The sequence below is a fragment of the Methylosinus sp. LW4 genome (assembly GCF_000379125.1).
In the GTDB taxonomy this organism is placed as follows: Bacteria; Pseudomonadota; Alphaproteobacteria; order Rhizobiales; family Beijerinckiaceae; genus Methylosinus.
This window is the reverse complement of sequence record NZ_KB900626.1, coordinates 1,362,003-1,416,497: the sequence shown is the minus strand read 5'-3', so window position 1 is coordinate 1,416,497 and position 54,495 is coordinate 1,362,003. Positions and strand designations below refer to the sequence as shown.

At 66.0% G+C, this 54,495-nt stretch carries 60 protein-coding genes and 2 tRNA genes (2 of these 62 running past the window's edge); 38 read left to right on the top strand and 24 right to left on the bottom strand.

The features are described 5' to 3' along the window. The 10 genes from METLW4_RS24250 to METLW4_RS28270 all read right to left on the bottom strand — a co-directional run. Positions 1-88, bottom strand: partial view of a DEAD/DEAH box helicase gene (locus METLW4_RS24250; RefSeq protein ID WP_018265531.1) — the 5' end (the start) only. Its footprint begins 1,454 nt before the window's first position; the window shows 88 of its 1,542 coding nt (coding positions 1-88); its start codon is at positions 86-88; its stop codon lies off the left edge, out of view. 253 nt (positions 89-341) lie between these two features. After that, positions 342-929, bottom strand: a complete 588-nt coding sequence (locus tag METLW4_RS0107200) for a hypothetical protein (protein ID WP_018265529.1) — start codon at positions 927-929, stop codon at positions 342-344. Next, complete coding sequence (locus METLW4_RS0107195; RefSeq protein ID WP_018265528.1) at positions 926-1,441, bottom strand: hypothetical protein; 516 nt, start codon at positions 1,439-1,441, stop codon at positions 926-928. Before METLW4_RS0107195 ends, METLW4_RS0107200 begins: the two co-directional genes overlap by 4 nt. Beyond that, positions 1,429-1,866: a hypothetical protein gene (locus METLW4_RS0107190; RefSeq protein ID WP_018265527.1), complete on the bottom strand. Its 438-nt coding sequence runs from the start codon at positions 1,864-1,866 to the stop codon at positions 1,429-1,431. Before METLW4_RS0107190 ends, METLW4_RS0107195 begins: the two co-directional genes overlap by 13 nt. Then, positions 1,863-2,102 carry a hypothetical protein gene (locus METLW4_RS0107185; protein ID WP_018265526.1) on the bottom strand — a complete coding sequence of 80 codons (240 nt, stop codon included), beginning with the start codon at positions 2,100-2,102 and terminating at the stop codon, positions 1,863-1,865. Before METLW4_RS0107185 ends, METLW4_RS0107190 begins: the two co-directional genes overlap by 4 nt. Continuing rightward, the gene (locus METLW4_RS0107180) at positions 2,095-2,319 is read right to left on the bottom strand and encodes a hypothetical protein (RefSeq protein WP_018265525.1); all 225 of its coding nucleotides are present in this window, start codon (positions 2,317-2,319) and stop codon (positions 2,095-2,097) included. The genes METLW4_RS0107185 and METLW4_RS0107180 overlap by 8 nt, the downstream gene beginning before the upstream one ends. Beyond that, complete coding sequence (locus METLW4_RS0107175; protein ID WP_018265524.1) at positions 2,316-2,693, bottom strand: hypothetical protein; 378 nt, start codon at positions 2,691-2,693, stop codon at positions 2,316-2,318. The genes METLW4_RS0107180 and METLW4_RS0107175 overlap by 4 nt, the downstream gene beginning before the upstream one ends. A 30-nt stretch (positions 2,694-2,723) precedes the next feature. Continuing rightward, positions 2,724-3,080, bottom strand: coding sequence for a hypothetical protein (locus tag METLW4_RS27695; protein ID WP_157234960.1), 357 nt, complete (start codon positions 3,078-3,080; stop codon positions 2,724-2,726). Between the two features lie 500 nt (positions 3,081-3,580). Then, positions 3,581-3,961, bottom strand: coding sequence for a hypothetical protein (locus METLW4_RS0107165; protein WP_018265522.1), 381 nt, complete (start codon positions 3,959-3,961; stop codon positions 3,581-3,583). After that, positions 3,958-4,284 (bottom strand): hypothetical protein, encoded by a 327-nt coding sequence (locus METLW4_RS28270; protein WP_018265521.1) that lies wholly within the window; start codon positions 4,282-4,284, stop codon positions 3,958-3,960. Before METLW4_RS28270 ends, METLW4_RS0107165 begins: the two co-directional genes overlap by 4 nt. A gap of 85 nt (positions 4,285-4,369) precedes the next feature. On the opposite strand from METLW4_RS28270, the gene METLW4_RS24240 reads away from it, so the two are divergent. From METLW4_RS24240 to METLW4_RS24200, 19 genes are all read left to right on the top strand, one after another. Beyond that, entirely contained in the window at positions 4,370-5,017 is a 648-nt protein-coding gene (locus tag METLW4_RS24240; RefSeq protein WP_018265520.1) for a S24 family peptidase, read from the top strand. A 23-nt stretch (positions 5,018-5,040) separates the two neighbouring features. Further along, a complete protein-coding gene (locus METLW4_RS27690; protein WP_018265519.1) occupies positions 5,041-5,484 on the top strand; it encodes a hypothetical protein in 444 nt (147 codons plus the stop codon). 459 nt (positions 5,485-5,943) lie between these two features. Then, entirely contained in the window at positions 5,944-6,396 is a 453-nt protein-coding gene (locus tag METLW4_RS0107140; protein WP_018265517.1) for a hypothetical protein, read from the top strand. Then, on the top strand, positions 6,393-7,358 hold the full coding sequence (locus METLW4_RS0107135; RefSeq protein WP_018265516.1) for a hypothetical protein: 966 nt from the start codon (positions 6,393-6,395) through the stop codon (positions 7,356-7,358). Before METLW4_RS0107140 ends, METLW4_RS0107135 begins: the two co-directional genes overlap by 4 nt. 15 nt (positions 7,359-7,373) lie before the next feature. Then, a complete protein-coding gene (locus METLW4_RS24230; protein WP_018265515.1) occupies positions 7,374-7,766 on the top strand; it encodes a hypothetical protein in 393 nt (130 codons plus the stop codon). Beyond that, positions 7,763-8,215 carry a hypothetical protein gene (locus METLW4_RS0107125; protein ID WP_018265514.1) on the top strand — a complete coding sequence of 151 codons (453 nt, stop codon included), beginning with the start codon at positions 7,763-7,765 and terminating at the stop codon, positions 8,213-8,215. Before METLW4_RS24230 ends, METLW4_RS0107125 begins: the two co-directional genes overlap by 4 nt. Beyond that, on the top strand, positions 8,212-8,448 hold the full coding sequence (locus METLW4_RS0107120) for a hypothetical protein (RefSeq protein WP_018265513.1): 237 nt from the start codon (positions 8,212-8,214) through the stop codon (positions 8,446-8,448). The genes METLW4_RS0107125 and METLW4_RS0107120 overlap by 4 nt, the downstream gene beginning before the upstream one ends. Beyond that, positions 8,445-10,643 (top strand): ParB/RepB/Spo0J family partition protein, encoded by a 2,199-nt coding sequence (locus METLW4_RS0107115; protein WP_018265512.1) that lies wholly within the window; start codon positions 8,445-8,447, stop codon positions 10,641-10,643. The genes METLW4_RS0107120 and METLW4_RS0107115 overlap by 4 nt, the downstream gene beginning before the upstream one ends. Continuing rightward, complete coding sequence (locus tag METLW4_RS26365) at positions 10,640-11,005, top strand: LuxR C-terminal-related transcriptional regulator (protein WP_018265511.1); 366 nt, start codon at positions 10,640-10,642, stop codon at positions 11,003-11,005. Before METLW4_RS0107115 ends, METLW4_RS26365 begins: the two co-directional genes overlap by 4 nt. Positions 11,006-11,022: 17 nt before the next feature. Beyond that, complete coding sequence (locus tag METLW4_RS27685; RefSeq protein ID WP_018265510.1) at positions 11,023-11,277, top strand: hypothetical protein; 255 nt, start codon at positions 11,023-11,025, stop codon at positions 11,275-11,277. Next, the gene (locus METLW4_RS24215; protein ID WP_157234958.1) at positions 11,274-12,497 is read left to right on the top strand and encodes a DUF5131 family protein; all 1,224 of its coding nucleotides are present in this window, start codon (positions 11,274-11,276) and stop codon (positions 12,495-12,497) included. Before METLW4_RS27685 ends, METLW4_RS24215 begins: the two co-directional genes overlap by 4 nt. Continuing rightward, positions 12,494-13,081, top strand: coding sequence for a hypothetical protein (locus METLW4_RS0107095; RefSeq protein ID WP_018265508.1), 588 nt, complete (start codon positions 12,494-12,496; stop codon positions 13,079-13,081). Before METLW4_RS24215 ends, METLW4_RS0107095 begins: the two co-directional genes overlap by 4 nt. Then, positions 13,078-13,752 (top strand): hypothetical protein, encoded by a 675-nt coding sequence (locus METLW4_RS24210; protein ID WP_018265507.1) that lies wholly within the window; start codon positions 13,078-13,080, stop codon positions 13,750-13,752. Before METLW4_RS0107095 ends, METLW4_RS24210 begins: the two co-directional genes overlap by 4 nt. Further along, on the top strand, positions 13,749-14,291 hold the full coding sequence (locus METLW4_RS0107085; RefSeq protein ID WP_018265506.1) for a hypothetical protein: 543 nt from the start codon (positions 13,749-13,751) through the stop codon (positions 14,289-14,291). Before METLW4_RS24210 ends, METLW4_RS0107085 begins: the two co-directional genes overlap by 4 nt. Further along, positions 14,288-14,590: a hypothetical protein gene (locus METLW4_RS0107080; protein ID WP_018265505.1), complete on the top strand. Its 303-nt coding sequence runs from the start codon at positions 14,288-14,290 to the stop codon at positions 14,588-14,590. The genes METLW4_RS0107085 and METLW4_RS0107080 overlap by 4 nt, the downstream gene beginning before the upstream one ends. A gap of 2 nt (positions 14,591-14,592) precedes the next feature. Then, on the top strand, positions 14,593-14,844 hold the full coding sequence (locus tag METLW4_RS0107075; protein ID WP_043331756.1) for a hypothetical protein: 252 nt from the start codon (positions 14,593-14,595) through the stop codon (positions 14,842-14,844). Continuing rightward, the gene (locus METLW4_RS0107070; RefSeq protein WP_018265503.1) at positions 14,837-15,187 is read left to right on the top strand and encodes a hypothetical protein; all 351 of its coding nucleotides are present in this window, start codon (positions 14,837-14,839) and stop codon (positions 15,185-15,187) included. Before METLW4_RS0107075 ends, METLW4_RS0107070 begins: the two co-directional genes overlap by 8 nt. A 4-nt stretch (positions 15,188-15,191) precedes the next feature. Further along, complete coding sequence (locus METLW4_RS0107065; protein ID WP_018265502.1) at positions 15,192-15,722, top strand: hypothetical protein; 531 nt, start codon at positions 15,192-15,194, stop codon at positions 15,720-15,722. A 412-nt stretch (positions 15,723-16,134) separates the two neighbouring features. Further along, entirely contained in the window at positions 16,135-17,079 is a 945-nt protein-coding gene (locus METLW4_RS24200; RefSeq protein WP_018265500.1) for a tyrosine-type recombinase/integrase, read from the top strand. A gap of 65 nt (positions 17,080-17,144) precedes the next feature. Here the strand turns inward: METLW4_RS24200 and METLW4_RS0107055 are convergent. Next, positions 17,145-17,221 (bottom strand) — tRNA-Pro (locus METLW4_RS0107055). 104 nt (positions 17,222-17,325) lie between these two features. Beyond that, positions 17,326-17,841, bottom strand: a complete 516-nt coding sequence (locus METLW4_RS0107050) for a dihydrofolate reductase (RefSeq protein ID WP_018265499.1) — start codon at positions 17,839-17,841, stop codon at positions 17,326-17,328. A 214-nt stretch (positions 17,842-18,055) separates the two neighbouring features. Here METLW4_RS0107050 and METLW4_RS0107045 point away from each other — a divergent pair, with 214 nt between their 5' ends. The 4 genes from METLW4_RS0107045 (at position 18,056) to METLW4_RS0107030 (ending at position 24,890) form a co-directional block, all read left to right on the top strand. Then, positions 18,056-19,060, top strand: coding sequence for a Tim44 domain-containing protein (locus METLW4_RS0107045; RefSeq protein WP_018265498.1), 1,005 nt, complete (start codon positions 18,056-18,058; stop codon positions 19,058-19,060). 375 nt (positions 19,061-19,435) lie between these two features. Continuing rightward, on the top strand, positions 19,436-23,164 hold the full coding sequence (locus METLW4_RS0107040; RefSeq protein ID WP_043331754.1) for a glycosyltransferase: 3,729 nt from the start codon (positions 19,436-19,438) through the stop codon (positions 23,162-23,164). A 72-nt stretch (positions 23,165-23,236) separates the two neighbouring features. Then, positions 23,237-23,959, top strand: coding sequence for a hypothetical protein (locus tag METLW4_RS0107035; RefSeq protein WP_020493724.1), 723 nt, complete (start codon positions 23,237-23,239; stop codon positions 23,957-23,959). Between the two features lie 163 nt (positions 23,960-24,122). Then, positions 24,123-24,890, top strand: coding sequence for a glycosyltransferase (locus tag METLW4_RS0107030; RefSeq protein ID WP_018265495.1), 768 nt, complete (start codon positions 24,123-24,125; stop codon positions 24,888-24,890). Positions 24,891-24,922: 32 nt separating this feature from the next. On the opposite strand, the gene METLW4_RS0107025 is transcribed toward METLW4_RS0107030, so the two are convergent. The 3 genes from METLW4_RS0107025 to METLW4_RS0107015 all read right to left on the bottom strand — a co-directional run bounded on the left by METLW4_RS0107025 (position 24,923) and on the right by METLW4_RS0107015 (position 26,668). Continuing rightward, positions 24,923-24,999, bottom strand: a tRNA-Arg gene (locus tag METLW4_RS0107025). Positions 25,000-25,052: 53 nt separating this feature from the next. Beyond that, positions 25,053-25,439: a 4a-hydroxytetrahydrobiopterin dehydratase gene (locus METLW4_RS0107020; protein ID WP_018265494.1), complete on the bottom strand. Its 387-nt coding sequence runs from the start codon at positions 25,437-25,439 to the stop codon at positions 25,053-25,055. Between the two features lie 8 nt (positions 25,440-25,447). Next, on the bottom strand, positions 25,448-26,668 hold the full coding sequence (locus METLW4_RS0107015; protein WP_026191323.1) for an NADH-quinone oxidoreductase subunit D: 1,221 nt from the start codon (positions 26,666-26,668) through the stop codon (positions 25,448-25,450). Between the two features lie 77 nt (positions 26,669-26,745). Between METLW4_RS0107015 and METLW4_RS26990 the strand changes: the two genes are divergently transcribed. The 9 genes from METLW4_RS26990 to METLW4_RS0106970 all read left to right on the top strand — a co-directional run bounded on the left by METLW4_RS26990 (position 26,746) and on the right by METLW4_RS0106970 (position 34,928). Further along, complete coding sequence (locus METLW4_RS26990) at positions 26,746-26,922, top strand: DUF1328 domain-containing protein (protein WP_018265491.1); 177 nt, start codon at positions 26,746-26,748, stop codon at positions 26,920-26,922. 137 nt (positions 26,923-27,059) lie between these two features. After that, positions 27,060-27,959 carry a YihY/virulence factor BrkB family protein gene (locus METLW4_RS0107005; RefSeq protein ID WP_018265490.1) on the top strand — a complete coding sequence of 300 codons (900 nt, stop codon included), beginning with the start codon at positions 27,060-27,062 and terminating at the stop codon, positions 27,957-27,959. A gap of 28 nt (positions 27,960-27,987) precedes the next feature. Beyond that, the gene (gene ku / locus METLW4_RS0107000; protein ID WP_043331751.1) at positions 27,988-28,890 is read left to right on the top strand and encodes a non-homologous end joining protein Ku; all 903 of its coding nucleotides are present in this window, start codon (positions 27,988-27,990) and stop codon (positions 28,888-28,890) included. 19 nt (positions 28,891-28,909) lie between these two features. Then, positions 28,910-30,661 (top strand): non-homologous end-joining DNA ligase, encoded by a 1,752-nt coding sequence (ligD, locus tag METLW4_RS0106995; protein ID WP_018265488.1) that lies wholly within the window; start codon positions 28,910-28,912, stop codon positions 30,659-30,661. Further along, entirely contained in the window at positions 30,658-31,548 is an 891-nt protein-coding gene (gene ligD, locus METLW4_RS28525; RefSeq protein WP_018265487.1) for a non-homologous end-joining DNA ligase, read from the top strand. Before ligD (METLW4_RS0106995) ends, ligD (METLW4_RS28525) begins: the two co-directional genes overlap by 4 nt. Before the next feature lie 33 nt (positions 31,549-31,581). Beyond that, positions 31,582-32,847 (top strand): MgtC/SapB family protein, encoded by a 1,266-nt coding sequence (locus METLW4_RS0106985; RefSeq protein ID WP_018265486.1) that lies wholly within the window; start codon positions 31,582-31,584, stop codon positions 32,845-32,847. A gap of 54 nt (positions 32,848-32,901) precedes the next feature. Further along, positions 32,902-33,345: a CBS domain-containing protein gene (locus METLW4_RS0106980; protein WP_018265485.1), complete on the top strand. Its 444-nt coding sequence runs from the start codon at positions 32,902-32,904 to the stop codon at positions 33,343-33,345. Then, positions 33,321-33,632 carry a DUF3175 domain-containing protein gene (locus METLW4_RS0106975; protein ID WP_018265484.1) on the top strand — a complete coding sequence of 104 codons (312 nt, stop codon included), beginning with the start codon at positions 33,321-33,323 and terminating at the stop codon, positions 33,630-33,632. Before METLW4_RS0106980 ends, METLW4_RS0106975 begins: the two co-directional genes overlap by 25 nt. A gap of 141 nt (positions 33,633-33,773) precedes the next feature. After that, complete coding sequence (locus tag METLW4_RS0106970; protein ID WP_018265483.1) at positions 33,774-34,928, top strand: acyltransferase family protein; 1,155 nt, start codon at positions 33,774-33,776, stop codon at positions 34,926-34,928. 6 nt (positions 34,929-34,934) lie between these two features. On the opposite strand, the gene METLW4_RS0106965 is transcribed toward METLW4_RS0106970, so the two are convergent. The 5 genes from METLW4_RS0106965 to rpmG all read right to left on the bottom strand — a co-directional run bounded on the left by METLW4_RS0106965 (position 34,935) and on the right by rpmG (position 38,345). Continuing rightward, on the bottom strand, positions 34,935-35,369 hold the full coding sequence (locus tag METLW4_RS0106965; protein ID WP_018265482.1) for an HIT family protein: 435 nt from the start codon (positions 35,367-35,369) through the stop codon (positions 34,935-34,937). 115 nt (positions 35,370-35,484) lie between these two features. After that, positions 35,485-36,354, bottom strand: a complete 870-nt coding sequence (locus METLW4_RS0106960) for a prephenate dehydratase (RefSeq protein WP_018265481.1) — start codon at positions 36,352-36,354, stop codon at positions 35,485-35,487. Next, positions 36,351-37,097: a 3-deoxy-manno-octulosonate cytidylyltransferase gene (locus METLW4_RS0106955; RefSeq protein ID WP_018265480.1), complete on the bottom strand. Its 747-nt coding sequence runs from the start codon at positions 37,095-37,097 to the stop codon at positions 36,351-36,353. Before METLW4_RS0106955 ends, METLW4_RS0106960 begins: the two co-directional genes overlap by 4 nt. Beyond that, complete coding sequence (locus tag METLW4_RS0106950) at positions 37,094-37,501, bottom strand: hypothetical protein (RefSeq protein ID WP_026191320.1); 408 nt, start codon at positions 37,499-37,501, stop codon at positions 37,094-37,096. Before METLW4_RS0106950 ends, METLW4_RS0106955 begins: the two co-directional genes overlap by 4 nt. 676 nt (positions 37,502-38,177) lie before the next feature. Further along, the gene (gene rpmG, locus METLW4_RS0106945; RefSeq protein WP_003612885.1) at positions 38,178-38,345 is read right to left on the bottom strand and encodes a 50S ribosomal protein L33; all 168 of its coding nucleotides are present in this window, start codon (positions 38,343-38,345) and stop codon (positions 38,178-38,180) included. A 197-nt stretch (positions 38,346-38,542) separates the two neighbouring features. On the opposite strand from rpmG, the gene METLW4_RS0106940 reads away from it, so the two are divergent. Then, positions 38,543-38,866 carry a hypothetical protein gene (locus METLW4_RS0106940; protein ID WP_157234954.1) on the top strand — a complete coding sequence of 108 codons (324 nt, stop codon included), beginning with the start codon at positions 38,543-38,545 and terminating at the stop codon, positions 38,864-38,866. Here the strand turns inward: METLW4_RS0106940 and METLW4_RS0106935 are convergent, their stop codons facing one another. Further along, on the bottom strand, positions 38,867-40,705 hold the full coding sequence (locus tag METLW4_RS0106935; protein WP_157234952.1) for a nitrilase-related carbon-nitrogen hydrolase: 1,839 nt from the start codon (positions 40,703-40,705) through the stop codon (positions 38,867-38,869). A gap of 115 nt (positions 40,706-40,820) precedes the next feature. Continuing rightward, positions 40,821-43,127, bottom strand: coding sequence for a ribonuclease R (gene rnr, locus METLW4_RS24195; RefSeq protein ID WP_018265476.1), 2,307 nt, complete (start codon positions 43,125-43,127; stop codon positions 40,821-40,823). A gap of 243 nt (positions 43,128-43,370) precedes the next feature. Between rnr and METLW4_RS0106925 the strand changes: the two genes are divergently transcribed. Further along, positions 43,371-45,116: a TadE/TadG family type IV pilus assembly protein gene (locus METLW4_RS0106925; RefSeq protein ID WP_018265475.1), complete on the top strand. Its 1,746-nt coding sequence runs from the start codon at positions 43,371-43,373 to the stop codon at positions 45,114-45,116. Between the two features lie 37 nt (positions 45,117-45,153). Here the strand turns inward: METLW4_RS0106925 and topA are convergent, their stop codons facing one another. Next, positions 45,154-48,084 carry a type I DNA topoisomerase gene (topA, locus tag METLW4_RS0106920; protein WP_018265474.1) on the bottom strand — a complete coding sequence of 977 codons (2,931 nt, stop codon included), beginning with the start codon at positions 48,082-48,084 and terminating at the stop codon, positions 45,154-45,156. Between the two features lie 309 nt (positions 48,085-48,393). Here topA and METLW4_RS0106915 point away from each other — a divergent pair, with 309 nt between their 5' ends. Both METLW4_RS0106915 and METLW4_RS0106910 read left to right on the top strand, forming a co-directional pair. Further along, positions 48,394-49,464, top strand: coding sequence for a hypothetical protein (locus METLW4_RS0106915; protein ID WP_018265473.1), 1,071 nt, complete (start codon positions 48,394-48,396; stop codon positions 49,462-49,464). Between the two features lie 144 nt (positions 49,465-49,608). Beyond that, positions 49,609-50,325, top strand: a complete 717-nt coding sequence (locus METLW4_RS0106910) for a DUF1013 domain-containing protein (RefSeq protein ID WP_018265472.1) — start codon at positions 49,609-49,611, stop codon at positions 50,323-50,325. A 228-nt stretch (positions 50,326-50,553) separates the two neighbouring features. Here the strand turns inward: METLW4_RS0106910 and METLW4_RS28265 are convergent, their stop codons facing one another. Beyond that, a complete protein-coding gene (locus tag METLW4_RS28265) occupies positions 50,554-50,724 on the bottom strand; it encodes a hypothetical protein (RefSeq protein ID WP_018265471.1) in 171 nt (56 codons plus the stop codon). Positions 50,725-51,019: 295 nt separating this feature from the next. Here METLW4_RS28265 and METLW4_RS0106900 point away from each other — a divergent pair, with 295 nt between their 5' ends. Both METLW4_RS0106900 and guaB read left to right on the top strand, forming a co-directional pair. Then, positions 51,020-52,828 (top strand): ABC transporter transmembrane domain-containing protein, encoded by a 1,809-nt coding sequence (locus METLW4_RS0106900; protein WP_198290177.1) that lies wholly within the window; start codon positions 51,020-51,022, stop codon positions 52,826-52,828. Between the two features lie 178 nt (positions 52,829-53,006). Continuing rightward, positions 53,007-54,495 carry the 5' portion of an IMP dehydrogenase gene (gene guaB / locus METLW4_RS0106895; protein WP_026191319.1) on the top strand. The gene runs 5 nt beyond the window's last position, so the window shows 1,489 of its 1,494 coding nt (coding positions 1-1,489); it begins with the start codon at positions 53,007-53,009; the stop codon falls past the right edge of the window.

Sequence of the window (54,495 nt, the reverse complement as noted above, 5' to 3'; positions counted from 1 at the left end):
ATTTGCGGACCGCGGCGGCATATTGCAGTTCGAACTCGCCGCGCGCCTCGCCATCGATCGCGACCGGATAGCGATGCATCAGCATCATCAGATCGTCGAAATTCGATTGGAACGCGGGCCAGGAGACGCGGTTGCGCTGCAGATTGATCCGCGCGCCGCGAAACAGCCGCTCGGCGAAATGAAAGCGTCGCGCGATCCATCGAGCACGAAGCGCGCAGGGATTTCCTCGCGCGCGCCCTCGCGCTCCGGCTCATAAGAGAGCGTCGCGATCGCGCGCGCCTCGGACGGCCGCCGCAATGCGGGCGGAAGATCGGAATCGTCGAACCGCGCCAGCTCGCCCATCACGCCTTACTCCGCCGCTGATCGAGCGCGCTGCGGCCGGGCGGCGGCTCGCCGGGAAGCGTCAGCGCGCGACGGACGAGCGGCGCGGGCGCCGGCGTAGCGACGCGCATAGGGCGAGGCTCGCCCCCCCCTATGGCGCTCGCCGCGGCAGGCGTTTCGCCCTGGCCCGGGCGCGCGAAATCGGCCGGCAAAATCACCACCAGCCCCGCCTGCGTCACGCGCCAATCCGCCGCGATCTCGCGCCTGATCTCATTGGGCCAGACATTGACGCGGCCTAGGGTCAGAATGCGCACGCCGCGCATTTCCGGCGCCTCATAGGAGCCGCGCGCGGCGTCGGGCGCGATGCGCAGCAGATTGCAGCCGGCCCCGGCGATCTGCACGCGAAAGCGCGGCTCGTGGCGCGCGATCCACTCCGCCGCCTCGCGCCGCAGCACGATGCGCGCCGACACGCGCGGGGCGTCCGCGCTCTTGCGCGTGTGACGCCCATTGCGCACGGAAAGCGTCACCGTCACATCCGGCTTGACGAGGCCGGCGGCGACGGGCTTTTCCAGTTCGTCCCAATCGAGATCGTCGAATTCATCCGTCATGGCGCATCCGCCTCCCCGGCGTCGAGCGCCGCGCAGCCGCGCCCGATCGTGCGGCCGCCATCCTCGGGATTGGTGAAGTCGCGCCAATGCACCCAGCCGCCGGGACAATGAAATCCCCATGTCCGCAGCTTCGGCCCGGTGATGAACAGCGTCCAGCAAGGCGCTTCGATCTCTATGCGATGCGCCGCCTTCGCCGAGCGAAAGATCAACGCCCCCGCATCCCGACGCTTGCGCGAATGCACGCCGCCGGCGGCGATCTCATGCTCGAGATAATAGCCGTCGAGAATGAGCGAGCAGCTCGCCCAGGGATGATCATGCAGCGCGCGATCATCATCGGAGCGCAGAAACAAATGCAGATAGAGATTGAGCCAGCGATTGCGCGGGATCACGAACCAGCGCATCAGATAGGGCCGCTCGTCGCCGCCGATGATCATATCCGGCGCGCGGCGCCCGATGCGCGAGCGGAGCAGCGCCGACAGCAGCTCGCGCGCGCCATGTTTCAAACCGAGCATGTCGCGCCCTCCGTCTCCGCCAGCGCATCCAGCACCGCGCCGACGATGTCGGCGGGGCGACCATGGAAGTCGCGAGTCACTGCATTGCGAATGGTTTCGGCGGGACATCCATGCTGCAGCGCTAGCGACAGCACCAGCGCTGCGGCGCGCGCGTCATCCGACGCATCCGTGCTCGCCTTTTTCGCATCGATGAAGATTTCCGCGAGGCCGCCGTCCTCATAGCGCCCGACGCTGATCGCGTAGTCTCTGCCGCGAAAGGCGAGATCATAGAGCTCGAGCCGGCGCTTGTTCGGCAGCACACGCCGGCGCTGCGAGAGCCGCTCGATCTCATCAGCCGCCTCGGCCATGTAAGCGCGCGCCGCTGGAGCATCGCACCAGCCGGAATCGCGCAGCCGAAACACCAGGGGAAGATCGCGCTCGCTCATTGCAGCTCCGCAAAATGCGCCTTGCAGGCGAAGACGACGCGCTCGCCGCGATGCGGCAGGCCGAAGCCGAGCCCCGTCGAAACCTCGCAGCGAAAGCATTTGTGCGCCCGCGCGTCGCGCAGATCGGCGACGCCATAGCGCTGGACGATCTCGCCGCGCGTCTCGCGCGCCGCCGGACCGCGAGCCTTCCGGCTCGCTTGCGCATCCTGTCCGACGTCGCCGAAGAGATCAGCCATCGACGGCCTCGCAATTCACAATGTCGCGATCATCCGTCGAGCCGATCAGCCAAAGCCCTTGGCGCGTGAAGCAGTCGACGCCCTCGCGCCCTTCCTCTCGCTCGATCGCGAAGGCGAGCGGAAATTCAGGGTCCGCGATCTCGCCGAGAAAGCGCGCCTTTCGGCCGCCGCGCTGGCGATAGGGTTTTTGGAGATCGAGCAGGGGTCGCGCGCTCATCGACCGCCCTCGCTCAAATCGAGATAACGCGCCGGCGCCTGGACGCACCGCGTATCGCGCCAACGCTCGGCCAAGCGTCGCGCTTCTTCCTCATTGAGCGTGCCCGGAAAACAGATGACGCCCGCGACGCCGCCCGTCCGCACACGCCAGCCGCGCGGCGGCGCCGGCCATGCGAACAGGCCGCCCCACCATGCGCCCGCCATGGCGATGAGGCTCTCGCCTTCGATCGCGCGCTCGCACAGAGCCGCCACGCCATCGAGCCCGCGCTCGAGCGCACACGCGCAGCGATAGACCGCAGCCCCGGCGCGCAACGACAGTTCGCCGAGCGCCACGGCGATCATTCCGACCACCGCCAGACAAAGTTTCCGCAGCATGGGAATCCCCACGCGAGAGAAGACTGGAAATTACCGACGCGACTCTATCGAAAACTCTTCGTCGAGCGCACGCTGCAGCTCGGCGAGACGCGCACGCTTTTCCGCGATGGCGGCCGCGAGCAGGCTCTCCGGCGCATCGCCGATCACATCGACGAGAAACTCCGCCCCATAGGCGCGGATCAAATGCAGCATGGCGCGAAAATCCGGGGCCGCCGCATGCTCGAGCCATTTGCGCACGCGCGCGACGCTGATCGCGCCATTCGTATGCGCGGAAACGCATTCCGCCGTCTTCACCGGATGCGCCCGCCGCAAATAGAGCGCGACGCGATCGACCGCTTCCCCGTCCAGCGCCGCCGACCTTTCGAAAAATTGCGAAACTTTTCGCAATCCTGCCGAATCCTTTTCCATCGAACTCCCCGATGATGCGTGCATCAGGGGAACAGGAGACGACACGGGCCGCCGCTCGGGGCAGAGCGCCGGCAGATCGGAGAGAGAAAAGGCGAAATCGACGAGGCTCACATCACACCTGGACGAGACGAGAGCGCGCCGCGCCAACGGCGCGCGGGAAGAGAAAGAGCGCGGCCGTCCCTGGGAGCGAGGACGGCCGCGCGAGGTCGCGGCGGCGAAGAGTGAGAGAAACCGCCACGGGGAGGAGAGGGGAGATCGCATGCAGCGCCGGCGAAAGCCGGCGGAAAAGCGCCGAGGTCTCGGCTCGCGGCCGAGCGCGACGCGAAACTTCAGCGCGCCCGGCCGCGCGACGCGCGGCACGCGGACCAAAAGCAAAGGGAAGGCGCGGCCATCCGGCCGGTCCGCCAGCATGATCGCTGACCGAACGGCCGCGCCAGACGCGGCCACAGCCGCGCGGGGGAGAGAAAAGCATGAGACCGTCACGCATCGCCGGCCCCCGCATCCGCATTCAGCGGCGGGAGTTCCAGCACGGCGCGTTCGATCGCGTCGATCGCGGCGGCATAGACAGGACTGCCGCCCACCAAAATCGCTTCGACGATCCGCAACCGCATCTCGATGCGCCCTGCCGCCGCATCCTCGGGCCGCTCGAGCGAAAGAGAAGGCTCGCCGCCCTGATGCGCGATCATGCCGTCGAGCGCGTCGCGAAATTTCGTCATCTCATTCAGCGGCATCGCCTGCCGAAACACGCTCTGCCCCATGCGAGCGCCAGGGCCGAGCCGCGCGATCATCTCGAACTGCGCGCCGCTCTCGGCGGCCTCATCTTTGGACAAAGCCCGAAATTCGATCTCGATCGGCTTCATCGCCGCGCCTCCCCGATATTTCCGACAGCGGACCCGGCCGCGACAGCCGCGCCCTCGCCGCCTCCCTCTCCCGCGCAGCGGGGGAGGGTGAGGGAGGGGGCCGGGCGCGGAACCTTGTCCGGCCAAGCCGCATCTTCCGGCCAATGCTCGGCAAACCATGAAATCGCCAAATTGAACCGGCGCAGAGTGATGTCTTTGCCGCGCCTTATCGCAGCGAGCTTCTTCCCGTCATCGAAGATGCGGGAGCTGACGGCCGTCTCGCTCGTCTTGGTGGCGGCGGTGAAGGCGTCGGCGAGGATGAGCAGGTCGGTAGCGGTGGCCATGACGCCTATATGCGGTTTTTATACCGCGTTCGTCAACGGTTAACTTACCACTCGCCCGAGAAATCCACGGTGGTAAAAAAACCTTATGGACTCCAAAGCCATCCTCGCCCGCATCGTGAGCCGCCTGAAAGCCCTCGATCTTTCAGAGTCGGCGGCGTGCAAGCGCGCCGGAAAGCCGGATGCGATCCGCAATCTGCGCCGCAAGGTCCAAAAGAACGATCCGGGCGGCATCACCACGACGACGCTCGCCGCGCTCGCCCCGGTTCTGGGGACGAGCGTCGCATGGCTCGCCGACGGCGCCGGAACCGAGGAAGTCGACATAGCCCCGCAGGGAATACGCATCCCCGTGCAGGGCTGCGTGGCGGCCGGCCTCGTCGAGATCGAATGGAAGGACGCGGAGACGCCGGAGTTCATCGAGCTTCCGCCCATGGGGAGCATCGCAGCCCTCGAGGTGCGCGGCGATTCGCAATATCCCTATTTCACTCGCGGAGAATTCGTCCTTTTCGATCCGACGACGCTGCTCCCGTCCGAGCTGGTCGGCCAATATGCGATTGTGCAAACGGTCGAAGGCCACATGATGCTGAAGATCCTGGAGGAGGGCGGCCGCCCCGGCCTCTGGACGCTGCGCTCGCACAACGCGCCAGATCAAAAGAACGTCAAGCTTCTCGCCGCATGGCGCTATCTCGGCGCATTGGCCGCCCCTGTCGTCCGGCGACGCGAGGAAATGTCGTAAATATCGACTGTCCTGGAGTTTTCATGAATCGCTTGTCTCGTCTCCTCCTCTGTCTGGCCCTTTCTTCCTCGCCGATCGCCGCCGAGGCGCGCGGCCATGGCGGCCATCACGGAGGCCATCATCACAGCAGCGGCCATCACAGCAGCGGCCACCATGGCGGCGGCCATCATCGATCCTCGCGGAGCCACGTCTCGCATTCGGTCGCGCATAGCTTCGTGCATTCGATCGCGACCGGCGCCGGCGGCCAGATCGGACGCGATATGGTCCGCTCCCATAATTCGGAGCGCAGCGGCGCCCCGATCTCCGCCGGAAACGCCGCCGACCGTCCGCGCAGCCCTGCGCGAATCGCGCCGGCGCGCGCCGCCTGCCCGGCGGATGCGGACAATTGCCGAGCGACCGTGAGCGCAGCGCCGAACGGGCCTTGCGCGAAGGCATGCGGCGATCTTCTCCGCCAAGCGACGCATTAATCCTTCGCGGCGCGTAGCGCCGAACATACGGCGCGTTCGAGGCGGTCCTTCTCCGCCGCCTCGGCGCGCTCTTGCCATTGCATATTCTCGATTTGGTCGAGCCCGCCGGCGCAGAGCGGCTCCATATGATCCACCACCCATCCAGGACAAGCGCCGCGCGGCAGTCCCGTCGCCGGGCAAGGATGCTCCCGTTGAAACGCCGCCCGCATCGAGCGGCTTCGATGCCCGCCGGCCTGCGCTTCCGCATCGGGAAAAATCGCCAAGAGGATCAGGATAAGCCGCAGCATCATTTCGCAAGGGTAGCATATGCTGCGCTTAAATATATTCTGGGTTGTGGATAGTCGGACGAAGCGGCGAGATCGTCGCCAAATTTCGAGGTTTATTTACCGCAAATTCGATTGACATTCGGTTTCTTTACCTTACTCTGTCCCATCGCACTGCTCGCGATGGAGCCCGCCCTTGTCCAGCCCCAAGCCTTCCGCCTCTTCCAAAGACGCCGCCGCGCGCGGCTCCCGCCGCGCCCGCAAGCCCGCGCCGCGCCGCTCCACCGCCCGCGACAAGCTCGCCGAGGCCCGCGCTCTCGCCGAAAGGGCTTTGCACGACGGGGCCGCCGCGGCGCTCAAGGCCGGCTTTGCCGCCGAGCGGATAGAGGAGCTGGAGAAAGCTCTCGCCTCCAAAATTTCCACGATCGATATGCTGCGCCAGCGCCTCGCCGCGACGCAGGAATCCCTGCGCCAGCAAGAGCGCGAGACCGAGCTGCTGCACAGGGTCATCGTCGAGACGGCGATCAGCCATCACGCGTCCGCAGAGACGCTGCGCGCCGCCGAGCGCGCCCGCGCCATCGATCTCGCGATCCGCCCCTCTGTCACGATGGTGGCGATCGGCGACGCCGAAAAGGAGCCGCGCTCATGAGCAAGGGCTCGGAACTCGAAGAGCTGCGCGGCCGCGTCTCGAAGCATTTGCGCGCCTCGCTGCAAACCAATGCCGGCTCGGTCCGCTCGCTCGCTGATCGGCTGGACGAAGAATTCGAGCTGCGCGCAAAATCTAATCTGCACCGGATCGACAAAGCCGTCGCCGACAAGCGCAAAGCCGAGTCCCGCGCCATCATTGCTGAGCGTCGCGCGTCAGCATTGGGGGATTTCATCGACCGCTATGTCGAAAGCGCTTCACCGCTCGATATCATCGAGGCGTGGCAGAAGACCCATCCGCTTCCCCCCGATCTCGCCATTTCCCTCTCCCGCGAAGCGGGGGAGGGTGAGGGAGGGGGCGAGGCCGCCGCGCCGCTCGACGCGCTGACGCTGGAGCAGCTACAGGCCAGCATTGCCGGGCTGGAGGCCGCGCTCGCCGAGCGCACCGCCAATGAGGCGCGGCTCGCGGAAGAGCTGGCCGAGACGCGCGATGGATTGCTCACGCCATGGCTCGTCTTTCTGCGGCCCGCGCTTCAGCCGCCGGACAATGAGGCGCTCACGCCGCGCATGATCTCGGATCGCGTCATCGAGGAGGTGCGCCTCCGCAATGAGGCGCGCAAGGCGCTCGAGCACGCGATCGACAAGGACGCGCAGACGATAGAGGAGCTGCGCGGCTGCCTGTCCAGCGCCGAGCGCAGTCGAGAGTCCGCGCTTTTCGCTGTGGAGCAGAGCAAGCTTACACTCGCCGAGGCCCACGAGGCGCAGCTCGAATCCGAACGCCTCGCGGAACAGCATCGCCGCGAGGCCGAGCGCCAGCGCTCCATCGCCGAATCCTACCGGCTGCATTGCGAGGAGCTGCGCGACGGCGCGGCGGAGATCGCCGTGCATCTCGCCACGCTCATGCGCACGCGCCGCGCGCAGCAGCGTCTCGCCCATGCCGATGCGGCCGCCGATCTCCCGCTCTGATTTTCCGAGGCTGTCATGACCCATCCCTTTGCCACAGACGACGAGCCCATTCTCATCCGCCGCGCCGCCGCCGCTCTGCTGCGCGCGCCCGCCGTCGATCTCGACGACGAGCCGCAGCTGCTGCGCCGCCTGCATGACGATCATTTCCGCCTGCGCGAGATCGTCGATCTTCTCCCCGGTATTCGCGCCATGGCGCGCCACGTCCGCGCCGCCGGCCTCGCCTCATGCGTCGCGTTCGCCGCGATCGACAGCGCCGCCGCCCATGTTGCGCCCGATTACGCCGCCCGCATGGAGGCCGAGCGCTGGCAGGCGACGGGCTTCGCCGTTCTCGTCGGCCTCGCCGCCGCCATCGTCGTCCTCGCAACGGCGCTCGGCGCCGATGCGCTGCGCCGGAGGGCGGGGCGATGAAAGCGACAGCGAGCGAAGAAACCTCACGCGATCTTTTTGCGAAGATCGGCGTGAGAGTAGGTCGGCTTTTTTGGCTGGATGCGCTCGATTACGAGCCCTCCGATGATTTTCGCGATTTCGTCGAGGACGATCTCGAGGACGAGACGGATATTCTCGAAGCTCTCCCCTATCTGCGCGACGCGCATACGCCCTATGTCGCCGAGACAGTGCTCGACTTACTGCGCGAGAAGCGCCAATCCGGCTTCATCGCATTGCTCGAAACACCGTCTATCGTTGAATTTTTCACTGACGATAGCTGTGTGATTTCATGGGCGCGCACTCATCTCAAATGGGTCTTCGCCAGTTCGTTGACCGGCCTCGAGATCGCGGCCACCGCGTTCTCCGTCGAGGTTATGGACTCCGCGAAGCTTCGCCATCTTGCGAAAAAGCCTGCCGCGGAGGCGAAATGACCTCCTCTCCCGACAATTTCACCAAGCCGCCCCACCGCGTCACCCCGCAGGAAAAGCTCCGCCGGCCCATCGCCCGCGGCCGCCAGCGCGACGCCTCGCATGAGAGGCGCCCGGTCCCGCCCATCGTCGCAGAGACCACCTATCGCTGCGACGCGCGCTCCACGCTCACCGCCGCCGGCACAATTCCCGTTTCGCTGCCGCGGCTGAATTTCCTGAGAGGCCCGCGGTCATGAATATCCTCATCGAGAGCCGCGTGCCGCTGCGGCAGATCACCCGCATCTCGCCGCTCAATCCGCGCCAGGGCGAGGATGATGTGGCGGAGATCGCCGCCACCATCGCCGCGCGCGGGCTGATCGAGCCGCTGATCGTGCGGCCGCAGCCGGAGCAGAAGCCAGACGCGGGCGTGACGGTCGCGGTCGATTATGAGGTGCTCGCCGGCGGCCGCCGCTGGCGCGCGCTGCGCAGCCTGGGCGATCTCGACCGCCCCGTCGAGGTGCGCATCCACACCGGGCCGGACGCCGAGGCGCTGGAGCTCGCCACCATAGAGGCGGTGACGCCGCGCCCGCATCATCCAGTCGAGGAGCATGACGCCTTCCGCCGCATGGCGGAGGCGGGCAAGAGCGAGGAGGAGATCGCCGCCATTTTCGGCGCGAGCGTGCTGCAGGTGCGCCAGCGCCTCGCCCTCTCGCGCCTGGCGCATTGCGTCCGCGAAGCCTGGCGCGCCGGCGCATTGACGCGCGAGCAGGCGGAGGCCTTCGCCGCCGGCGATATCGCCGCGCAAGAGGCGCTGCATCAGAAAGAGGGCGAGCAGCTCGTCAATTGGCGCGCCCGCGATATTCGCCGCGCGCTGCGCAGCGAGGCCCTGCCGGAGGACAGCCAGCTCGCCCGCTTTCTGTCCGAGACGCCGGAGCGCGTCGACATGTATCGCGCCGCCGGCGGCCGCATCGTGCAGACCCTGCTCGACCCCGCGCCGGTCTTTCTCGACGCGCGCGCGGCGGTGATCGCCGCCGATCGCCTATTGATGGCGGAGGCCTTGCGCGTGATGGACGCCGAGGGCTGGGGCGCCGCCTTCATCGCCAGCGCCGACGGCTCCGGCGACTCGGACGATTACCCGGACGCCATGGAGCTCGATCTCATCGCCGAAGAGCGCGAGCGGCTGGAGGAGATAGAGACGGCGCTGAAGCCGCAGCTGCTGGGCAAGACGGTTGAGGGCGCGGCCGAGCTGATGGCCGAGGCCGACACGCTGCGCACGCGCGGCCTGCTGCGCACCATCGGCGCGGAGGCGCGATGGGGCCTCGCCGTGCGCGCGGAGATCGACGATCTCGGCCAGCTCGCCATCATCCGCGCCGTCGCGAAAGGCCCCACGCCCGTTGCGCCGCCACGCCCCGAGCCCACGGAGCCGCCGGCCAAGGCCAAGGGCGAGAAGCCCGCCAAGCCGCCTAAGCCGGACAAGGCCGAAAAGCCCGCAGCGCGCGAGCCGCTGCCGCCCGCGCCCAGCAAGGAGGCCGGCGAATATATCACCGAGGCGCTGGAGAATGCGCTGAAGGCGCTAGTGGCGCAAAATGCCAATGTCGCTCTGGCGCTGATCGTCGCCGCGCTCGGCTCGACGCCACACCAGAAGGAGAAGGGCGTCACGATCGCCAACAGCTTCGCGCTGCCGAGCGGCCATCCGCCGCGCGCCGAGCTGCTGCAGGCGATAGAGGGCGAGCGCTTCGAGATCGCGCTAGCGCGCTGCGCCGCCGCGCCGCTTCCCGATTTCACGGTCGCCTTTCAGGAGCTGATCGCCCGCTCGGTTTGGCTGCATGATCCGCCCGAGCCGCTCTTCGGCGCGCTGCTCACCTTCGCCGCGCCGCTCGGCGGCAATATGGCCGCGCGCCTGCGCGATGCGCTGGACTATGAGCGCTACATGCTCGCTCTGCCGCGCGAGGATATCCTCGCCGTCATCCGCGAACTGGAGGGCGAGGCCAGCGCCGCCGAATGCGGCAAATGGCAAAAAAAGACGCTCGCGCCCCGCGCCGCCCGCACCGCGCGCGACAAGGGCTGGCTGCCCGAGCGCCTGCTCGCCCCGCTGCAGGCCATAGGCGCGGAGACCGGCGCGAGCGCCGCCGAGCCGGAAGAGGAGAGCTGGCCGAATAGGGTCCGCCGCATCATCGGCCAGGGCTGGGACATGCCGATCCTCGCGGATTTCCTCGTCGCGACCTTCCGACCCTCGGGCCACATGCTCACCGTGCCGCGCGCGGACTTCCGCTCCGCCTTTCGCGCCTTCGCCAAGCGCGCCGATCCAGGCCTCGCGCTCCCCGACAACGCTCCGCTCGCGGCGGCGCTCGCCGCCATCGGCGTCACCGAGGAGAAAGAGGGCGCATCGAGCCTCGCCGCGCGCAAGCCGGTCTACTACTCCGGCATCGATTGGAAGGAGGGCGCGCAATGACCCATTCCAGCGCCCCGACCCCGACAGAGAGCCGCGTCCTCGCGCTCGCCGCCGAGGGCATGACAGATCGCGAGATCGCCAAGCGGCTCGGCATGAATTTTCGCACTGTGATCTCGCATCGCCATCGCGCGCAATTGCGCATGGGCCTCACGCGCCGGCCCTTGTCGCGCGCCGAGATCGCCGTGCTGAAAGCGGCCCTGCGCACCAATGGCGAGGCGAAAGAGATCGCCGCCGCCCTTGGCCGCTCGCGCCGCACGGTGGAAGCGCATTTCGTCGCCATCCGCGCATGCCTCGGCGTCGACAGCAAAGACCAGGCGCTCGCCCTTTTCGCGCGCCGCAGCGCGGAACATGCGCCACATTGACCGAGAGGATTTGACCTATGAGCCTTTCACAAATTTCCGACGACAAAACGCCGCTCTTTCCCGCCGCCCCATTCCTCGCCGAAGCCGATTGGAACAGCTCCGACGTGCCGGAGGACGGCGCTCTCGTCGAGGTCTATGCCGAAGATCGCCGCGGCTTCTATCTCGTGCCTTTCCCCGTCTGCTTCGTCGCCGACGAATGGCGGAACGCCGCGACAGGGCAGGAGCTGGAGACCTTCATCGCCGGCTGGCGTCCATGGCGGGGGCGCGCGTGACCAAGATCGAATGGGCGCACGCCGGGCTGGGCCGCGGCGCGACATGGAATCCCATTCGCGCGCGCAATCTCGTCAGCGGGCGAGACGAGCGCGGCTGGCATTGCGAGAAGGTCTCGCCGGCCTGCAAGAATTGCTACGCCGAGCGCTGGAACCAGCGCCCCGGCATAGGCGGCACAGGCCTCACCTACAAGCCCGCGCATAGAGGCGACGTTGAGCATTACCTCGACGAAAAGACCTTGCGCGAGCCGCTGCATTGGAAAACCCCACGCGGAATTTTCGTCGGCAGCATGACGGACATGTTCGGCGCATGGGTGAAGGACGATTGGCTCGACAAAATCCTCGCCATCGCCGCCCTCAGCCCGCAGCATATCTTCATCTTCTTGACGAAACGCCCGGAGGGGATGCGGGATTATTTTTCTTCGCTTGATCTTCGCCGGGTAGCGAAGATCATCTACGAGATCGCGCCAGGCGCCCCGATCCATCTTCGCCTTCCGTTGCCGAACGTGTGGCTCGGCGTAACTGTAGAGGATGATCCGCGCGCCAATGAGCGCATCCCGGAACTGCTCGCTACTCCGGCGGCCGTGCGTATTGTGAGCTATGAACCGGCGCTCGGGGCGGTTTTATGGAAGCGATGGCTGCCGACTCGACGTCTCGCCAAGAGGCCAGACGGAACTCCATTTCTTGCGCCGTCCTTCTATATGACCAAATGCGAATATTGCGGATGGGTCGGCTCGAGCGAGCTTTGCGGATCAGACTCTTTTGGCGATGACAGCGATGTCTTTTGCCCTTCGTGTCATCGCAGCATCCGCGGAGATGAACTCCCAGGTCTCGACCAGATCATCTCCGGCGGCGAGACTGGCCCCGATGCGCGGCCGACGCATATCGATTGGGAGCGCCCGCTCCGCGACCAATGCGCCGCCGCCGGCGTCGCCTATTTCCGCAAGCAGATCGGCGAATGGAAAGCCGTCTGCGAAATGTCAGAGGAGGAGATCGACGCCTGCTATCACCCGGCGCCCGAGAGCGCGCCGGATGCGACGCGCCGCGCGAAGGTCCGCTCGATCGTCATGCATCGAGACGGAACCGTCTTCGACAATCCGATCGCGCCCGGCGCTTTCGAGGGCGGCAAAGGCGCGATGACGATGTTCCGCGTCGGCCGCCGCCGCGCCGGCCATCTGCTCGACGGCAAAGAACACCACGAATTCCCGCGAGGCCAGCGATGAATATCGACAACGTCCGCGCGCATTTCGCGCAATCCTATCCCGAGACGCATCTCGAAATTTTGCACGACAGCGGGCTCTATCGGCATATCCGCATTCGCGGCGCCCACTACTACCGCTTCGAGCTCGTCACTTGGCCCGGCTCGCTTCTCATCAATTGCGAGGGCGACATATATTGCTTCAGCCGCACGGCCGATATGTTCGGCTTTTTCCGCGTCGACGGCGAGCGCGGCGAGCCCAATTTCAGCTATTGGGCCGAGAAGCTGTCCGACCCGCGCTCGAAATCCGTTCGCGGCTTCGCCTATGACAAATTCGCGCGCGATATCGAGGAGCGCCTCGCCGAACTTGCCGACCAATCCCGCGCCGAGGAGCTGCGCCGGGAATTGGCCGACGAATGCTATGAGGACGACGAGGAGACATGCCGATCCTTCGCGCACGGCCATAAGGAGCTTCGCGGGCTCGCGATGGAACGAGAATGGAAGGATTGGACGCACCGCTACGCCTATGCGTGCTTCGCGATCCTGCTCGGCATAGCCGAATATAATCGCGCGAAGGAGAAGGCGCCCGTCGCGGAGCCGGCGCAATGAGCGACCTCCCGATTCCCTTCTCCGCACCGATGATCCACGCTCTGCTTGAGAACCGCAAGACGATGACGCGGCGCATCCTGCCACATGTCGACCATCTCGAAAATCTGCCGAGCGAGATGCAGGAGGATTACGAGCTACAAAATCGCCTTTTCGGCGAGGAAGGCCGATGGCTCGTCGCCGAGCGCCCCGTGCACTATGCGGCCGCAAATCGCCTTTGGGTCAAAGAGGCATGGCGTGCCGCTGTCTCGTTCGACGGTTTCAAGCCGAGCGAGATCGTCCCCGGAAATTACGTCCACTACGAGGCGGATCGCCGGCGAGACGACCTCGGCCGGTATCGACACGCGCGCTTCATGCCTCGCTGGGCCTCACGCATCACGCTTATCGTCGAGGGCGTGAAGGTCGAACGTCTGCAGGACATCAGCGAAGCCGACGCGATCGCCGAGGGCTGTTTTAAAGGCCCCGCGACTGGCCGCATTTTCGAAAGCTCCAGCGCCGCGCGCCTCGGCTGCGCCGAATGGGCAAACGCCCGCGATTGGTATGCAGACCTTTGGGAAAGCCTCCACGGCGAAGACGCATGGAGCGCAAATCCCTACGTCGCCGCCATCACCTTCCGCACAGTCAAACAGAATATCGGGACGCTTCCCACAACCACAGCGGGGCAGAGCAAATGAGCAAGGTTTCGAGACGCGCCTTCCTCGGCGCGACCGCAACGGTCGCCGGCGCCGCAGCCCTACCGACGGCCGCCGCCGCGGAGCAGATCGCATCGCTCGCCGGCGTCGCGCCGCTGAAGCCGATCTCCGAATATCCTTTTCGCTGGTGGGTCAGCTTCGATGGCGGCGAGGTTTTCACCGAAGATTTCAAGACGCGGGAGGAAGCCATCGCTTATGCCGAGGCCTCCGGCGGCGGCACGATCGCAGAATGCCAACAGCGTGATTTCGATCTCTACCTAACAGACGACGATATTTTCGAGGCGCTGCACGGACACAATGAAGACGCGATCGGAGAGGGCGAATTTATCGAATGGACGGCGGAGCAGGGCCGTGAGCTGGAACGCGAAGTCAATGCGGTCATCGCTGCATGGGCGGAGCGGCACAAGATCAATAGCACAGCATGGCAGTTTGCCGCCGTGCGCAATTCCGAGAAGATCGAAGGGCTTCCTAAGAGATCGCCTTTCGTGGAAAATTCGCGCGAGCCCGAGCCCCGCGGATGACCCACGCGCCGGCGATCATTCGCGAGCAGCGGCTGGCGGAGCGCATGGTCGGCGATCCGCGCGTCGCCGTCGAGGGCGGCATGCTCGCGCTGCATGCCTGCCTCTATGCGGCGGCGATGCTGCGCAAATGGGGCCGGCTGCCGCAGGACGCGAGCCGCCTCTCGGCGCATTGGAGCGCGCCGCGCCGCACAGTGATGTTCTTCGACGGCCCGCGCTTCGTCGCCGCCTTCCGCATCCCCGATCGCGTGATGGATTTCGATCCGCACCGCCCGGCCCAGCGCCTGGAGAACGATCGATGACAATGCAGCAACGCCTCGACCAGGCGCGCGCCGAGGTGGCGCGGCTCGAGCGCGAGATCGCCGCCGCGCCCTGCGCCGAGGTCGGCCATCGCTGGAAGCACCTGGGCGGCAAGCACGCCGGCTGCGCCGATCCCGACTGCATGTGCAGCGTCCCGGTTTACGAATGCGAGGCCTGCGGAAATTGCGACTACGGCGAGAACGACGAAGCCCGCGAGATCATCGCGCGTTGCGAGGAGAAATCGGCCAATGGGTGAGCAAAAGCGCAGACATGAGAAGCTGCTGCCGCGCGAGCGCGAGGCGCTCGAGCTGACGCGCAAGCTCGCAAATGAGGGCAAGCTGCTCGAAGGAGGCTTCGCCGCCTTTGTTTCGAGCTTCGAGATCGAGATCGAGGACCAGCGCCTCTCCCTTTATCGCGACGCCTATATGGCCGGAGCCGAGCATCTTTGGTCGAGCATCATGGCGACGCTCGATCCCGGAAGCAAGCCGACAGACGCCGATCTTCGACGCGCGGAGGCGATCCAGAAAGAGATCGACATTTGGCGCGACGCCAAAATAGCCGCGCTCGGCGCCGCCATGCCGACAAAAGGGAGCGCGTGAGGTCATGACCCGCCTCGGTCTCTCCCCCGCGCCAGTCCCGCCGGTCTTCTCGCCGGCGGACGCCGAGCGCGCCTATGACGAGTGGGGCTGCAATTGCGGCCCCACGGCGCTCGCCGCGATTTGCGGGCTCACGCTCGACGCAGCGCGCGAGCTGCTGCCCGGCTTCGACGCCAAGCGCTACACCAATCCGAGCATGATGGGCGAGGCGCTGCGCGCCGCCGGCCGCGGCTCGCGCCAGATCGACCCGCTCGAATGCTTTCCGGCCTGGGGCCTGCTGCGCGTGCAATGGGAAGGCCCCTGGACCGCGCCCGGCGTGCCGATCCGGGCGCGCTATCGCTACACCCATTGGGTCGGCGCAGCGCGCCGCGCCAGCGATGGCGAGAAGGGCGTCTTCGACTGCAACCAGCTCGCCAACGGCAGCGGCTGGAGCTCGCTCGAAGATTGGCGCGCCGTAACAGCCCCTTGGCTAATTCTCCAAATCCCGCGCGCTTCCGGCGGCTGGCATATCACCCATGCGATCGAGGTGGAGCGATGACGGCGGACGTCTCCCGAGAAACCCCGCTACGCCTCGCCGAGGCGGTGGAATTGGCCTTTCCCCAGGGCGGCATGACGGTTTCCGGCCTGCGAAGGGAGGCGTCCCGCGGGCGGCTTGTCATAGAGAGGATTGCGGGCAAGGATTTCGTCACCTTGTCGGCAATCGATGAAATGAGGAAATTATGTCGCGTCCCGCGAAAGGAGCCCGTCTCCTCCTACGCCCGGAGCGCCGAGTCGGCGCCCGCGTCCGCCCAGCCGTCTGGGTCATCAAAGACGGAGGAATTGAAAAGAGCACGGGCTGCGGCGCTGGCGAGCGTCGAGGAGCTGAAGAGGCGCTCGCGCGTTACATCGCAGGCAAATACGCGCCAGAACGGCTCAAAAGCCGTGATCCCGCTGCGATCCCCGTCTCGGACGTGCTGACGATCTATAATCAGGACATCGCGCCGAATCACGCCCGCCCGCAGGAGACGGCGCAGAGGATCGCCACGCTTATTGAGTTTTTCAGCGAGAAGACCCTGTCCGAGGTCAATGGCGCGCTCTGCCGATCCTATGTCGCCGAGCGTGGCCATTCGGCGGCCGCCCGCCGCGAGCTGGAGGATCTTCGGGCGGCGATCAATCATCACCGCAAAGAGGGGCTCTGCTCCGAGATTATCGAGGTCGTGCTGCCCGAAAAGCCGCGCCCCCGCGAGCGCTGGCTCACCCGCGACGAGGCGGCGAAATTGCTGTGGACAGCCTGGCGGGCGCGCCAGCCGGAATTCGAGGGCGGCCCGCCGACCCGCCGCGCCATCGCCGAGCATGTCGCTCGCTTCATCCTCGTCGGGCTCTACACGGGGACGCGCGCCGGCGCGATCTGCGGCGCCTCGCTCGATCGCGTCACCGGCCGCGGCTATATCGATTTGGAGGCGGGCGTCTTCTATCGCCGCGCCGCCGGGGCGCGCGAGACCAAGAAGCGCCAGCCTCCAGTGCGGCTTCCGAGCCGGCTGCTCGCGCATTTGCGGCGCTGGGGGCGCTTGGGGAAGCTGGAGTCGGAGGCAGAGCAGGTGGCGTTGACGCTCGGCGAAAAGCCCGCGCCGCGGCGATTCCCGCGCGAAGCCGTGGTCGAGTGGAACGGTCGGCCGGTGGGCCGAATCAATAAGGCCTTCGCCCGGACCGCGACGGATGCGAAGCTGACAGGCGTCTCGCCGCACACGCTCCGCCACACGGCCGCGACATGGCTGATGCAGGGCGGCTGCGACCTTTGGGAGGCCGCCGGCTATCTGGGGATGACGGTCGAGGTGCTGGAGATGAATTACGGCCATCACCACCCGGATCACCAGAGCGGGGCGCTGGAGGCGATCGGCCGCCGAAACGGAAAATGACGCCGTTTCGGGGGCCATTTCAGGGGCCGCACCGCCAAGGCGTCATTCTAACATATTGATTTGTTTGGTCGGAGTGAGAGGATTCGAACCTCCGACCCCCTCGTCCCGAACGAGGTGCGCTACCAGGCTGCGCTACACTCCGATCTGGCGTCCGCGAAGCGGTCGCCGCTGGTCGAGGCGGTTTATAGCTTCAGGTTCTCCGACCTGCAACAGCTGTTTGCGCACTATCTGCAGCCGATCGACCGCTCACCGGCGCTCGAGCCGAATATATTGGAAATCCGCCTCATCCTCGGCCGTTCGCGGGGGCGTCTCGCGCTCCGTTTCGCGCCATTCCGCCGGATCGAGCGTCGGAAACAGCGCGTCGCCGGCGACCGTCAGCGCCACCTCGGTGAGGTGAATCACATCCGCATGGGGCAGAAAGGCGGAGTAGATCTCCGCGCCGCCGGCGACGATGATTTCCGCCGCACTCATGATTTCGGCCAGCTCGGCGGCGAGGCGCAGCGCCTCCTCCGGGCTGCGCGCCGCATGGGCGCCCTCGGGACGAAAGCGCGCGTCGCGCGACAGAGCGACAGTCTCGCGGCCGGGCAGGGCGCGCCCGATCGAATCGAAAGTGCGCCGCCCCATGAGCATAGGCTTGCCCCAGGTGAGCGCGCGAAAGCGCGCGAGATCGCTCTTCAGACGCCAGGGCGTGCGCTCTCCCGCGCCGATGACGCCATTGCGCGCCACGGCGGCGACGAAGACCAGTTTCGGCGTCACGCGCATCGAGCCTCCAGGAGCCGTGTTCGAAGAGCCGCGTTCGGCGGGCCGCGTTCGAAATTCGTTCTAAATGAAAAATTAGAAGAGTTTCTGATTTCATGAGCGCGAAAGCCGATTTCGCCTTCCGGCCGCGCGGCCCTTTGCCGCAAGGTCGAGGCATTCCTATATAGATTGCGCCCGAGTGATTCCTCATCTCTGGGCGAACCGCTCGAGGATAGTCATGTCGACTTGGACATCGCATTCCAAATCTTTGCCGGCGCTCGCGCTCGCTCTGCTCATCGCTCTCGCCCCGGCGCTCGCCGAGGCCAAGATGGGCGGCGGCGCCAGCTCGGGAAGCCGCGGAACTCGGACCTTCGCCGCGCCGCCCGCGACGACGACCGCGCCGCGCCCGGCCGCGCCGATGGAGCGCAGCATCGCGCCGCAGCCTGCTCCTCAGCCGCAGGCGCAGCCTTCGCCCGCCGCGCCGCCGCGTCCGGCCGCCGCTCCCGCGGCCAGCCCGCTCGGCGGTTCCTTCGGCCGTGGATTGCTCGGCGGCCTCGCCGGCGGCCTGCTGGGCGCCGGCCTGTTCGGCCTTCTCTCGGGCAATGGCCTGATGGGCGGGCTCGGCGGCCTCGCCTCCATCATCGGCCTGCTGGTGCAGATCGCGATTATCGTCGTTCTAGCGCGGCTCGCCTTTCAATGGTTCGCCAATCGCCGCTTCGCCGGCGCGATGGGCGGGGCCGGGGGCGGCTCGCGTCCGGGCGCCTTCGCCTTCACCGGCGGCGGGACGGGCTTCGGCGGCGGCGCGCCCCAGCATCCGAAGAGCGAGCCTCTGAATCTGCGTCCAGAGGACTTCAACGCCTTCGAGCGCGTGCTCGCCGACGCCCAATCCGCCTATAGCCAGGAGGATATCGGCCGGCTGCACGATCTCGCGACGCCGGAAATGGTCTCTTATTTCTCCGACGATATTCGCGCCAATGCGCGCGAGGGCGTCATCAACCGCATCTCCGATGTGAAGCTGCTGCAGGGCGACCTCTCCGAGGCCTGGCGCGAAGGCTCGGACGACTATGCGACCGTGGCGATGCGCTTCTCGCTGATCGATCTCTTCATCGATCGCGCGACCGGCAAGATCGTCTCCGGCGACGCCGTCCAGCCGACGCAATCGACCGAAGTGTGGACCTTCCGCCGTCCCGCCGGCGAGGGACCGCAGGCCTGGAAGCTCTCGGCGATCCAGCAGACCGCTTAAAATCGCGCCGCTGCGCGAATGAGAAAAAGAAAAGCGCCCCCTCGAAAGGGGCGCTTTTTTATGGGGCTCGCCTCGAATTTCCACGGGCGAAGCCGTCTATCGAGCCGCACGGCATGCGTGTGGTCTCGAATTGAGACGCGGGCGCAACTCCCCAGACTTGACCAGGACATTGCTTCAATGACAGAACGCTCGCGCGGCGTCGACTCTCTTTCCGAGAGGCGGCTACGCGGCGCCGGCGGACACGCTTTCGACGGAGCCGAGTTTTTCCAAGCCGCTTCCGCGCTGATTTCCTATCGAAATGCTCGCGCCGTGAGAAGGCGGGCGTCACGCTCGCCATTCGACGTCGGGGTAGATGCGCGCTGCCAGGGTCACGCGATGAAGATACTGATTGATCTGCAATGCTGTCAGACCGAGGCGCAATCCCGAGGCATGGGGCGCTATTCTCTCTCTCTCGCGAAAGAAATCGTCAGAATTGGCCGTGAGCATGACTTCATGTTTCTGCTCAATCGGCATTATCTGGACAAGTCGGCGGATTTGATCTCGGAAATCGCGAAGATCGACGATCTCGGCAATGTGATTCTGCACGACTATCCCAGCGTGCAGTATGATTGGCGCGAACGGCAGAGGCGCGAGCAGGTCGCCAATGTGCTGCGCAATGATCGCATCGAGACGGTCAGTCCCGACGTCTATCACATTTCGAGCGTCTTCGAAGGCGAGAGCGTCTATGGCGCGGCGGCGGCTTTCATCGATTTTCCCAAGCCGCCGATCATCCGATCCGCCACGCTCTATGATTTCATTCCGCTCCTCTATCCAGACAAATATCTCACAGACTGGCAGGTCGCCCTCTGGTACAAGCGCACATCGAGCCTGGTCCCGCAGCTCGATGTCGGATTGGCCATATCGGATGCGACGAAGAAGGACGCCGAGCGGCTCTTTCACCTGAAGCCGGAGCGTGTCGTCAATATTTTCGGCAGCGTCGCGGATCACTTCCGCATCCTCTCCGCCTCCGAGGCGCATCGCGGGGCCATTTGGCGCCGCTTCGCCCCCGGGCAGAAATTCATCCTCTATGTGGGCGGGCCGGACTTCCGCAAGAATCTCGATGGGACTCTCGAGGCTTTCGCCATCGCCAACAAGGAGCTGGCGGATAAATACAAGCTCCTGATCGTTTATGACATCAAAAACGCCGAAGCGCTCGCTCTGCGCGAGAAGGCGGCGCGCCTCGGCGTGGCGCCGCTCGTCGTGACGACGGGCTTCGTGTCGGATGACGAGCTCGTCGAGCTCTACAACGCCGCTTCGCTCTTCGTTTTCCCCCCTCTCTATGAGGGGCTCGGTCTTCCGGTGATCGAGGCGATGCGCTGCGGCGCGCCCGTGCTCGTCGGCGACAATTCCAGCCTGACGGAGATCGTCGACGATCCGGCCTATCGCTTCGATGCGGAGAAGCCGGCGGATATGGCGAAATCAATGGTGCGCGCGCTCACCAAGGAGGGCGAGCTGCAGCGCATGCGCGCCTATTCTCGCGAGCGCGCCGCGCTCTTCACCTGGGAGAAGAGCGCCCGTCGCGCCCTCGACGCCTGGGAGGAGACCTTCGCCGCACGCAGCGGACGCAAAGCGCCGAGTGTGGCGGGGCGGGCTCCCCGCATCGCGATGTTCACGCCGCTTCCTTTAGCGAAAACGGGGGTCGCCGATTACAGCGCCGAGTTTCTACCCGCGCTCTCTAAATTCGCGTCCTTCGAGATTTTCGTCGACGATGTGGCCGAGGTCGAGACCAATTTCGACGACATGCCGATCTGGCACCATTCGCAATTTCCATTCAAAGCGCATCTCTACGACGCGATCGTCTATCAGCTCGGCAATTCGCCGTTTCACCACTATATGCTGCCTTATATCGAGAGCTTTCCTGGCGTCGTCGTCATTCACGACGCCTATCTCGGCTATTTGTCCTATGACCCCGGCAATCCCGACGCCTTCATCCGTCGCATGATCCAGGAGCATGGAGGTCCGGCGCGCGCCATCGTGCTCGCCGGCGAGGGCGGCGACCGCACGGCGCGCTCGCTCGTTGACGCTCTGCCCTGCAGCGCCACGGCGACGCATCGCAGCCTCGGAGTCATCGTTCACTCGCGCTTCGCGCATGATGTGCTGGTCGCCGCCTCGCGCCGCGCCGCCGCGCCCAAAATCGTCGTTCTGCCGCAATATCGCGCCGGGGCGGCGCGCGAAAGCGCGCCGAGCAGAGCCGAGGCGCGGGAGGCGCTCGCGATCCCGCCGGAGGCGCTGGTCATTATCTCGCTCGGCCACGTCGCTCATACGAAAGGCGTGCTCGAACTGATCGAAGGGTTCAAGCGGTCGATAGCGGGCCGATCTGGCGACGCACGGTTGCTTCTCGTCGGCGAGCTCGAAGGCGGCGTGAATCACGACTCGCCATATGCGCGCGAGGTATTGCGCGCCATCGGCGGGCGGTCCGACATCCAAATCACCGGCTATGTCGAGAAGGAGATCTACGATCTCTACATTGTAGCCGCCGATATCGGCGTTCAATTGCGGACGATGACCCGCGGCGAGACTTCGGGAGCGATCCTCAATCTGCTCATGAATGGCGCGCCTTTCATATATAATCGCATGGGGCCGTCTGCGGAGCTGCCTGCGCAGGTGGCTGTCGCGCTCGACACTTACCAGCCAGAATCCGTCGTCGAGGCGCTCGATGCGCTCGCGGGCGGTCCTGCGCTGCGGCAGGCTTACGGCAAAGCGGCGCTCCGTTACTGCGAGGAAGTGCTGAATCCTGAAAAGATCGCCGAAAAATTCGTACGATCCGTTGTCGCGATGACCGAGCACGCCGAGACCTGCGGTCCGAAGAAGGTCAGCAAGACGATCGCTCGTCTCTTGCGGGACGCGCCGATCACGCAGGAGTTCGTTCAGGAGATCGCGCGTTCTTATGTTCGGCAAGAGCGCTCCGAGCTCGCGCCGAGGCTGCTGATCGATGTGACCCATATCAGGGAGGGCGATCTCAAGACCGGCGTTCAGCGAGTCGTGCGTGAAATCACGCGCGCCGCCTACACCTGGGACGATGCGCGTCTTCGGCCGCAGGCCTTCGCTTATACCGAGGCCGGCCTGATCTACGCCGACGACTATGCGCAGAGCTGCGGCGCTCGCGCCCCGGTCGAAGTAGAGGATGTGCGGTTCGGCGTCTTGGATCTTCGTCCTTTCGATAAAATTTTGATGGCCGACGGGACTTGGCATCTCGCCGACTGGATGCGTGAGCCGATCGATCGTCTCGATCAGATCGGCGGCGCGGCGTTCGGACTCGTTCACGACATCTTGCCGCTGCAACATCCCGATCTGTTTCTCGACCATGTAAAAATTTCGGTCACGAACTGGCTGACGCTGCTGCTCGAGAAAGGCGCCGGGCTGATCTGCACATCGCAGAGCGGAGCCGATGGTCTCATCGAGTGGGTCGAAGGCAGCGGGATCACGCCACGGCCGGGGTTGCGCATCGGCTACGCGCGGCTCGGCGCCGATTTCGCGTCGAAGGCGCAAGCGTCGGCTCCGGTCAAAGCGGTCACCGCCGATCTCGCCGATCGCGAGAATTTGTTCTTGATGGTCGGCACGATCGAGCCGCGCAAGGGGCACGATTATGTTCTCGACGCTTTCGAGCGGCTATGGGCGTCGGGCGTCGATGCGACGCTGGTCTTCGTCGGAAAGGCCGGCTGGAGCGTCGACGAGCTGCTGCGACGCTTCGACAGCCATGACGAGAAGGGAAAGCGCTTCTTCTACCTCGGCTTCATGCCAGAGGCCGACGTCGCGCGGCTCTATCAGAGCGCGACGGCGACCATTGTCGCCTCGATCGCGGAAGGTTTCGGCCTGCCGATATACGAGGCGGCGCATTTCGGTTCGCCGCTCCTGCTCAGCGACCTTCCGGTCTTCGCCGAGCTCGGCGGCGAGCATGCGCGCTATTTTTCGGCCGGCTCGGCCTCGCACCTCGCGGCCGCCGTGCGCGAGCAACTCGCGAGCGGGCCTATACCCTCGAAAGGAATCGCTATGCCGTCGTGGAACGATTGCGCGCGCCGCATTTTCGAGTTCTTGGATGGCGAGCACACCTATCGGCAGTTCTGATCGCGCCCACGCGCAATCTTGACTGTCTCTGGCAAATTCGTTTTTCATTCGCCGAGAGCTACGGAGAGCGGCATGACATTGATCGAATGGCTGGGGCGGATGATTGCCGTTCGTACTTTTCGCGATAGGGAAGTCGCCGCGCATAGTCTTCGTTTCGGCGGCAGTCTCGCCGGCGTCGTCGACGAGGTGAGCGCCAAGCGTGTCCGTGGCTGGATCTATGACGCCAAGCGGAATGAGCCGGTCGTGCTCGAAATTCTGCTCGACGGCGAGGTGGTTCAGAGGACCAAGGCAAATCTGTATCGGGACGATATCGCCGAGCGGGTCGGCGGCAATGGGCTTCATGGTTTCGACTGCGAGGTGGCCGCCTTTGCGACGCCGAGCGCGAAAATGCGTTCGGTGCAGGTGCGGGTGGCGGATCGGCCGCAATATCAGCTGGGGACTTTCGACCTCGAGCCGAACAGATCGCCTTTGGAAATGCCATCGCCGGACGTCCCGCAGGCGCTGCATGATCGGCTCCAGCATATATTCAGCCATATCACCGCGGCGCATGAACACTCGCTGCGCCGTTTCGACGCGATTCAGGCGTCCTTCGACCGGCTGCAGTCGACGCCACGCGTCGCCTCGACGAGTGGGGGCGGCGGCGAGAGCGACGGCGCCTCCTTGCTCTATCAATACCCGCGCAGCGCGATTTCGGGCGTCGGCCAATTCCGTCTGCCGCTCACCGACGACATCGAAACCACGCTGTTCCAAGCTCGGCTCGAGGTGGATTTGATGAAGGAGCGGCATTTTTCGTGAGGTCTTTCGCTGCATCGCAGCAAGCTGCCGGCTCCTTTATGAAGTCTCATCGCCGAGAGGGTTCTCTTCTCAGCGCGTTTGCGCCGTGATATTCAGGCGCCAATAGATGCAGCCGCTCCAGTGGCGAGCGTTCCTCCCCAAGTGGACGAAGGACATTCGGTAGATGGTCAGAACCGCAGTCAATTTGGGAGAAATCGATGTCTGCTTGATTGTCTTCAATGAGGAGCTTTTCCTGGAAAAGTGCTTGTTGAGGCTCGCGCCGTATTTTCAGCGAATTCATGTTCTCGACATGGGGTCGACCGATCGTACGATCGACATCGTTCGCGATATCTATGGCGACAGGGCGCAGGTCCTCGTTCAGCCCAGGAGCGATTTATTCGACAACGGCTTCGCCCATGCGCGCAACCGGGTGACGGAGGCCACGACCCGTCCTTGGGTGCTCCATATCGACGCGGATGAGCTTCTCGCTCCGCTCGACGCCGATGTGATCTCATTCGAATCGGCGCCGGAAGCCGCCACCGCCGCCAAGATTCTTCGTCACAATCTGATCGGCGACGTTCCGGCCGATTACGAGCCGGAGACATTGCGCGGCATGGCCAAGAGCACGACCGAGCACCAAGTGCGCCTGTTTAAGAAGCAGCCCGACGTTCGGTGGGAGAGCTTTCTGCACGAAGAAATTTGGATCGGCGATCGTCGCGCCCATGAAATCGTGGGCGAGGCCAATCTGGTCATCGATCATTTGTCCGCATTCCGGCCTCACGCCGACCGTGATGAAAAAGAGCTTTTTTACGCGTGGATACTCATGCGCGTTCACGACAATCCCGAGCTGCAGCGCCATATGCGCGAATTTTATACGCAGGAATACATTCCTCACAACCTCGAACGCTTTCGCGCGATGGCGAAGACTTTCGCAGAAAAAAAGGGCCTTTGAGCTTTTGCTTCCCCGCGAGGGGGAGACGCGCATGGCGTCCCGGAAGGGATTCGAACCCCTGACCTACGGTTTAGGAAACCGTTGCTCTATCCTGCTGAGCTACCGGGACTTCGCCTCGATATCTACAAGAGCGCGGGGCGTTTGAAAAGGCGGGGGCGGCGCTCACATGCGGCCGGCGGGCAGTCCTTGCCGGCGCGAGAAGATGCGGTCGATCTTCGTCGCCATGATGACGTCGTTCTCGTGCAGGCCGCCGATCTTCTTCGTCTGCAGCGAGATCGTCGCATAGCCCCAGCCGAAGGCGATGTCCGGGTGGTGGCCTTCGGCCTCGGCCAATTCGCCGATCTGGCGCACGAATTCGGCCGCCTCGCGGAAATTGCCGAAGCGAAAGCCGCGCTCGATGCGGCGCGCCTCGTCCATCAGCGTCCAGTCCGGCGCTGCGGCGAGCAGCGCCTCGGCCTCGGCGCGCCCGAGCGGCGGAACGCCGCCGCGGCAGGGCGTGCAGCTCTTTTCTGCGAGGGACGTCTTTTCTGCGAGGGTCGGCATTTTCATCCTCCTTGTCAGCGGTCGATTTCCCCGAAGACAATGTCCAGCGAGCCGACGATGGCGGCGACATCGGCCAGCATATGGCCGGTCGAGAGCCGGTCGGTCGCCGCGAGATGGGCGAAGGAGGGCGGGCGCAGCTTGCAGCGATAGGGCTTGTTGAGCCCATGGGAGACGAGATAGACGCCGAACTCGCCTTTGGGCGCCTCCACCGCCGCATAGACCTCGCCGGCGGGCACGTGGATTCCCTCGCTGTAGAGCTTGAACTGCTCGATCGTCGCCTCCATCGAGCGTTTCATCGCCTCGCGCCGCGGCGGCGTGATCTTGCCGTCGAGGACGGCGACGGCGCCCTGTCCGTCCGCGGCGCGCAGCTTCTGGACGCATTGCCGCATGATGCGGATCGATTGGCGCATCTCCTCCATGCGCACGCAATAGCGATCGTAGCAATCGCCATGGCGTCCGACCGGAATGTCGAAATCCATCTCCTCGTAGCATTCATAGGGCTGCGCCTTGCGCAAATCCCATGGCGCGCCACAAGCGCGCAGGAATACGCCGGAAAAGCCGAGGCCCCAGGCCTGCTCGAGCGTCACGGCGCCGATATCGACATTGCGCTCCTTGAAGATGCGATTGTCGGTGAGCAATCCTTCGAGATCGTCGCAGGTCGCGAGAAAGGGATCGCAAAAGGCCTCTATGTCGTCGATCAGCGCCGCCGGCAAATCCTGATGCACGCCGCCGAAGCGGAAATAATTGGCGTGCATGCGCGCGCCGGACGCGCGCTCGTAGAAGACCATCAGCTTCTCGCGCTCCTCGAAGCCCCAGAGATTGGGCGTCAGCGCGCCGCAATCGGAGGCCCAGCTGGTGATGTTGAGGAGATGCGAGAGCAGCCGTCCGATCTCGCAATAGAGCACGCGGATGAGCTGCGCACGCCGCGGAGGGACGAGGCCGAGCAGGCGCTCGGCGGCGAGGCAGAAGGCGTGCTCCTGATTGATCGGCGCGACATAATCGAGGCGGTCGAAATAGGGCAGCGCCTGCAGATAGGTCTTGTCCTCGATCAGCTTCTCGGTGCCGCGATGCAGAAAGCCGATATGCGGATCGGCGTGGACGACGACCTCGCCGTCGAGCTCCAGCACCAGCCGCAGCACGCCATGCGCGGCCGGATGCACGGGGCCGAAATTCAGGGTGAAGCTGCGCTCCTCACCGGGCCGGGGGCGGGGCTGCGTTCTCTGTCCGAGACTCATCTGCGCCTCCTTTCGGCGGGAAACCGGATCGGCGCGGCAGCGTTATCACCCATCATCCTCGGTTTCGGGAGAAAGAGATGAGCGATCTTCTGCGTTGGGCCGTCGTCTTTCTGGTGGTCGCGCTGATCGCGGCCTTCTTCGGCTTCGGCGGCGTCGCCGGCACGGCGATCGACGCCGCGCGCATATTGTTCTGGGTGGCGATCGTGCTCTTCATCGTCGCCCTCGTCGGCGGCGTGCTGCGGCGCGGCGTCTGAGCGAGCTGGCGGCGGCGGCGGCGCGGGAGCGTCGCCGCCGCTTCCCATCGTCAACGTGCCGCGGCGGCGAAAGTTGCCGCCTCGCGGACCGCGCGGCGCTATATTCCCTCGCGCGGTCAGCGCGGGGAGCCGGCGCCTTGGACGATGTCGAGAAAGCCGTTTTCCAGCGCGCCCTCGGGCCGCTCGCCCCTTGGGCGGCGCGCCTGCCCGCGCTGCTGCGCGTTCCGCTCGACGCCTTCCTGCATTTCGTCGAGCGCGACGGCTTCGCCATTGCGAGTCATATCGCGCTCTCGACCTTGATGTCGCTGTTTCCCTTCCTCATCGTGGTGACGGCCTTCGCCGGCCTCATGGGCTCCAAGAGCCTCGCCGACGAGGCGGGGCGGCTGCTGCTCGACGCCTGGCCGCAGGAGGTCGCGGCGCCGATCGCGCGAGAGATCAAGCGCGTCGCGACGGAGCCGCAGGGCGGCAATCTCACCTTCGGCGCGCTCTTCGCCGTCTATTTCGCCTCCAGCGGCCTGGAGAGCCTGCGCATCGGGCTCAACCGCGCCTATGAGGCGCTGGAGACGCGCAGCTGGTGGCTGCTGCGGCTCGAATCGATCGTCTATGTTGTCGGCAGCGCGGCGGCTCTGCTGGCGCTTTCCGTTCTCGTCGTGCTCGGACCGCTCATCACCGACGCCGCAGCGCGCTATCTCGATTGGTTCGCGCCCTTCGAGCAGATGGTCACTCTGGCGCGCTATGGCGTCGCGACGCTCATTCTGGCGCTCACGCTTTTCGCGATTCACGCCTGGCTGCCGGCGGGGCGTCGGCGCTTTGCGGACATGCTTCCCGGCGTGCTGGCGACGCTGCTGCTGTGGCTCGTCGCAGGCGCTGCTTTCGGCCGCTATCTCGCGGCCTTCTCGGAGCGCTATGCGCTGACCTACGCTGGCCTCGCCTCGGCGATGATCGCGCTCGTCTTCCTCTATTTCTCGGGAGTCATCTTCATCTATGGCGGCGAGCTCAACGCCGCCATCGTCCGCGCGCGCCGTGGCGCTAGATGAGAGCGCGAACAGCAAAGGGTCCGACCTCATGGCTCCACGCGCGCGCGCTTATTGGCAAGGCTATCTGCGGCTTTCGCTCGTCTCCATCGGCGTCGAGCTCTATGCGGCGACATCGAGCGCCCAGGCGACGACGCTGCATCAGATCCATAAGCCATCGGGCAAGCGCGTGCGCTACGAGAAGGTCGTGCCCGGCGTCGGCCCAATTGACTCGGCCGATATCGTCAAAGGCTTCGAGATCGGCGACGATTCTTATGTCGTGCTGGAGCCGGACGAGTTGGACGAGATCAAGCTCGACAGCGGCAAGGCCATCGAGCTGGTGCAATTCGTCGGGCGCGAGGAGATCGATCCGCGTTACTTCGATCGGCCCTATTATCTCGCGCCGGAAGGCGACGTCTCGACCGAAGGCTATGCGGTGATCCGCGAGGCGCTGCGCCGCGCCGGCAAGATCGGCATCGGCCGGCTCACCATGCGCGGGCGCGAGAGCATCGTCGCGGTGACGCCGCTCGGCAAGGGCCTGCTCGTCGAGACCTTGCGCTACGCCAATGAGCTGCGCGCCTACGAGCCTTATTTCGCCGAGATCGGCGAAGGCGAGAGCGACGCCGAGATGGTGGCGTTGGCGTCCGAGCTGATCGAGCGCAAGAGCGCGCCTTTCGACCCGAAAGCGTTCAAGGATTCCTACGCCGAGGCGCTGCGCGATCTCGTCGAGCGCAAGCGCGAGGGACAGGCGATCGTCACCACGGGCGAGGAGGAGCGTCGCGGTCCCGGCAAGGTGATCGATCTCATCGAGGCGTTGAAGCGCAGCGTCGGCGAGAGCGCGGCGCGGCCGGCGCAAAAGGCCCGCGCCGCCGAGCCGGCGAAGAAAGCGAGCCGCGCAAAGCCGGCGGCGGCCAAGACCGCAGCGAAGACGGGAGCGGTCAAGAAGCGCGCGTGAGCGCGAAAGGAGCGCAAATTTGGGTCGATCGGCGCGCTCATCATCGGCTCATCCCGCTTCTCCCCGCGCGCGGCCGCTCGCGGCGAAGGACGAAAGCCTAGCCGCCTATCGCGCCAAGCGGGATTTTCGTCGCACCGCCGAGCCGCGCGGCGCCGCGCGGGCGCAAGGGCAGGGCGCCTATGTCGTGCAGAAGCATCGCGCGCGTCGTCTGCATTTCGATCTGCGCCTCGAGCTGGACGGCGTGCTGAAGAGCTGGGCGGTCACGCGCGGCCCTAGCCTCGACCCGAACGAGAAGCGTCTCGCCGTGCGCACGGAGGATCATCCGCTCGATTATGGGAGCTTCGAGGGAACCATCCCCAAAGGCCAATATGGCGGCGGCGAGGTGATGCTGTGGGATCGCGGACGCTGGACGCCGAAGGGCGATCCGCATCGCGGCCTCGACGACGGACAGCTCGAGTTCACGCTGGAAGGCGAGCGGCTGAAAGGCGGCTTCGCACTGGTGCGCATGCCGCGCCGCACGAAAGAGCCCAAAGAAAATTGGCTGCTCGTCAAAATGAAGGATGGTCAGGCCGACGCCGATCTCGATCCGGCGCGCGAATGGACGCGCAGCGTCACGACGGGCCGCAGCTTCGCCGAGATCGCCGATGGAGAGACCCACGCGCCGCGCTTGCCGAAATTCCGTCCGCCGCAGCTCGCGACGCAGGCCGCCGAGCCGCCCGCCGGCGAGGACTGGCTGCACGAGATCAAATTCGACGGCTATCGCGCGCTCGTCGCGACGGCGGGCGGCAAGTGCCGCGTCTACACGCGCTCCGGCCTCGATTGGACCGCGAAATTCCCCGGCATAGCGGAAGCCGCCGCGCAATTGCCGATGAGAAGCGCGCTCATCGATGGCGAGATCGTCGCGCTGGAGGAGAATGGCCGCAGCGATTTCGGCCTGCTGCAGAAGACGCTGGAGGCGCGTCCGCGCGCGCTCGTCTTCTACGCCTTCGATCTGCTGGAGCTCGATGGCGAGAATGTTTCCAATGCGCCGTTGCTCGAGCGCAAGAATCGTCTCGCCGCGCTGCTCGCCGAGCCGCCGGCGGCGATACGCTACAGCGGCCATGTGATCGGCGCCGGCGCGCGCTTTCTCGCCGAATGCCGACGCATGGGGCTCGAGGGCGTCGTCTCCAAGCGCGTCGATCGCCCCTATCTCTCGCGGCGCACGCGCGCTTGGATAAAGGTCAAATGCCTCGGCCGCGACGAGTTCGTCGTCGGTGGCTATCGTCCTTCGACGAAGAAGGGCCGGGACTTCGCCTCTCTGCTGCTCGGCGAATTCGTCGATGGAGAATTTCGCTATCGCGGCCGCGTCGGCGCCGGCTTTGCCGATCGCGATCTCGCGCAGATCGGCGTCGCTCTGCGGGCGCATGCGCGCAAGACCTCGCCTTTCGCCGCCGTGCCGGCGGAGATCGCGCGTCATGCGCGCTATGTGGCGCCGCGGCTCGTCGTCGAGATCGATTACACGGAACGCACCAAGGAGGGGCTGCTGCGCCATCCGACATTCATCGGCCTGCGCGAGGACAAGCCGGCGAGTGAGGTGAGTTCTCCAATGCCCTGCAATCCTCGCCCTCATGCTGAGGAGGTCGCGAAGCGACCGTCTCGAAGCACGAGGGCGAGATCCAGCAGCCAGCGCATGACGGCTCCCCCGTCCTTCGAGACGCGGCCTGCGGCCGCTCCTCAGGACGAGGGAGCCTTTACCACAATGCCTCGCGAGCAAAAGCGAGGCCGGCGATGATCCGCCTCACCAACCCGGACAAGCCGCTCTATCCGGCGGCGCTGCATGTCACCAAGCAGAGGCTGGTCGACTATTGGCGCCGCGTCGCGCCTTTCGCTCTGCCGCATATCGCCGGGCGGCCGCTGTCGCTGCTGCGCTGTCCAAATGGCGCCGCGCATGGCTGCTTCTTCCAGCGTCATCATCGACGCGGCCTGCCCAAGGGCCTCATGGCTGCGCCCATCGTCGGGAGCGACGGCGAACGGGAAGAGTTTCTCTTCCTCGACGATCTCTCTGGCCTGGAAGGCGCGGCGCAGATGGATGCGCTGGAGCTGCATATCTGGGGCGTGCGCTTCGATGCGCTGGAGCGTCCCGATCGTCTCGTCTTCGATCTCGATCCCGATCCGTCCGTGTCCTTCGAGGAGGTGAAGAGCGCCGCGCGCGATTTCCGCGCGCTGCTGGAGGCGGCGGGGCTCGCGAGCTTCGCGCTGCTAACCGGCGGCAAGGGGCTGCATGTCGTCGCGCCGCTGGATGACGCGCTCGACTGGCCGACCTTCACGGCCTTCGCCAGAGGCGTCGCCAGCCGTCTCGCCGCGGATGATCCGGCGCGCTTCACCGCAATGGCGACCAAGGCGCGGCGCCATGGCCGCATCTACATCGATTATCGACGCAATGATCGTGGCGCGAGCGCGGTGGCGCCTTTCTCGCCGCGCGCGCGGGAGACGCCTTCCGTGGCGACGCCCGTCTCCTGGGACGAGCTCGGCCGCATAGAGCGCGCCGACTTCTATTGCCTCGACAAGGTGGAGCGCCGCCTCGCCGCGCTGCGCGCCGATCCTTGGGCCGGCTATTTCGATCTGCGACAAGGCGTCTCGTCGGCGGCGCTGCGCATGTTCGCCGGCGCGCGAGTATAATTGTGAAGTTCCGCTATTCGGGAAGGCCGGCGCATGGAGACGACCGAATTGTTCCGCCGCCTGACGGTGGCGCTGGCGATCGGGCTTTTGATCGTCCTCGAGCGCGGCTGGCAGGCGCGCGAGGACGAGGAGGGCGAGCGCGCCGCGGGCTTTCGCACCCATGCGCTGGCCGCGCTGCTCGGCGCTGTCTGGGGCGCGATCTGCAATCAGACCGGCATTGGCGGCGCCGTCTCGCTCGGGCTCGCCTTCATGGCTTTCGCCGGCGCGATCGTCCTGTTTCGCTATCGCGAGATCGTCCATGACGAGACCTTCGGCGCGACCACGGTCGTCGCGGCGATGCTGGCCTTCGCGCTCGGCGCTTTCGCCGTCGTCGGCGATGTCGAGGCCGCGGCCGCGGCGGGCGTCGTCACGGCGGGGCTGCTGGCGCTGAAATCGGCGAGCCATGGCTGGCTGCGGCGCCTCAGCTGGGTGGAGCTGCGCTCCGGCCTGACGCTCGCCGCCATGACGGTCATTCTGCTGCCGCTGCTGCCGGACCGTGTCGTCGATCCGTGGAAGACGGTCAATCCGCATGAGATCTGGCTGCTGACCGTGCTGATCGCGGTCATCAACTTCCTCGGCTATGTGGCGATGAAGGCGGCCGGCGGCGCCGGCGGCGTGGCGCTGACGGGGATAGCCGGGGGCCTCGTCTCCTCCACCGCGACGACGATGACATTGGCGCGCCTCTCGCGCGAGCAGCGGGATGCGGCGCCGCTCTTCGCCGCCGGCGCTCTTTTCGCCAACGCCACAATGGCGCTGCGCGTGCTGGCCGTCGTCGCGCTGATCGACATCGAGCTCCTCGGCGTTCTCGCGCCGCCTTTCGCAGCCGGCGGAGCCGTCATGCTCGCCTTCGCGCTCTTCTTCATGCGCCGCGCCGTCGCCTCTTTGACCGATGTGAGCCATGCGTCGCAGAACCCTCTCGATCTCGGCGCGGTGCTCCAATTCGGCGCGCTGCTCACCGTCGTCGCGATACTGGCGCGTCTCGCCACGCGAATGGCGGGCGGGGCCGGCGCGCTGGCTATCGCGGCGATCTCCGGCGTCGTCGATGTCGACGCCATAACATTGTCCGTCGCGCGGCTCGATCGCGCGACGCTCGCGCTCGATATCGCTGCGGCGTCGATCGGCCTCGCCGTCGCCATCAACACGCTCTCCAAGGCGGCGCTGACATGGTGGATCGGCGGCGCCGGCCTCGGCTTTCGCGTCATGGCCGCTTCCGCGCTCGCGCTCGCCTGCGGCCTCGCGGTCGCGCTGCTCGCGCGCTGAGCGCGGAACCTTCGCCGGCCCCGCAAGTTTCCAGGGAAAACACGGAGTCGAATGATGAAGATCAAGGACATCATGACGCGCGAGGTCTGTCTCGTCGAGCCCGATCAGACGATCCGCGACGCGGCCAAGCGAATGGCCGATCTCGACATCGGCCTGTTGCCGGTCGGCGAGAACGATCGTCTCGTCGGCATGATCAGCGATCGCGACATCGCCTTGCGCGCCATCGCGGCCGGCAAGAGCGCGGAGACGAAGATACGCGACGTCATGACCAGAGACGTTCGCTATTGCTATGAGGATCACGACGTCGAGGATGTCGCGCAGAACATGGCGGAGCAGCAGCTGCGTCGGCTGCCCGTGCTCGATCGCGGCAAGCGCCTCGTCGGCATCGTCTCGCTCGCCGATCTCGCAATGGATCGCGACGCCGGCCTCAGCGGCGCGACATTGCGCGGCGTCTCCCAGCCCGGCGGCCACCATTGCCAGAGCGCGCGCGCCGCCTGAGCGGCGAGAAAAGCAAGCCCGCCTATTGGTCGGCCGAGGTCGGGCGCAAGAGCAATGCGCTGGACCTCGAGCCCGACGTCTTCACGCAGGACGACCCTCGCGTCATAGCGCGCTCGCTGAAGCGCTCGGCGGAAAAGAGCGCGCGCCGCAAGAGCGCGCCCTTCCGCTCCGCAATGTCCATGCTGACCTTCTACATCAATCGCGCCGGCCGCGGCCTGCCGGCGGAGCGCCGCCGCATATTGGAAAAGGCCAAGACAGAGCTGCGCCGGCTCTTCGGCCGCGTCTGAAGCGTCGCCGCATTATCGCCACGCCCGCGCTGTTAAACACATTGCAGAAAAACTTCATACACGAAACGGCAAAGCTATTGCTGGCCCGCGCAGCCGCCTCTAGCCTCCTGGATCGAGCGCAACAGCGTTGGAATTGAATCCATGACGGATATTCTCCAGGACGCCGGCGACATTCTCGCTTATCGCTCCTCGTCGCAATCTCGCGCGCAATCGACGCGTCTGCGCCTGCGGGAGCTCGATGGCTTGCGCGGCTGGGCGGCTTTCTCCGTTCTGCTGTTCCATTCCATCTGGCAGACCTTCGGCGAGAATTTTCCGATGTTGCGCAATGGCTGGACGGCGGGGCTCATCGACGGCCCGCTCGACGTCAGCGTCTTCTTCGTCGTCTCAGGCGCTGCGCTCAGCGCGCCCTTTTTCTCGGGCGGCGGCGGCGACTATATTCTCTCGGCGGCGCTGCGCCGCTACATCCGCCTGACGACGCCGATCGTCGCGACCGTGCTCCTGCTCATCGCCGCGGAGCGCTGCGGTTTCGTGCGGCTCGGCGAGGCCGCGCAATTCGCGCCGGGCCTCACCGCCATCGCCGGCGAGACCGGGCTGAGCTTCGCGCAGGCGTTGAAATGGTCGCTCGGCAATGTCTACACCAAGCCATCCGAATGGGGGCCGGTGCTGCCCTTTCTCTGGACCATGCCTTGGGAGATGGTCGGCTCGCTGGCGCTGTTCGTGCTGCTCGCCTGCTATCCATCCATGAAGCGGCCGGAGCGCTCGATCGCCATCGGCGCGTCATTCCTGATGCTGCTGTTTCCCTATCTCGCGGCGTTTCTCTTCGGCGCGCTGATCGGCAAGGCGAAGCTCACCGGCGCGCTCGCCGCGCCGGCGCCGGGGCGGCTCGCGCTTCTCGATTCGCCGTCGGCGAAGCTAATCGCGGCCGCGGCGCTCTATGCGCTCGCCTGCTGGACGATGATGGCCGGCGCCGTGTCCCATGTCCACGTCATCCTCGCCGTGGCGATCGTCGCTCTGGCGCTGCGCTGGCGCGGTCCGTCGCGCTTCCTCGCCGAAAGCGTCGTCTCGCGCTTTCTCGCGAAAATCTCTTTTTCGCTCTATCTCGTCCATTATGTGGTGATCGTAACGGCGACTTCCGCGGCGATCACGCTTATCGGCGATAGGCTCTCGCTGCCGCTCGCTCTGGCGATCTCGGCGGCGACGATCCTGCTCTCGATCGTCGCGGCCATGCTCTTCGCGCCGATCGAGCGTTTCGCCCATGCGGCGAGCCGGCGCTTCGCCGCGCTGGTTCTGGGGTGATGCGGCTCAGGCCGGAAACGGGCCGAGCGCGGCTCTGATCTTCTCCGCCTGCGCCTTCAGCTTCTCGCCATCGGCCATGGTTCCCGGCGGGCGCAGCGCGACGCCCTCGAAGCGCGGCAGAATATGGAAATGCAGGTGGAAGATCACCTGTCCGCCGGCGCTCTCGTTGAACTGCTGCAAGGTGAGGCCATCGGCGCCGAAGGCGTCCTTGGCCGCCTTGGCGACATGCTGAACGCGCGGAATGAGCGCCGCGAGCGCCGCAGGATCGATGTCCAGCAGATTGCGCGCCGGAACCTTGGGGATCACCAGCACATGGCCCTCGGCGCGCGGCATGATGTCCATGATCGCGAGCGCCACATCGTCCTCATAGACCTTATGCGCCGGGATTTCTCCGCGCAGGATTTTGGCGAACACATTGTCATTGTCATAGGCTGCGGCCATAGGGCTTCTCCCGTCTGAAAATGTCCTGCTGTCCTACGGCTTCCAGGATGATCGAGCCGTGCGGCTTCTCCCTCTCCACGCTCGCGGGGAGAGGGCCGGACGAAATCGCGCGCCGCTAATCGCCATACTCGAAAGGACGCTTGTTCTCGAGGCGGAACCGATGCGCCGGATAGACGCCGATGATCTCCAGCTCCTTGGAGAAGAAGCGCAGCTCGTCGAGCGCACGGGCGAGCGGCGGCTCCTCGGGATGGCCGTCGACATCGGCGAGGAAGCGCGTCGCCGCGAACTCGCCGTCGACCATATAGCTCTCGAGCTTGGTCATGTTCACGCCATTGGTGGCGAATCCGCCGAGCGCCTTGTAGAGCGCCGCCGGAACATTGCGCACGCGGAAGACGAAGCTGGTCATCGTCGGGCCATTGCCCGGCGCCGCCCATTTCGCGGTCTTGGACAGAATGACGAAGCGCGTCGTGTTATGCGCGGCGTCCTCGACATTCTCGGCGAGAATGTCGAGACCATATATGTCGGCGGCGAGGCGCGGCGCGAGAGCGGCTTTGCTCTTGTCCTTCCACTCGGCGACTTCCCGCGCGGCGCCGGCGGTGTCGCCCGCCGTATGGGCGGTGAGGCCGAGCTCGCGAATGATCCTGCGGCACTGGCCGAGCGCATGCACATGGCTGTAGACGCCGCGCAACGTCTCGCGCGTCGCGCCGCGCGGCGCCATCAGCTGAAAATGGATCGGCAGAAAATATTCGCCGATGATGTAGAGCCCGGCGTTGGGCAGGAAATGATGGATATCCGCCACGCGGCCGGCGATCGAATTCTCGATCGGGATCATGCCCAGCGCCGCGACGCCTTCGGTCACTGCCGCGAAAGCGTCCTCGAAGCTGGCGCAGGGCAGGGGCTCGCAGTCGGGATAGGCGTCCCCGCAGGCGATGTCCGAATTGGCGCCGGGCTCGCCCTGATAGGCGATTTTCGGCCGCTCGCTCATCGACGGCTCCGTTCGTCTTTGTCCTGCGCCGCGCGCAGTCGTTGCAGATCGGCGCTGGTATCCACCCCGCGGGCGGCTTTGTCCAGAATCATGGCGTCGATGCGCATGCCGGCCTCGAGCGCCCTCAGCTGCTCCAGCCGCTCGCGCAGCTCGAGCGGGGAGGGCGGCAAAGCGACGAAGCGCGCCAGCGCCGCCCGGCGAAAAGCGTAGACGCCGATATGATGATAGTCCGGCCCCTCGCCATGCGGGGTCGGGGCGCGGGTGAAATAGAGCGCGCGCATCCGCCGCGGCGCGATCTCGGCGCCGATCAGCTTGACGACATTGGGGTCGTCGCGCTCGCCAGCCGCGGCCGGAGCCGCGAGCGTCGCGATATCGACCGAAGGGTCCGCCAGCGGCGTCAGCGCGGCCGTCAGCGCGTCTGGATCGATGTCCGGCTGGTCGCCCTGCAAATTGACGATGACGTCATGCGCGCCTTCGGGATCGAGCGTCGGGAGCGCCTCGCCTATGCGGTCGCTGCCGCAGGCGTGGTCGCCGCGCGTCAGGGCCACGCGCCCGCCGGCCGCCGAGACGACGCGAGCGATCTCGTCCGAATCCGTCGCCACCGCGACCGGGCCGATGGCGGCGGCGAGCGCCTTCTCCAGCACATGCAGGATCATCGGCCGGCCGGCGATGGGCGCCAGCGCCTTGCCTGGAAGGCGCGAGGAGCCCATCCGGGCGGGAATCACGATGAGCGGGCGGCTCAATAAGCGTTCTGGTCTTCGCCGACCCAGCCCTTGTCGGATCGCACGAAATGGAGCGTGCCCTCGGCCTTCAGCACCTCGCCCTTCTGGAAGCTCTGGCTCGCCGCCAGGCCGAGATAGGCGCAGCGTCCGCGCTCGCGCTCGTTCGAGCAATCGGCCTCATAGGCCTCCGGGAACTGCACCTCGGCCTCATAGAGGAATTCATAAGCCTCGGCGCTCGGCGTCTTCAACGCGCGGCCGTCGATTTTCTTGAAGGAGATCAGCTTGCCGTTGACGCCCTGCTTGGAGAGCAGATTGCGCAGCACCTTGGCGCCGACGGCGTCATTGGGCTCGCGGCCGCCGCTGCAGGCGGCCAGCGCCAGCGCCGCCGCGCCGGCGAGCGCCAATCCGAGACCTCGAAACTTCATCGATTTTCCTCCCGCGCCGCTGACGACGCTTCTGCTTGGCGGCGGATGGCGCATCCATTCCGACGGCCCCCGGCCGGGTGGGTTTGCCACAAAGCTCGATCCCGAGCAAAGGCGTCGTGGAAGGCGGCGCTGGCCAAGCGCGGGGCGGTGTCGGGACTATTCCGTAATAGGCTGTTTTTATGGGTGTATTTTGAAACTTGTAGAAAATTTTGCCAGATGGTTGCATTTTTATGCAGCTGAGCTAACCTCAGCCATGCCAAAACGTGGTGCGCGTCAGGCAGCGTCGGGGGCAAAGAAGAAAAAGAACCCAAGGCGTGCTTTTGCGTTGGATGCGTATCGGCAGACAACTTCGAATACCCTGCGGAGTGCTCAGGTCCGCCGCATCTCCTGGGTCCGTGGGGTTGGCCGGCTGGCGTTGGTTGGAGTGGCCTCCTTAAAGCCAGCGCCAGTCGGCCGCCTTCGTTTCGGGGGAAACGAAGGCGGCCGCAGCCAGCAGGCGTGACGATCGAGGAATAATCTTCTCTCCGCCTGAAACGAAACGAGCCCGGAACGGAGAAATCCGTTTCCGGGCTCGTTTCGTTTCAGAAGCGTCCGAAAGTTTCGGGCGTCTTCGAGCTTCAAAGCCGCGGCGGCGGTCTCGCCCGGCGGCGGAAGAGGCGGGCTGGCCCGCCTCGCCTCACTTGATCTTGGTTTCCTTGAACTCGACATGCTTGCGCACGACGGGATCGTATTTCTTGAACACGAGCTTCTCGGTCTTGGTGCGGGCGTTCTTCTTCGTCACATAGAAGGTGCCCGTGTCGGCCGTCGAGAGAAGCTTGATCTTTATCATGGCGGATTTGGCCATTGCCGTCAGTCCTGAACTGGTGAGGGGACACTCTCGCTCCGGTCCCGATCCTCACGAACCCGGCGGCGAATTGGCCGGCACCATAAGGACGCGGGCGCCTTTGTCAAGGCGGGCGGCGGCGCGCGATCTCGCCAAATTCACTCGTTATGGGGCATTTCGGTTCATATTCGGCGATAAACTGGGCGTCGGAGACGCAAATGCCCGATATTTCGATTTCGACCGAAGCGCTGGACAAGCTCTTCCGAACCTTCGACGCGCTGGTCGGGGTCGGGCGCGCCGATTCCGGCGGCGCCATTCCCGCCCTTCTTTGGGCGAGTCGCTGCTATTCGACGACGGCCGCTGGCGACACCATCGAGCATGGCGCCGGATTCCATATGCATTGCGCCGAGTCGGATGATGATCGGATGGTGTTCGTCGAAACCGTGCAGGGGCGCGTCGGCGTCGGTCCGGCGCGCCTGTTCGGACAGGGCGTCCATCACATTTTCTTCATCGATGGGCGCTTCGGATGGCTTTCGGAATAATTACCGCCCCGGACAGTTGCCGCCCGTGCGCCAGCGTCTCAGGCAGGCGCTGTCCTGCCGCTGCGTGAGCGGGACGAACCATTGCGCCTGCTGGCCGGCGATCAGCTGGCTCTGATCGATCCAGGTGCCGACCGCCGGAATCTCCGTCTGATGGCGCACATCCGCAGCGCCCGGCGCGGCGGTGAGCGTCGGTGTGGAGACGACGGGCTCAGGCCCGTAGATTCCGGCCGCAGTGGCGTCGCCGGCGCGGCGGCCGCCGCTCACCAGCCACAGCTGATTCTGCTTGGCGGCGGCATAGGGGAAGAAATCCGCGCGGCCGGTCGGCGGATCGGCGACGCCGAACAGCGCCGAATCGATTTCGACCTTCAGCGGCGAGGGCGCGCCGGCCGGGGCGGCGAGAATGTCTGTACGCTGGACGGCGTAGAGCGCGCCCAGCTCCGGCGTCGCCAGATCCTCCGCCGTGGCGAGGCCGATGCGGCCGAGTGGCGTGTCGACGACGGCGATCTCGTCGCCCGGCGTCGCCCATCCGCTCGGCGCGGGATGCGTCGCGCGGTAGCGGCCGAGAATGGCGCCGTCCGGCCCGGCGAGCGCGACCGTATGAAAGACGCGCTCGCCGGCGCGCTCGGGATAGCTCCCCGCCACATAGGCTTTGCGCGCGCGGGCGAGGGCGCCGAGCGCGCGCTCGAATGGGCCGTCTCGCTCTTCGGCGCGGGATTTTATCTCCTCTGGCGACAGGCCGGAGGGGAGAGCGGACAGCTCGGGAAGAACCGTCAGCGCGCCTTTCGGCGGCTTCGTCCGCTCCATCAGCGACGGTCCCTCCGGCCATTGCGCCGCGATGAGCGTCGCCTTGCGCTGGGTCTTTGTGGCGTTGGCGTCGACGGGGCTGCGGTGCAGCGCCAGCCAGGGCGCATAGAGCTGCGGCCGGCGCAGGGCGAGCCGCTCGGCGCGGGGCGCATCGGCGTCGGTCGGCGCGATCTCGGCGCTATAGACGCCGTGAAGCCCGGGCGGCAGCTCCTCCGGCGGAACGACGGGCGCCTGAACGAGCTTATGGCCTTGCGGCGACCAAATGCTCGAGCCGCCATTGTAATAGAGCTGGCCGCCGGTGAGCGGATTGGTCTCGACGCCGCTGCGCGTCGCGCCGATGACGAAGACGCCATTCTGCGCGCTCATATATTGGACGTTGGAGACGGTCGAGTGATCGCCCTTGGATTGCGCGGCGGGCGTTCCCGGCATCACGCGATCGGAGACGGAATGCCAGGCGATGATCTGCGCGCCCCGCAGCGCCGCGAGCCGCGCATATTGCCAATAAGTGTCGTCATAGCAGATCAGCAGCGCGATGCGGCCGATCGGCGTGTCGAAGACCGGCACGCCCGTATCGCCGGGCGCGAAGACTTTCTGATCCTGCGGATTGAGCCCGTTCTTGCGATATTTGCCGATTACGCCCTGCGGCCCCAGCAGCACGGCGGCGTTATAGGCGAGGCCGGTCTCGGCGTCGCGCTCGGCGATGCCGACGCTCATATAGAGTCCCGTTCTCGCCAGCACGGGAAGCAGCGCTTTCGTCGTGTCGCCGGGGATGGTGTCGAGATAGGGCGCGATCTGCGAAGGATCGCTGAACAAATAGCCGCTGACCGCGGTCTCGGGGAACACCGCGAAGCCGACGCCCTGCCGCGCGATCTCCTCCGCCGCATCGGCGAGACGACGAATATTGGCGTCGAGCGAGCCCCAGGCGGGAATGAAATCCACCGCCGCGACTTTCACGGAACGCGCGGCCGTCTGCGCGTCGACGCCGCCCGCGCAGACGAGGGTCAAGAGAATAGCGACGAGAGCCTTCCACCTCATGCGCATCCCCGAAGATGCGACCAGCCGCTGCGGCCGGTCCTGCGCATGAGATATCGGGCGCTGTCGGCTCACGACCGCGCTTCGAGGCGAAACTTTCTCTACCGCGCCCGCCGGCTCATTTGCGGCGCTTCTGCTTCGCGCGCTCGACGCGGCCGCGGCCCGAGAGGCGGCCGCTCTTCATCGGCGCTCCGCGCCGCGAGCCGCTGGCCACCTCGAAGCGCAGGGCGCCGGCGATCGGCGTCGCCTCGACCAGCCGCGCTTCTATGATGTCGCCTAGGCGAAAGCTCTCGCCCGAGCCGGCGGTCAGCGCATGGCCGGCCTCGTCATAGCGGAAATATTCGCGCCCCAGCGTCGCCGCCGGAATGAATCCGTCCGCGCCAGTGTCGAGCAGCCGCACGAAGAGGCCGGCGCGTGTGACGCCGGAAATGCGCGCCGGAAAACGCGCGCCGATCTGCTCGGCGAGATGGGCGGCGATGAGGCGATCGATGGTCTCGCGTTCCGCCGCCATGGCGCGCCGCTCGGCGCCGGAGATGCGCGCGGCGATCTCCGCCAGCTCGCCGGCGGAGATTTCGGGCATGGCGCCGGGGCCGAAGCCCAGCGCGCGAATGAGCGCGCGATGCACGACGAGATCGGCATAGCGGCGGATGGGCGAGGTGAAATGCGCGTAGCGGCGCAGATTGAGGCCGAAATGGCCGTAATTCTCATGCGTGTATTCGGCCTGCGCTTGCGTGCGCAGAATGATCTCGTTGACGATATTCTCATGCTCCTTGCCGCGCACGCGCGCCAGGATGACGTTGAAATGCGAGGGCCGCAGCACCTGGCCCTTGGCGAGCTTCACGCCGATCGTCGCGAGAAACTCGGAGAGCGCCGCCACCTTCTCGCGCGAGGGCTCGTCATGGGCGCGATAGATGAGCTGCTGCCGGTTTTCCTCGAGCACTTCCGCCGCCGCCACATTGGCGAGGATCATGAACTCCTCGATCAAGCGGTGCGTCGAGAGGCGCGGCGGCACGACGATTCGATCGACCGTGCCATCCGCCTTCAGCAGGATTTTGCGCTCGGGCAGCTCCAGCTCCAACGGCGCGCGCAATTCACGCGCCTGATCCGCCGATTTATAGGCGCGAAACAGCGGCTCCAGCACGCGTTCCATCAGCGGTGCGCATATCTCGTCCGGGCGTCCGTCGAGCGCCTCCTGCGCCTGCGCGTAATTGAGCTTGGCCTTGGAGCGCATCATCACGCGATGAAACGTGTGGCCGAGCTTATGGCCTTTCTCGCTGATGCGCATGCGCACGGCGAGCGCCGGCCGATCCTCGTTCGGCTTCAGCGAGCAGAGGTCGTTGGAGATGCGCTCGGGCAGCATGGGCACGACGCGATCCGGGAAATAGACAGAATTGCCGCGCTCCAGCGCATCCTTGTCGAGCGCCGAATGCGGGCGGACATAGTAGGCGACATCGGCGATGGCGACGGTGACGATATGCCCACCGGGATTGTCGGACGCGGTGTCCGGCTCGGCGAAGACGGCGTCGTCATGGTCCTTGGCGTCGGGCGGATCGATGGTGACGAGCGGCAGCTCGCGCCAATCCTCGCGATGCGCCTCGAGCCGCGCGGGCAGAGCGGCGGCGGCCTCGGCCACGGCCTCGACGCGGAACTCGTCGGGAACGCCATGCACGCGTAGAGCGATCATGCTGATCGCCTTCTCGGTGGCGAGCGAGCCGAGCGTCTCGCGCACGCGGGCGCGCGGCGCGCCGAGCCGCGTCTTGCCGATGAGATCGACGGAGACGAGATCGCCGTCCTTCGCCTCGCCGCGGTCCTCGGCCGCTATGACCATCTCGCGTCCGGCCTGCTTCTTCTCGACGGGCTCGATATGCGCCACGCCATTGGCGGCGACGCGCAGCACGCCGACGATGCGCGCCCGCGCCTTGGAGAGGAGCTTCACCACACGCCCGGCGTAGGGCGGATCATTCGGGCCGGCGTCGCGGTCCGGCTCGGCGCGCACCAGCGCGCGGTCGCCGACGCCGGGCAGGGGCTCGCCGGGCTTCGGCCGACGCGGCGCCGAGATGCGAATGCGCGGCGGCGCGCCGAGCTCGTCGGAATCCCATTCCGCCGGCGCGGCGATCAGCTCGCCGTCGCGGTCGCGGCCCACTATGTCGGCCAGCACCACGGCGGGCAGCGCGCCCGGCTTGGCCAGCCTCTTGCCGCGCCGCTCCACCGCGCCCTCGGCTTCCAGCTCCGCCAATATTCGCTTCAGCCCGATTCGATCGGCGCCTTTGACGCCGAAAGCGCGCGCGATCTCGCGCTTGCCGATTTTTCCCGCATTGCCGGCGCGGCTCATCGCCTCGCGCTCTCGCGCGATGAAGGCGAGAATGTCCTCGCGGGAGGGAAGGGCGGCGGGAGGCGCGCCGAGGTCGCGGATTTTTTTCGTCAAAGTCGATCTCGAAGGCCGCGGAATTGTCCGGGCGGCCGGCGCCGGCATGTCGTCATATACACTCCAATAGGCTCCGCGTCGCCGAAAGCGCGTCGAGCGTCGCCGCCTCCATTCGGCTCCGTTTACGCTTTCTCGAGGTTATCGAACGTCAATTGCAATCGTTCGGATCGGTTTAGAGCCGAATGAGAAATTTGCCGTAAGCGTAGCCAATCTGATTTCCACACGAACCTCGAGAGATTTCAAATGCGGCGAATATGGACGTCGGGGCGGTCGGCTCTCGCCTTCTCGCGCGATCAGCGCGGCAATGTCGCCATCATACTCGGTCTGACCTTCGTGCCGGTGGTCATGATGATCGGCGCCGGCATCGATTATGGCCGCATCGCCGCGGCGCGCGGCTCGTTGCAGCAGGCGGCGGATGCGGCCGTGCTCGCGGTCGCCAAAGGCATTGTCAGCTCCACCACCGACCAGCAGGCGCGCAGCCAGGCGCAGGTCTATCTCACCACCAATTATCGCAACGCCACGGCGACAGTGACGTCGGCGTCCATCGCCACCGATCGGCTGTCGCTCTGCATCTGGGCGCAGGCGCAGGTCGCGACCACCATCATGCACATCACTGGGCAGGCCTCCATGTCGACGCAGGTGACGTCCTGCGCCGCGCTGCAAGGCGGCGTCAGCCCGACCGACACTTACGAGATCTCTTTGGTGCTGGACAATTCCGGCTCCATGACCCGCAGCACCAGCGGCACGACGAAGATTCAAGCGCTGCAAACGGCTGCGACCAGCTTCGTCAACACAATGTTCACCAAGGCGCCGAACCGCGTGAAATTCGCCATCACGCCCTTCGCCGCGGCGGTCGTCGCCGTCGATCCGACGAGCCCCTCGACGCGCAATGTCGCCTGGGTCGATAAGAAAGGGGCCAATTCTCAACATTGGATCGCCTTCGGCGGCCAGACGGCCGCGACGGCTGCGGGATTCAGCAGCCGCTTCGATATCTTCACCAAGCTCAAGGCGATCAATTCATACTGGGATTGGGGCGGATGCTTCGAGCAGCCGGTGTATCCGCTGAATGTCTCCGATACGACGCCCAATCCTTCGGATCCCGAGACGCTCTTCGTTCCCTATCTCGCGCCCGATGAGCCGGATGCTGGATATGACAACGATTATATCGACGACGACGGCTCGGTGACGACGACCACGCGAACCACCACCAGCAAGGGCAAGGGCAAGAAGACGACGACGACGACCACCACCTGCTCGGATGTGGCGAGCGGCGACTGGAACGAGCTCACCCATGTCTGCAAATACAATGTCGCGGCCGCCGCGGGCGGCGGCGACGGGCCGAACAGCTATTGCCCGGACTATACGACGCAGACCATCATGCAGCTGACCTCGACGCAGTCCACCGTGACGTCGAAGATCAGCAACCTCGTCGCCAATGGCAACACCAATCTCCACGAAGGCTTCATGTGGGGCTGGCGCACGATATCGCCCAGCCAGCCTTTCGCCAGCGGACGCCCCTATTCTGTGGCCAATAATCACAAGGTCATCGTGTTCATGACCGACGGCTTCAACAATTGGGCGAGCGCGCCGGGAACCGTCACCGGCTCCGATTATGAGGCGGCGGGCTACTACAGCTACAATGGCGCGAAGAACAAGCGCTTTCCCGACGGATCGAAGGGCAATGGCGTCGATTATCAGACCGCTCTCAACGCCGCTTCCGGCAGCTGGTCGGATTATCACGACAAATCGCGCGAGATGCAGGACGAGCTGACGCTCGAAGCCTGCACCAACGCCAAGGCGGCGGGCATAGAGATCTTCACCATCGGCTTCTCGATCCCGAGCGATCCGATCGACGACGAGGGCCTGACGCTGCTGAAGAATTGCGCGACCAACAAGGACCATTATTTCGCGGCGACCGACGCGGCGAGCCTCAATCTCGCATTCTCGACGATCGGCACGGGGCTCGGCTCGCTCAGGCTGACGCAGTGAGATCGGCGCGGCCGCTGTTTCGGCGGCCGCTTCCCGCTCACTTCCCCGAGGCGGCCTTTTTCGTGACCTTCTTGGCCGGCGCCTTGGCGGCGGCCGCTTTTTTCGTCGGCTTCGAATCCTCGAAGGGAACCTCGTCGCTCTCTTCTATGGCTTTCTTGGGGGCGGCTTTTTTCGCCGGGGCCTTAGAGGCGGGGGCCTTGGAGGCGGGCGCTTTGGCCTTGGCGGCGGGGGCCTTTTTGGCCGGCGCCTTCTTGGCCTTCACCGGGCCGCCCTTCTCTTCGATCAGGCGGATCGCCTCTTCCAGCGTCACATCTTCCGGGCTCATATTCTTCGGCAGAGTGGCGTTGACCTTGCCGAGATTCACATAAGGCCCGTAGCGGCCGTCGCGCAGCGTGATCGCGCCGCCTTGCGGATGCTCGCCGAGCACGCGGCCGCCGCCAGAGGGCGCGCCATTGGCCTTGGCGGCCAAGAGATCGACCGCCTGCTGCACCGTCAGGCTCTCGGGATCGGTTCCCTTGGGAAGGGTGGCGTTGACCTTGCCCCAATTCACATAGGGACCGAAGCGCCCGCTCTTCACCGAGATGGCGCCGCCCTGCGGATGGTCGCCGAGGGCGCGGCCGGGGTCGGAGGCGCGGCCGAAGCGCGAGCCGCCGCCGCCGCTCTCCTTGGTGACGATGAGATCGATGGCGCGATTGCCGCCGATCGTCAGAATATCGTCGTCGCGGCCGATATTGGCGTAGGTCTTCCCGTGCTGGACATAAGGTCCGAAGCGGCCGATGCCGGCGACGATCGGCTCGCCGCTCTCAGGATGCTTGGCCACCTCGCGCGGCAGCGACAGCAGCCGGATCGCCTGCTCGAGGGTCAGTTCGTCGGGCTTTATGCTCTTGGGGATGGAGGAGCGCTTGGGCTTCTCGCCATCCTCGGTCGCCTCGCCCTCCTGCACATAGTCGCCGAAGCGCCCGCCGCGCAGCGTGATCTCGGCGCCGCTCTCCGGGTCCTGGCCCAGCACCTTCACGCCCGGACGCGCGCCCTCGGCGGCCTCGCCGGTGGGCGGCGAGAGCGTGCGGGTGAAGCGGCATTCGGGATAGTTGGAGCAGCCGATGAAGGCGCCGTATTTGCCGAGCTTCAGCGACAATTGGCCGGCGCTGCAGGCGGGGCAGGCGCGCGGATCGGAGCCGTCGGGCTTGGCCGGGAAAATATGCGGCCCCAAGAGATCATTGAGGCTGTCGAGCACCTGAGTGGTGCGCAGCTCCTTGGTGCCGTCGACGGCGCCGGAGAAATCGGCCCAGAAGTCGCGCAGCACCTCTTTCCAGTCGATCTCATTATTGGAGACCTTGTCGAGCTTCTCCTCGAGGCCGGCGGTGAAGTCGAACTCCACATAGCGGGTGAAGAAGCTCTCCAGAAAGGCCGTGACGATGCGGCCCTTGTCCTCCGGCACGAGGCGTTTCTTGTCGAGCCGCACATAGTCGCGCTCGCGCAGCACGGCCAGAGTCGAGGCGTAGGTGGAGGGGCGGCCGATGCCGAGCTCCTCCATGCGCTTGACCAGAGTGGCCTCCGTGTAGCGCGGCGGCGGCTCGGTGAAATGCTGGCTGGCCTCGATCTTATCGCGCGTCGCCGGCTCGCCGGCGGCCATCGCCGGCAGGCGGCCGCCATCCTCGTCCTGATCGTCGTCGCGGCCTTCCTGATAGAGCTCGAGAAAGCCCGAGAAGCGCACCACCTGGCCGGTGGCGCGCAGCTCGAGGCTCCGCTTGCCGACGAGGGCTTCGATATCGACAGTGGTGCGCTCCAGCTCGGCCGATTCCATCTGGCTGGCGATGGTGCGCGTCCAGATCAGCTCATAGAGCTTGGCCTGCTCCGGCTCCAAATGCTTGGCGACATGCTTGGGCAGGCGCGAGAGGTCGGTAGGGCGGATCGCCTCATGCGCTTCCTGCGCGTTCTTGGCCTTCACCGTATATTTGCGCGGAACCTTGGGCACGAAGCGATCGCCATATTCCTTGGCGATCACATTGCGCGCCGAGGCGATGGCCTCCGGCGCCATGTCGACGCCGTCGGTTCGCATATAGGTGATGAGGCCGGCCGTCTCGCCGCCTATGTCGACACCCTCATAGAGGCGCTGGGCGATGCGCATGGTCTGCGCCGGCGCGAGGCCCAGCTTGCGCGAGGCTTCCTGCTGCAGCGTCGAGGTGGTGAAGGGCGCGTAAGGGTGCCGCTTGACCGGCTTCGCCTCCACCGAGCGAATGGTGAAGGCGGCGGTCTCCAGCGCCTTTTTGAAATCCTCGGCCTCTTGGCCGGAGCCGATGTCGAGGCGGGTGATCTTCTTGCCGTCGGCGCCCGAGAGGCGGGCGGTGAAAGGCTCGCCGGCCTTGGTTTTCAGATGCGCGATCAGCGACCAATATTCGCGCGTGACGAATTTCTCGATTTCGAGCTCGCGGTCGCAGACGAGGCGCAGCGCCACCGATTGCACGCGGCCGGCCGAGCGCGCGCCGGGCAATTTGCGCCACAGCACCGGGGAGAGCGTGAAGCCGACGAGATAATCCAGCGCCCGGCGGGCGAGATAGGCGTCGACCAACGCCTGGTCGATCTCGCGCGGATGCGCCATCGCGTGCTTGATCGCGTCCTTGGTGACGGCGTTGAAGACGACGCGCTCGACGCGCTTGCCGCCGAGCGCCTTCTTCTTCTTCAATATGTCGAGCAGATGCCAAGAGATGGCCTCGCCCTCGCGATCCGGGTCGGTCGCCAGAATGACCGTGTCGGCGCTCTTCACGGCGTCGGCGATGGCGGAAATGCGCTTCGCCGATTTGGCGTCGCTCTCCCATTTCATGGCGAAATCTTCGGCCGGATCGACCGAGCCGTCCTTGGGAGGCAGGTCGCGCACATGGCCGTAGCAAGCGATCACATTGAAATCGCGGCCGAGATATTTGTTGATCGTCTGGGCCTTGGCGGCCGATTCGACGATGACGACATTCATCGAGCAGTCCTTCAGAAATCCGGTCGCGGGCGGCTCGCCTCATGGCTTCGCCGGGGGAGCCCGGCCCGCGTCGGGGCGCGAACATGGGCAAAAGGGGGGCGTCCTGTCAAATTGGGGCTGAGACGGCCCTTCGGCTTCCTCTACCGGCGCCGACATGGGCTCGAGCATGCGGCAACGCACATTTTCGTCCCGATCGGGGCGCTAAGCAGGGACGAATGCGGGGAGAAGCGGCTATAATCGGGGCGCGAGACGGCGCAGCCGAGGTCGCGTCCGGCCCCGAATGATTTTCTCGGACGGAAAGAATTCGTCATGGCCCGATCGAAATTCACCACCGACGATCTCGGCGCGGCGCTGGAGGCAGGCGTCCTAGACGCCGACGCCCATCGGCGGCTCGCGCAATTCCTCGCCGAGCGCGGAAGCGCGGGGGAGGGGGCGCCGCGCTTCGATGTCGTCAATGTGCTCTGGTATATGGGCGCGCTCATCGTCATGGGCGCGATGAGCCTGTTCAGCACCACCGCCTTCGGCCTCTGGGGGCCGCGCGCGCTGATGATCACCTCGCTGGCCTATGGCGTCGGCTTCGCTACGGCGGGCGGCTGGCTGTGGCGTCGGCGCGGCCTGCGCACGCCCGCCGGCCTGCTGGTGACATGCGCCGTCTCCATGGCGCCGCTCTTCGTCTTCGCGCTCCAGCTCCTCGGCGGGCATGATCCGACGGAAGCCGTCCCCTATCACGACTTTTATGTCTGGGTGCGCGCGGGTTGGCTGCCCATGGAGCTCGGGACGATCGCCGCGGCGGCGCTGGCGCTGGCGTTTTTTCCTTTTCCTTTCCTCACCATGATTATCGCCTTCGCTTTGTGGTTCATGTCGATGGATCTGACGCCTTGGCTGGTCGGCAAGGAGGCGTTCACCTTCGAGCAGCGCGCCAATGTGAGCCTCGCTTTCGGCGCGCTGGTCATCGCCGCCGCCTGGCTCGTCGATCTCGTGCGCTGGCGGGGCGGAGATTTCGCCTTTTGGCTGCACCTGTCCGGGCTCCTCGCCTTTTGGGGCGGGCTGACCGCGCAGCACAGCGGCGACGAGATCGGCAAGGCGCTCTATTGCGCGATCAATCTCGGCCTTCTGCTGCTGTCGCTCGTGCTGATGCGCCGCGCCTACGCCGTCTTCGGCGCTTTCGGCGTGACGCTCTATCTCGGCCATCTGGCGTCTGAGGTGTTCAAGGACTCGATTCTCTTTCCATTCGCCCTCTCGGGCATAGGCGTCGCCGTCATCGCCGCCGGCCTGCTGTTTCATCGCCACGGGCCGCGGCTCGGCGCGGCGATCGGCTCCGCTCTGCCCGAATTCGTGAGGGGATTGCGGCCCGCCCATGCGCGGGAAGGCGCTCGATGACGCGAGGCCGGCATCGGCGATTGCGCTTCGCCGGCGGCCAGTCTATATGGAGGTCATCCCCCGCATGGTAATCCGTAAAAATCGCGGCTTCGGCCCCGCGGCGCGGGATCGGCTTATCTGGCGCATCTGAAGGAGAATCGATCGATGAGCACCGCTCCGCTCATGCCCAAGGCGACCGCCGTCTGGCTCGTCGAGAACACGTCGCTCGCCTTCGACCAGATCGCCGATTTCTGCAAGCTGCACCCGCTCGAGGTGAAGGGCATAGCCGATGGCGAGGTCGCCGCCGGCATTCGCGGGCTCGATCCGATCACCTCCGGCCAGCTGACCCGCGAGGAGATCGGCCGCGGCGAGCGCGACCCGGCCCATCGGCTGTCGCTGTCCGTCTCCAAGGTCAAGGTGCCGGAGGTCAAGCGCCAACGCGGGCCGCGCTACACGCCGCTGTCGCGCCGCCAGGACCGGCCCAACGCCATTCTGTGGCTGGTGCGCAACCATCCCGAGCTGAAGGACGCGCAGGTCATGCGCCTCGTCGGCACCACCAAGAGCACGCTGAAGGCGGTGCGCGAGCGCACCCATTGGAATTCCGCGGCGCTCGCGCCGATGGATCCGGTGACCTTGGGCCTGTGCTCGCAGATTGATCTCGATTTCGAGGTCAATCGCGCCGCCAAGGATCGTCCCGCCGCGCTCGAGGAGCAGGGCCAGACGCTGCAGCCGGCCGAGATCACCACCGCGCCCTATCACGAGCCGACGACGACCGAGGATGTGTTCGGCAAGCGCCCGGCCGCGCCGCCCGTCGAGGAGGAAGATCATTTCGACGCCGACCGCGTGTTCGGCCGAATGAAGAACCTCGATTTCGACGATTGAGGAGGGGCGCGACAATCTGGCGCATTTACCGCAGGCGGCGGCCTGTGCTTATGTGCGGACAGGTTCAGCCCCAGCCGGCGCGCGGACGAGCGCTCTGAGGGTCGGCCAAAAAAGTAACGCCAGCGACTGGCGGTCGCCGGCGTTACGTTAGGACGATTGGTCAGGAAGCCCGCGGACAGAGATTCCCGGCTTTTTCGCCCGGTCAGGGGGAGACTAGAGCAGTTCGGCTTATTTGAAGTAGAAGCCGAGGATGCCGCCGGCGAGAGCGCCGACAACAGCGGCGGAAAGCGTGTTCGCGACGCCGCCGAGGCCAGCAGCGCCGAGGCCGCCGAGCAGAAGGGCGCCGACGCCCGCGAAGATGTAGACGGTGGTGTTGATCTCGAAGTCTTTTTCAGCCATCGATGTCACTCCTCTGGTTTCCAGAACGTCCCGCCTTATCGTTCATGCGGTGGCGGGTGCGCTCTTGCCCTTCTCTACGGGGCTGTCTTTTCGACGATGGTCAGCCTAACATAACCTTGTCGACTGTCCAGCGCGCTCGGAGCGCGGATTTCCAGTTTTTGTGGCCTTTTTTCCCTCATCGAAGCAAATCAAGCGCTTGGCGCGAGGCCTTCTGACGGGGCCAAAATCTCGAAAAATGGCGCAGCGACACGATGCGGCTTGGAATGTCAACGCTCGCGCGCTTATATCCGCTCGCATGACAGCCGAATCCCCTTCTCGTGACTTTCGCTCGCGGCTGCGCGCCTTCGACGCGCTGCGGCCGCTGTTTCCTTACGCCTATCGCTACAAGGGTCGAATCGCGCTCGCGCTGATCGCTCTCGGCGTGGCGGCGGTCTCCACGCTCACTCTGCCGCTCGCCGTGCGCGGCATGATCGATCACGGGTTTTCTTCGGACGATCCTTCGGCCGTGAACGCCTATTTCGGCGCGATGGTGGGCGTCGTCGCGATTCTCGCGCTCGCTTCGGGCACGCGCTATTATCTGGTGATGACGCTCGGCGAGCGAATCGTCGCCGATCTGCGCGACGATTTCTTTCGCCATCTCACCTCGCTCGACGCCGGCTTCTACGACCGGACCAAGACCGGCGAGCTGACCTCGCGCCTCACCGCCGACACGACGCAGCTCAAATCCGTGTTCGGCTCCTCCGTGTCGATCGCCTTGCGCAATCTCTTCATGTTCGCCGGCGCGATCGTGATGATGGTGTTGACGAGCCCGAAGCTCACCGGCGTCGCGCTCGCGGCCATTCCCTGCATCGTGCTGCCGCTCATCGCCTCCGGGCGGGTGATGCGACGGCGCTCGCGCCATGCGCAGGACCGGCTGGCCGCGGCCAGCGCCTACGCGACGGAAAATCTCGCGGCCGTGCGCACCATGCAGGCCTGCAATGCGCAGCAAGCAGCGGCCGAGCGATTCGGCGCCGCCGCGGAAGGCGCCTATACGGCCGCGCGCGACGCCACGCAGACGCGCGCCATCGTCACCTCGGTGACGATCTTTCTGGCCTTCGGCAGCGTCGTCGCAATGTTGTGGCTGGGCGCGCAGGATGTGCTGGCCGGCCGCATCACCACCGGCGTGCTCTCGCAATTCGTGCTCTACGCCGTGCTGGCGGCGAGCTCGCTCGGAGAATTGTCACAGGTCTGGAGCGAGGTGTCCGCCGCGGCCGGCGCCGCGGGCCGCATCGGCGAGATTCTCGCGATAGCGCCTGCCGTCGCCGCGCCCGCCGATCCGCTCCATCTGCCGAAGCCCGTGCGCGGTCGGATCGCCTTCGACGATGTAGGCTTCTCCTATCCTGCGGGTTCTGGACGGGCGGCCTTGGATGGCCTCAGCTTTTCCGTGGCGCCGGGCGAGCGCATCGCCATTGTCGGCCCTTCCGGCGCCGGCAAATCCACCGTGTTCCAGCTGCTCGAGCGCTTCTATGACGTCTCCTCGGGCGCGATCACGATCGACGGCGTCGATCTTCGCGCGCTCGATCCGATCGAGCTGCGCAGCGTCATCGCGCTCGCGCCGCAGGACCCGATCGTCTTCGGCATGAGCGTCGCCGAAAATATCGCCTATGGCCGCGAGGGCGTCTCGCGCAGCGCGATCATCGAGGCGGCGAAGCGCGCCCAGGCGGCGCCATTCATCGAGGCGCTGCCGCAGGGCTATGACACGGAGATCGGCGAGCGCGGCGTCACGCTCTCTGGCGGCCAGCGCCAGCGCCTCGCCATAGCGCGCGCCATTCTCGCCGATGCGCCGATCCTGCTGCTCGACGAGGCGACCTCGGCGCTCGACGCCGAGAATGAGGCGCTGGTGAAAGAGGCGCTGCATGATGTGATGCGCGGCCGCACCACGCTCGTCATCGCGCATCGCTTGGCCACAGTGCTCGAGGCCACCCGCATACTTGTGATGAGCGAGGGCCGCATCGTGGAGCAGGGGACGCATGCGAGCCTCGTCGCCGCGGGCGGCCTCTATGCGCGGCTGGCGCGGCTTCAATTCGACACGGGCGCGGAAGCGGCGGCGCTGGAGATGGCCTGACTTTCCCGTCCGCGGGCGGCTTCGATCGAGTTTTCCACCGCGGGCGCTCGTCGATTTTGCCTTCCGTCATATTGGTGCTATGAGCACGCGCCAACCCGGAAGACGGCCCAAGTCGCCGTCTTTTCGTCGTCCGGCCTCGAGCATGGCCGGTTTTTGCGCCCCCGAGGGAGTTGGCTTCATGACATCATACGCACGACCGCCGTTGCACGAGGCTCTGACCTTCGACGATGTGTTGCTGCGTCCGAGCCATTCGCTGGTGATGCCGTCGCAGGTCGACATATCGACGCGGCTGACGCGCGACATAACGCTCAACCTGCCGATCATCTCCTCCGCCATGGACACGGTGACGGAGGCGCGCCTCGCCATCGCCATGGCGCAGGCCGGCGGATTGGGCGTCATCCACCAGAACCTCACCCCCGCCGCCCAGGCCGCCGAGGTGCGCAAGGTCAAGCGCTATGAGAGCGGCATGGTGGTCGATCCGATCACCATCTATCCCGACGAGACGCTCGCCGATGCGCTGGCGCTGATGGCGCGCTATGGCATTTCCGGCATTCCGGTGGTCGAGCGCGGTCATGGCGAGCGGCCCGGAAAGCTGGTCGGCATTCTCACCAATCGCGATGTGCGCTTCGCCGACAATATGCGCGAGCCGGTCGCCGAGCTGATGACCAAGCAGCTCATCACTGTGCGTGAGGGCGTCGATCAGGAGGAGGCGCGCCGCCTTCTGCATCACCACCGTATCGAGAAGCTGCTCGTCGTCGACGAGGACTACCACTGCGTCGGCCTCGTCACGGTGAAGGACATAGAGAAGGCGACGCTGCATCCCCATGCGGCCAAGGACGCCGAGGGGCGGCTGCGCGTCGCCGCCGCCGCCACGGTCGGCGATCGCGGCTATGAGCGCGCGCTGCAATTGATCGACGCCGGCGTCGATCTCATCGTCATCGACACGGCCCATGGCCATTCGCAGGCGGTGCTCGATCAGGTCGCCCGCATCAAGAAATTCTCCAACAAAGTCTCTATCGTCGCCGGCAATATTGCGACGCGCGAGGCGACCAAGGCGCTGATCGACGCCGGCGCCGACGCCGTGAAGGTCGGCATCGGCCCCGGCTCCATCTGCACGACGCGAATCGTGGCGGGCGTCGGCGTGCCGCAGCTCACGGCGATCATGGACGCCGCCGAGGAGGCGTTCAAAGCCGGCGTGCCGGTCATCGCCGATGGCGGCGTCAAATATTCCGGCGATCTCGCCAAGGCCATCGCCGCCGGCGCCTCGGTGGTCATGATCGGCTCGCTGCTCGCCGGCGCCGAGGAGGCGCCCGGCGAGGTGTTTCTCTATCAGGGCCGCTCCTTCAAATCCTACCGCGGCATGGGCTCCGTCGGCGCGATGGAGGCCGGCTCGGCCGCCCGCTATTTCCAGCAGGATGTGAAAGAGAGCCTGAAGCTGGTGCCGGAGGGCATAGAAGGTCGGGTGCCGTATCGCGGGCCGGTCGCGCCGATCCTCTATCAGCTCGCCGGCGGCTTGCGCGCCGCCATGGGCTATGTCGGCGCGCCGACGATTCCCGAATTCCAGACCAAGGCGGAATTCGTGCGCATCACCAACGCCGGCCTGCGCGAGAGCCATGTCCATGACGTGACGATCACGCGCGAGAGCCCGAACTATCCGACGGGCGGCG

Excerpts from the sequence above, each read along its gene's own strand:
- METLW4_RS0107200 (WP_018265529.1), bottom strand. The coding sequence starts at position 929 with ATGACGGATGAATTCGACGATCTCGATTGGGACGAACTGGAAAAGCCC.
- METLW4_RS0107195 (WP_018265528.1), bottom strand. The coding sequence starts at position 1,441 with ATGCTCGGTTTGAAACATGGCGCGCGCGAGCTGCTGTCGGCGCTGCTC.
- METLW4_RS0107190 (WP_018265527.1), bottom strand. The coding sequence starts at position 1,866 with ATGAGCGAGCGCGATCTTCCCCTGGTGTTTCGGCTGCGCGATTCCGGC.
- METLW4_RS0107185 (WP_018265526.1), bottom strand. The coding sequence starts at position 2,102 with ATGGCTGATCTCTTCGGCGACGTCGGACAGGATGCGCAAGCGAGCCGG.
- METLW4_RS0107180 (WP_018265525.1), bottom strand. The coding sequence starts at position 2,319 with ATGAGCGCGCGACCCCTGCTCGATCTCCAAAAACCCTATCGCCAGCGC.
- METLW4_RS0107175 (WP_018265524.1), bottom strand. The coding sequence starts at position 2,693 with ATGCTGCGGAAACTTTGTCTGGCGGTGGTCGGAATGATCGCCGTGGCG.
- METLW4_RS0107165 (WP_018265522.1), bottom strand. The coding sequence starts at position 3,961 with ATGAAGCCGATCGAGATCGAATTTCGGGCTTTGTCCAAAGATGAGGCC.
- METLW4_RS28270 (WP_018265521.1), bottom strand. The coding sequence starts at position 4,284 with ATGGCCACCGCTACCGACCTGCTCATCCTCGCCGACGCCTTCACCGCC.
- METLW4_RS24240 (WP_018265520.1), top strand. The coding sequence starts at position 4,370 with ATGGACTCCAAAGCCATCCTCGCCCGCATCGTGAGCCGCCTGAAAGCC.
- METLW4_RS27690 (WP_018265519.1), top strand. The coding sequence starts at position 5,041 with ATGAATCGCTTGTCTCGTCTCCTCCTCTGTCTGGCCCTTTCTTCCTCG.
- METLW4_RS0107135 (WP_018265516.1), top strand. The coding sequence starts at position 6,393 with ATGAGCAAGGGCTCGGAACTCGAAGAGCTGCGCGGCCGCGTCTCGAAG.
- METLW4_RS24230 (WP_018265515.1), top strand. The coding sequence starts at position 7,374 with ATGACCCATCCCTTTGCCACAGACGACGAGCCCATTCTCATCCGCCGC.
- METLW4_RS0107125 (WP_018265514.1), top strand. The coding sequence starts at position 7,763 with ATGAAAGCGACAGCGAGCGAAGAAACCTCACGCGATCTTTTTGCGAAG.
- METLW4_RS0107120 (WP_018265513.1), top strand. The coding sequence starts at position 8,212 with ATGACCTCCTCTCCCGACAATTTCACCAAGCCGCCCCACCGCGTCACC.
- METLW4_RS0107115 (WP_018265512.1), top strand. The coding sequence starts at position 8,445 with ATGAATATCCTCATCGAGAGCCGCGTGCCGCTGCGGCAGATCACCCGC.
- METLW4_RS26365 (WP_018265511.1), top strand. The coding sequence starts at position 10,640 with ATGACCCATTCCAGCGCCCCGACCCCGACAGAGAGCCGCGTCCTCGCG.
- METLW4_RS27685 (WP_018265510.1), top strand. The coding sequence starts at position 11,023 with ATGAGCCTTTCACAAATTTCCGACGACAAAACGCCGCTCTTTCCCGCC.
- METLW4_RS0107095 (WP_018265508.1), top strand. The coding sequence starts at position 12,494 with ATGAATATCGACAACGTCCGCGCGCATTTCGCGCAATCCTATCCCGAG.
- METLW4_RS24210 (WP_018265507.1), top strand. The coding sequence starts at position 13,078 with ATGAGCGACCTCCCGATTCCCTTCTCCGCACCGATGATCCACGCTCTG.
- METLW4_RS0107085 (WP_018265506.1), top strand. The coding sequence starts at position 13,749 with ATGAGCAAGGTTTCGAGACGCGCCTTCCTCGGCGCGACCGCAACGGTC.
- METLW4_RS0107080 (WP_018265505.1), top strand. The coding sequence starts at position 14,288 with ATGACCCACGCGCCGGCGATCATTCGCGAGCAGCGGCTGGCGGAGCGC.
- METLW4_RS0107075 (WP_043331756.1), top strand. The coding sequence starts at position 14,593 with ATGCAGCAACGCCTCGACCAGGCGCGCGCCGAGGTGGCGCGGCTCGAG.
- METLW4_RS0107070 (WP_018265503.1), top strand. The coding sequence starts at position 14,837 with ATGGGTGAGCAAAAGCGCAGACATGAGAAGCTGCTGCCGCGCGAGCGC.
- METLW4_RS0107065 (WP_018265502.1), top strand. The coding sequence starts at position 15,192 with ATGACCCGCCTCGGTCTCTCCCCCGCGCCAGTCCCGCCGGTCTTCTCG.
- METLW4_RS0107050 (WP_018265499.1), bottom strand. The coding sequence starts at position 17,841 with ATGCGCGTGACGCCGAAACTGGTCTTCGTCGCCGCCGTGGCGCGCAAT.
- METLW4_RS0107045 (WP_018265498.1), top strand. The coding sequence starts at position 18,056 with ATGTCGACTTGGACATCGCATTCCAAATCTTTGCCGGCGCTCGCGCTC.
- METLW4_RS0107040 (WP_043331754.1), top strand. The coding sequence starts at position 19,436 with ATGAAGATACTGATTGATCTGCAATGCTGTCAGACCGAGGCGCAATCC.
- METLW4_RS0107035 (WP_020493724.1), top strand. The coding sequence starts at position 23,237 with ATGACATTGATCGAATGGCTGGGGCGGATGATTGCCGTTCGTACTTTT.
- METLW4_RS0107030 (WP_018265495.1), top strand. The coding sequence starts at position 24,123 with ATGGTCAGAACCGCAGTCAATTTGGGAGAAATCGATGTCTGCTTGATT.
- METLW4_RS0107020 (WP_018265494.1), bottom strand. The coding sequence starts at position 25,439 with ATGAAAATGCCGACCCTCGCAGAAAAGACGTCCCTCGCAGAAAAGAGC.
- METLW4_RS0107015 (WP_026191323.1), bottom strand. The coding sequence starts at position 26,668 with ATGAGTCTCGGACAGAGAACGCAGCCCCGCCCCCGGCCCGGTGAGGAG.
- METLW4_RS26990 (WP_018265491.1), top strand. The coding sequence starts at position 26,746 with ATGAGCGATCTTCTGCGTTGGGCCGTCGTCTTTCTGGTGGTCGCGCTG.
- ku (WP_043331751.1), top strand. The coding sequence starts at position 27,988 with ATGGCTCCACGCGCGCGCGCTTATTGGCAAGGCTATCTGCGGCTTTCG.
- ligD (WP_018265487.1), top strand. The coding sequence starts at position 30,658 with ATGATCCGCCTCACCAACCCGGACAAGCCGCTCTATCCGGCGGCGCTG.
- METLW4_RS0106985 (WP_018265486.1), top strand. The coding sequence starts at position 31,582 with ATGGAGACGACCGAATTGTTCCGCCGCCTGACGGTGGCGCTGGCGATC.
- METLW4_RS0106980 (WP_018265485.1), top strand. The coding sequence starts at position 32,902 with ATGAAGATCAAGGACATCATGACGCGCGAGGTCTGTCTCGTCGAGCCC.
- METLW4_RS0106970 (WP_018265483.1), top strand. The coding sequence starts at position 33,774 with ATGACGGATATTCTCCAGGACGCCGGCGACATTCTCGCTTATCGCTCC.
- METLW4_RS0106965 (WP_018265482.1), bottom strand. The coding sequence starts at position 35,369 with ATGGCCGCAGCCTATGACAATGACAATGTGTTCGCCAAAATCCTGCGC.
- METLW4_RS0106960 (WP_018265481.1), bottom strand. The coding sequence starts at position 36,354 with ATGAGCGAGCGGCCGAAAATCGCCTATCAGGGCGAGCCCGGCGCCAAT.
- METLW4_RS0106950 (WP_026191320.1), bottom strand. The coding sequence starts at position 37,501 with ATGAAGTTTCGAGGTCTCGGATTGGCGCTCGCCGGCGCGGCGGCGCTG.
- rpmG (WP_003612885.1), bottom strand. The coding sequence starts at position 38,345 with ATGGCCAAATCCGCCATGATAAAGATCAAGCTTCTCTCGACGGCCGAC.
- METLW4_RS0106940 (WP_157234954.1), top strand. The coding sequence starts at position 38,543 with ATGCCCGATATTTCGATTTCGACCGAAGCGCTGGACAAGCTCTTCCGA.
- METLW4_RS0106935 (WP_157234952.1), bottom strand. The coding sequence starts at position 40,705 with ATGAGGTGGAAGGCTCTCGTCGCTATTCTCTTGACCCTCGTCTGCGCG.
- METLW4_RS0106925 (WP_018265475.1), top strand. The coding sequence starts at position 43,371 with ATGCGGCGAATATGGACGTCGGGGCGGTCGGCTCTCGCCTTCTCGCGC.
- topA (WP_018265474.1), bottom strand. The coding sequence starts at position 48,084 with ATGAATGTCGTCATCGTCGAATCGGCCGCCAAGGCCCAGACGATCAAC.
- METLW4_RS0106915 (WP_018265473.1), top strand. The coding sequence starts at position 48,394 with ATGGCCCGATCGAAATTCACCACCGACGATCTCGGCGCGGCGCTGGAG.
- METLW4_RS0106910 (WP_018265472.1), top strand. The coding sequence starts at position 49,609 with ATGAGCACCGCTCCGCTCATGCCCAAGGCGACCGCCGTCTGGCTCGTC.
- METLW4_RS28265 (WP_018265471.1), bottom strand. The coding sequence starts at position 50,724 with ATGGCTGAAAAAGACTTCGAGATCAACACCACCGTCTACATCTTCGCG.
- METLW4_RS0106900 (WP_198290177.1), top strand. The coding sequence starts at position 51,020 with ATGACAGCCGAATCCCCTTCTCGTGACTTTCGCTCGCGGCTGCGCGCC.